Origin of the sequence: Halobacillus sp. BAB-2008, from assembly GCF_000328325.1 — a bacterium.
Lineage (GTDB): Bacteria > Bacillota > Bacilli > Bacillales > Halobacillaceae > Halobacillus.
Window position 1 is genome coordinate 1 of the sequence record NZ_ANPF01000029.1, and the last position, 53,981, is coordinate 53,981.

Genomic DNA, 53,981 nt, shown 5'->3' on the forward strand with positions numbered 1-53,981 from the left:
CGCCCGGCCGGGCGGCTTTTTATCTACTCTTCTTTTTTATCTGGTTCCGTCGGATCGCTTGCTTGATCCCCATCCGCTTTCAGCGTAATCTTCCCACATGCAACCCGCTCTCCGGAATTACCGGAAGGCTGGGACATTCCATCATCCGCTTCACTCGTAATGACCAAGGAGGTGCCCTCTTTTCTTAAAAGGGACATTTGGTCGTCTTTCAAGGTAGCTTCCGGAAGCACCAATTCTGTATCCATCATTCCGCTGGCATCCGCTTCGACGTTAGGAAGATCGCCGGCATGCGGCCCCTTCTCATTCATTAACCCGTGATCCTTGGATAGTGGATTAAAGTGATTACCTGCTGTTTGAAAGTCCGGCGGCTCACATTTAGGAAACTCGTGAATATGTAAACCGTGCGGACCAGGTTCAAGTCCTTCTACCTTCAAAGTCACTTGAACACCCTCCGGCGTTTCCTTTAATGTGGCCGTACCAATTTTGTCGCTCTCTGCATTATAGATCGAGGTATCAAGCGGCGACCTCTCTTCTCCTGTGCACCCGGCCATTAATATTAGCAATAAAGCTGTTCCTATCCATTTGTTTACCATCTACATCCGCCCTTCCAACATAGTTATGGATAGTATCTCCCTATACACACAAAATATGAGGAAGGAACGGGATCATAAAAAAAAGCCGCTCAGGATTTCCCTTCCCGCGGCTTTTGATCTTCACGATTCATGGTATCGGGTGTTTGTTCTAGCTTGTCCCACTTCTTCTCTTCTTTCTGAGAGGCCCTGATAATCCAAATCATAGCGAGCGATGCCAACACGATGAAAAGCAACAGCATGAATACCGCCGGGATGTATTCCGACTTGTCCTCTGGAAAGTACAAAAATTCCATCATAGCAAAACCACTTCCTTCCATTTCATTATAACAAAGACACAAACTCTGTTCTTACCTGCCCGTCATTTTTTCCAACGAATAGGACCTTTGCTATAATGGTGTAAAAGATATATGGAGGTCTAATAATGACGGAGATAAAACAGGGAAGCACCGTTAAAGCCCATTATAAATCAGGAATCTACATAGGCGAAGTCGTAGAGGACCGAAATCGATTTTTCCTGGTGAAAGTGTTGGCCGTGGCAAAGCACCCCATGCAGGGAGACCTGCACAATCCAGGGAAGACCGAGGACGTCTTCTTTCACCAAAGGAAGGCCTTGAGCTATACGGAAAAAGCAAACGTTCAGAAAGAAGCCGTCCATCTGTACGAAGGGGATATCCCGGAGTACAAGCAGTCATTAAAAGACTCCGTTGAAGCATTAAAGGAAAAGTTAATGCGCAGGGAAACGACGTTTAACCAAAGCGCAAAAGATAGACTCGAAGATCTTGAGCGCCAGTATTTCGAATGAGGGAAAACCACCCTTCAAAGCCAATGAAAGCGCATTTGTTTTCTCTTATGCGGTGTGGTAATTTAAAGTAGTCTTAATTTATGAGGAGGTCATACCTATGACAACACACATCGGAGCCAATCCTGACGATATCGCTGAAAAGATCCTGCTGCCCGGGGATCCACTGCGAGCTAAATATATTGCAGAAAATTTCCTGGAAGATGCAACGTGCTACAATGAAGTTCGCGGGATGTACGGATACACTGGTACATACAAAGGCGAACGCATTTCTGTACAAGGTACAGGCATGGGTGTCCCTTCTATATCCATCTATGTCAATGAGCTGATGGAAAGCTACGGCGTACAGAAGTTGATTCGAGTAGGTTCCTGCGGCGCACTGCAAAGCGACGTAAAGGTAAGAGATGTCATCCTTGCTTCGACATCAACGACCGATTCCCAAATGAACCGGATGGTATTCGGCGGCATCGATTATGCGCCGACTGCTGACTTCGAACTTTTGAAAAACGCCTATGATGCCGGGACGGAAAAAGGTCTGAAACTTCGTGTAGGGAACGTCTTTACAAGTGACAGCTTCTATAGGGAAAACGCAATGGAAACGTTCGAGCTGCTCGCTAAGTACAATGTACTTGCCGTCGAGATGGAAACAACCGCGTTATATACACTGGCAGCCAAATATGACCGTCAGGCCCTGTCTGTTCTTACAGTCAGCGATCATATTCTGACAGGAGAAGAAACAACTGCTGAAGAGCGCCAGACAACGTTCAACGAAATGATTGAAGTAGCATTGGAAGCTGCTATTAAAGAATAAATGCAAACGCACCCGTTCCGGGTGCGTTTTTTATAGAACGGACCGGACATCATTTCGTCGTATTTCATGGAGATCCTCTCCTGTTCGAATAAACAGCATACTACCCGTCACTGCCTCCAATTTTCCTGTGTACCATTCTGTAATAGTAACAATACTGCATATGGTACCTACTTTTTGATGCGTGGGGACCCGAATAAAAAGGAAGTAAGATTATTGGATTTCTCCTTCATCAGCCTGCCTCCTGTCGACTGTTATCTTTTATCTTATCTTCCTGGAAGAGCATCGGGCAGGGCTGATGCCCAGATATCCATCTTTAAAATACAGAACACGGCATGTAGGACGGAGACCGTGCTCCTATGGTATAATGCTTAATAATTCATTGGTACACATTCCCATCACATACCGCAGGAAGAAAGGATGTCACCATGCTGTTAGATCTATTGCATAACTTCCCCTTATGGGCGGCCATCGCCTCCATCGTATTCGCACAAATCGTCAAAATACCCATCCAATTCATCGCATCCAGAAAGCTGAACGCAAGCCTTGCTTTCAGCACCGGCGGTATGCCCTCGAGCCACTCAGCTGCTGTTACCGCACTTGCGACCGGTGTCGGAATCGAACAGGGATTCGGCTCCTCGATTTTTGCGGTCGCCTGCGTTTTTGCCATCATCGTTATGTTTGACAGCACTGGTGTAAGACGCCAGACCGGTGAACAGGCGATTATGTTAAACATCCTCTTAAAAGACTTTAATCGTTTCGTAAGTGAAGCGAAGAGCTGGCAGGCGAAGGAAGAATACCAGAAAAAAGAAGAATTGAAGGAACTGCTGGGTCATCAGCCGATCGAAGTATTCTTTGGCGGTTTGACCGGCGTGCTGCTCACCTTTTTGTTCCACACACTCCTTTATTAATGACTGTAAAGATAGAAAAACTAAAAAGAACCCTTCTCCAACGTGTGGAGCAAGGGTTCTTTTTCATCGTATCATTTGGGAACGGAATACCTGCATGGACTCCTGTTCATTCATCTTGTTCAAGTCTTCTTCTGACAATTCTCCATTACCTTCTTTAATGACATAGACGTGAAGTGTTTGTTTCCCCCACTGTTTGTACACGTCCTCAACCGAGGGATAATAAAGATCCAATCGGTCCCCTTTAATGGCACCGCCTGTATCTGCGACCACTCCATAGCCATAGCCCGGAATGAAGAGAATCGTACCAAGCGGAAACAGCTCAAGGTCTGCTGCGATGGTGGAATACAAGTCCCTCTTCACCGTCACTCCTGAATACGTAACTCCGTAGGCCGGATGACTTTCGTCCTTTCCCGTCGACTCTACTCCTGCCGTATAACCCGTAGCCGTCACCTCATATCGGTCGTACTGAGCAAGATCCAGAGAAGCTTCCAATTTCTCGAGTGCCTCCGCATTGGCAGCGCTCGCTACGTGTTTCGGGCGCAGCATGGAACCGGACACTTCTTCTGCCGGCTCTTCCCCGTCCATTTTTATTTTCAGCCAATCATCCACATCTTTGATCGATAGATTCGTTATATTTGTGACCGTACTGTACCATGCAAATAGAAACAAAACGGAAAAAAATATATAGGTCGTCCACTTTTTCATGAAATCACCTCTAGGTGTCATCATGTCCAAGCTGGTAATAATTATACAAAAAACAGCTGCCTCCAATGGGGGCAGCTGTCCGTTCAAAACATCTGATATCCGCTTCGTCGCAGAAGACGAATGACGACTCCGGCAAGGATGGTACCTGCAAAGCCGCTGGTAAGAATAACAATATCGACAACCTTAAGGTTCATCAAGTGCTCCCATACCGCAGGAAATGCCGTACCGGCATCTGTGAAATACTGCGTCCACGGATGATCATCCACAATTAAAAGGACAATAGCCGGATACACGACTGCCATGAGCCAGGATGAACGCAGGATCATGTTGAGTAGAAAGGAAATACCGAAAAACAATACGAAAAATAACAGAATGGATACGACAAACTGAACTATATTCACCGCTTCTTCCCCCTAAATCTTACAAGCCGATCAGTATGTACCATTTTATAACGCTTACATCAAATCCGCAAGCTCACCAGTCGAAGCATATAAAAAAGCGGAGAATCGTTCTCCACTTTTTATACCTAACTATAAATTGAACCCGGCCAAGGCTTTCTTCTTAAAAATGGAAAAAGTTTAATTTCCCTTTCTTTAAGACGAGCCCGATGCCGCCAAGCTTTAAGAGGTAGCGGTTATCAATGACCTTCTTCATCGCCGTTGCCGACCAACCGTACAGCTTCTTGTCGTCAAAAACAACTCCAATGGCATCTGAATCGCCGAGCGAAGCAACCGTTCCTTTCAGATCCGGGACGAAAGGCTCCAGGTGCCGCTCCCCCTTGATAAGACGTTCCAAATTACCAGCCGTGTGCTCCGCTTCCTGAATAGCAATTTGAGCTGTTGGAGGATAGGGACGCTCTGCTTCTTCGTTCATGACCAAAGCACAGTCCCCTACAATGAAGACATCATCATATCCTTCCGGCCGAAGATCCTCCCGCACAGGAATCCGCCCTCGATTGGCTTCAAAACCAGACTCTTCGACGATTGAATTCCCGCGGACACCTGCTGCCCATACAACTGTATTTGTCCCAATCTCTTCACGCTGGTCATCCTTCTCAAATACCAGCTTGTTCTCTGTCACTTCTTTGATCATAGCACTCAGTTTGAATTCTACTCCACGCGCTTCCAGTGAATTCATGGCGTACTCAACGAGCTGGGGATCAAATCCCGGGAGTGCAGTAGGTGCAGCTTCCACACAGATGATCCGAACTTGATCGCGAGGAATATCATATTCCCTGCACAGGTCGGGAACACGGTTTGCCAACTCTCCGACAAACTCGATCCCTGTAAACCCGGCACCACCGACGACGATATTTAAACGCTCCGGCTTTTTATCAGGCTCTGTATTATATTTGGCGAAATTATATTCGATATGCTGACGGATGAGACGGGCACTATTTATACTACCGATAGTGAAGGCATGCTCTTTCAATCCTTGAATTCCGAAAGTAGCTGCTTCAAAACCGAGCGAAATGACGAGGTAGTCGTATGTTACTTCCCCATCCTCCAGAAGTACACGCTTTTCAGATGGTTTGATTTCGAGGACTGTGTCTTGAATCAACTTAATTTTGCTTGTATCGATGACGTCTTTGATAGGGATACGAGTCCGGTCATGATGCAGCGTACCTGCAGCATTTTCGTGAAGCCAGGTGGTCTGGTAGTGATAGCTGTGCTTATTAACCAACGTTACGTTCGCATCATTGACTCCTATGTTCTTCTGCAGCTTGACGGCCGTCATCATGCCGCCATAGCCGGCACCCAGAATAACGATATTCGGTTTTTTCATCTTTCATCACTCCATTCCATTCATATTCTGGATAAATCGTCACATTTTTGTCATTATTCCTTCTTCTCATTTATGATAAAACTGATTATAACTGCTTTCAACAAAAGGAAGCACATTAGAGAACATAGGGGTAACTTCAATTGGAACGGCTTACATGCCTTCAGTATTCCCACTTGAAATTTTTTTATGATAGAATATGTATTAGTGTAATTTTGAACAGGAGGGTAATTATGAGTGATAAGATATACGATATAACCGTCATCGGCGGCGGCCCGGTCGGGTTGTTTACCGCTTTTTACGGCGGTATGCGCGATGCAAGTGTAAAGATAATTGAAAGCCTTCCCCATCTGGGCGGACAGCTGACTGCACTGTATCCGGAAAAGTACATTTACGATGTTGCAGGATTCCCTAAAGTTCGGGCACAGGAACTCGTGGACAACTTGGAAGAGCAGGCGATGGCTTTTGACCCTACGATTGCGCTCAGCCAGGAAGTTCTTTCCGTGGAACGCATGGAAGATGGTTCGATCAAGCTTACCACCGATAAAGAAGTCCATTATACGAAGACAATCATTGTCACAGCCGGAAACGGCGCTTTCCAGCCAAGGAAGTTGAAGATTGACGATACAGATAAATTCGAAGGAACAAACCTTCATTACCACGTAAGTAACATGGACCGGTTCCGGGATAAGAATGTTATGATTGCCGGCGGCGGCGACTCTGCTGTCGACTGGTCACTTATGCTGGAGCCGATCGCCAAGCAGGTTACGCTAGTTCACCGCCGTGATAAGTTCCGGGCACACGAACACAGCGTGGCACAGCTGCATGAATCCAATGTAAGAGTTTTGACACCTTACAACCCGGAGAAATTGATCGGTTCTGATCGGATTGAACAAGTGGAACTTCATGAAGTTAAGGGAGACCGTGTAGAAACGATCGACGTGGATGACGTCATCGTCAACTACGGCTTCATCTCTTCTCTCGGGCCTATTAAGGACTGGGAACTGGAAATAGAAAAAAACAGCATTGTCGTCAATTCCAAAATGGAAACGAACATCGAAGGCATCTATGCTGCTGGAGATATCTGCACCTATCCCGGCAAAGTTAAATTGATTGCCTCCGGATTCGGCGAAGGACCAACGGCGGTTAACAATGCAAAAGCATATATAGATCCAGATGCACGCGTGCAGCCGAAGCACTCCACAAGCATGTTCGGATAAACAAAAAGACGCCCGATAATCGGGCGTCTTTTTTCCAATTTAAAAAAACCTCCCCACAAGGGGAGGTTTGTCGTCTATTTAACAGCTGGGATCCGGCACACCTGCATTTGTCGCCGTTTTGAAAGAAGATCCACACCCGCACGAAACAATCGCGTTCGGATTGTCGATCGTGAATCCTCCACCCATCATGTTCTGTTTGAAGTCAATCGTCGTACCTTCAATGATCGGTACATCCTGGCGGTTGATGACGACAGGAATCCCTGCCGATTCATCGATCACATCAAGTTCTTCATTGATGTCATCTTCAAACCCCATGGCATAAGACAATCCACTACAGCCTCCACCCTTTACTCCGAAGCGAAGACGGACATCTCCTTCTTCTTCCTTCATCATTTCCTTGATCTGGTGACCAGCGGCTTCCGTAATGTTCAGAATCATCCCAAGCCTCTCCTTTCTCTTCTTACAGTCAGTATACTAAACTGCCGATCGCTTTATCAAATGGCGCGACCCGATCGCCATAAGAAAAGGCATCCCTTAAATTTGGACACCTTCCCTTTATCTGCTCTATAGGATTTCGTCCAATTGTTCATACACTTTATCCACGAGTTCTTCCGGCGTATCTGCGATTACCCTTTCCCCCTCCACCAGTGCATACAAGGTTTGAGAACATAAGCCGCAATTTCTTAAACAACCATATTCAAGAACATCCAGATCTGGATCTTTCTCAAGCTCAGCCATCGCCTGCTGGGAACCATTAGCTAAATTATTGATACAAAACTCTACAGTCGGATTCATCCGCATCACCTCTTTATATGGATGAAACCCTATATGTGCTTTAGTTTACCATAAAACAGGGATTTCGTGTCAGGTAGAGGAAGGCTCTGCAATCCCATGACTTTCCAAGGCCTTATAAATCGGCTTCAACCGGGGACTTCCCTCTCCAACGATTTCTTCTTCCACGAGGACGAGCGGATAAAAAAGTTCATCCGACTGCAGCTGTTCCAGCAGTGTGTCATCCGCATCCGGCTGGTCATCCCTGTTGATATCGAAATAAGAATAGCTGATTGCTGCTTTCTCTCCATACTTCCGTGCAATCGCTGCCTGGATCCACTCATACGTTTCCTTAGAACCGGGTGCATTCACACAACTCGCACATCTGACATCCGATCCGTACACCGTTACTTTTACCCCCATTGTATCCCACCCCTTGAAATTAATCCTTTTATTTTATTTTACAAAAGAATTGAAAAAAGATAAAATGATAATAGTTCTCATTATAAAAATGGACTTAACGACGCAACCATAGATTTTTTGCTGCTTTCGTTTTATACTATTACTTAGAAAGGGGAAGATGAAGATGCATGAACAAGTACAGGAAGTACTCAATAAACTTCGCCCATTTTTACTTCGTGACGGTGGGGACGTAGAGCTTGTAGATGTGGAAGACGGCATCGTACGCCTTCGCCTGATGGGCGCCTGCGGGAACTGCCCGAGCTCAACCATCACGTTGAAAGCTGGTATCGAGCGTGCGCTTGCACAAGAAATCCCTGGCATTTACGAAGTAGAACAAGTTTTCTGATCAAACCATTAGAAAACCGCACACCTTTATGAGGGTGTGCGGTTTTTTTATTGGACAGGGCTGATCAGTGTTTCTCCCCGGAAATGGCGGCAGATATTGTCTAAACACAGCCTCATCATTGCATAGCGCGTTTCTTTAGACGCTGAGCCGATGTGTGGAAGGCAGACAATCTGCGGCAGCTGAAGGAGGGGGTGATCTTTTGAAATCGGCTCGTTTTCAAACACATCCAGTCCTGCAGCCGCAATTTCTCCTTCTTTAATTGCATGTTCCAGTGCTTTTTCATCAACGACTGCTCCACGTGAAGCATTAATGAAAATCGCATCATCCTTCATCATGGCAAAAGCTTGTTTATCAAATAATCGATGGGTTTCTTCTGTCAAAGGGGTCAGACAAACAACGAAGTCGGAACGACGCAGAAGGTCATCAAAATCCACATAAACTGCACCGAGTTCTTCTTCCGCTTTCCTGTTTCTCGAACGATTGTGGTACAAAATATCCATCTCAAAACCAGTGGCACGCTTCGCTACCGTTTCACCGATTCTCCCCATCCCGACAATTCCTATTGTCTTATGGTGAATATCGTGGCCTGCCAGCAGCAATGGGGACCAGTGCTGCCACTTCCCTTCTTTTATGTACGTATCTGCTTCGACGATCCTCCGTGCCGTAGCTGTCAGCAGGGAGAATGTCAAATCTGCGGTCGTATCAGACAGGACATCCGGAGTATTCGTTACCGCTACGCCGTGCTCCTGTGTACTTTTCAAGTCGATGTTATCATAACCGACGGCCAAGTTAGCGACAATCTTGAGACTCTCCGCCTCCTTCAAAAGTGCTTCATCAATGGACTCCGACAACATCGTCACGAGACCGTCCGATTGACGGGCCTTTTCTATTAAAAGCTCCCTGTCCACCGCTTTCTCCGCTTCCGGCCACATCTCGATATCCAGTTCATTTCGATACGGCTCCACAACTGCTTCCGGTAAAGCCCTTGTAATATAAACTTTTGGTTTCCCCATTAGTCCCACTCCTTCCCTGTTAATTATCAGTGTATCACAAAGGATTGGAAGGACTCTGCATCTCTGACTGAATTCTCTGATATAATAAGGATATAACCATCCGTTTGTGCCATATTCATGACGGGTATCGAAACAGGCAATGATATGAGGAGTAGGAGGGTTTCTTTATGACAAATAACAAGAAAATATCCAATCTCGAGAAAACAGCACGGGAATGGCTCAACGATCGCGGAGTATCCATTGATGATATCGCTGAGCTCGTCCACTACCTTCAGTCGAAATATCACGAAAAACTGACGATGGATGAATGCCGATACAACGTCAACAAAGTGTTGACGAAGCGCGAGGTTCAAAACGCGATTATTACCGGGATACAATTGGATATGTTAGCAGAAAAGAAAATGCTGGAAGAACCGCTGCAATCTACTATTGAAGTGGATGAGAGCCTGTACGGCATTGATGAAATCATCGCTTTCTCCATTGTAAACGTATACGGTTCCATAGGTTTTACGAACTACGGGTATATCGATAAACAAAAGCCTGGTATTCTTCAGAAGTTAAATGATAAATCGACTGGTGAGTGCCATACTTTCTTAGACGATATTGTCGGGGCTATAGCAGCCGCTGCTTCAAGCAGGCTCGCTCACAGCATCGCAGGCGATCCAGAAGACTAACTAATTTTCTTAAAAACTGTGCCGAGCGCACAGTTTTTTTATTATTCTGAAACTTATTAACTATTATATTCGTACATATGTTATAGTGAATTCCGTATTATGGAAAATAAAGAAAGGAGAAAGGACCAGATGAAACAGAAAATAGTATGGATTGTGCCGGCACTTCTTGTGCTGTTAGGAATCGGTTTGCTCTTTGTTCGTAATTTTGAGGATGTGACCGAACCACCGGACTCGGATTGGAGCCGACCACTGGAATTAGGGGAAACGGTGACTTCCGACTCTCCGGCTGTGTCGTCGGCGACGAATGGTGCGAAGATAGCATACTTGACGGAAGAAGGCGTGAAACAAACAGGTTATGACCAAGAGTACTCCAGCACAGAGGAAACAAACATTGATATTCCTGTTGATAAGTTCACTTCCATTGCTACACCAGGAAATCAACTCGTTTATTCCGACTATCATCAGTTATTTACCGAAAAAAAGGAAAAGATATCCGATCTGGATACCTTTCTCCCTTTACAGAACGAAGTTATATTTACAAAAGGGACAGATGTGTATGTGTATGAAGAGGATGGCAGCCTTACTTCTATATTGACACTGCCTGATGAGAAAGCGGAAGTACTTACATATGAGAACCACGATGGCACTTACCTGGCCACCCGAATAACGGAATCGTCAGGAAATCACCTGACATTCTACCACCTTAAGGATGGTACACTGGAAAAAGTGCGGGAAGCGGACATTCCCTTGCAGAGCGGGGAAGAATTGAAAGAGATGCATTTTGCAGCTGCGGAGAACGACATACGACTGATTCAGTCTACATTACAGAAACAGTCGATGACGGGTAAGAAGAAGCAGCTGCATTATTATGCTGCCTTCCCGGCAGAAGAAGAGGCGTCGGCACCGAAAATGAGCCGTGTTACTTTTTCAGATCCCGTAACAGGAAAATCATTACAGGAATTATCAGATATAGAACTTACGGTACGCGGAGACAAATCTCTTCTTTTATTCAAAGCTCTCGGCAAAACTGACACGATGTTTAACAAGGAGACCCAATTTAATATTTATCAGGCGCAGGTGAAAGAAAAGGGTGTGAACAGAGTAACGCGTATCAGTAATACTCCCAGCCTTCTCTCACTCCTCAATGGATCGATTCTCATTCCATCATCTGGTTGGATAAAAAGGGAGATCATTATGAGGTCCTTCTTGCTTCCGACGAGAAAGCAGTTATAAGTAAAACCGATGGAATTTCCAGCGGGAATTTGCTTCAGGCAGGAGGGAAAACCGCCGGCATGCTTTCATTTGGAATGCTTATTGTTCCTATTTCTTTAGTTTGGATCATCTGGCCTTTAGTCTTTCTAACCATTTTAATGTTTACGAAAACGAAAGCCATGGATGAAGACAGAGCATGGGTGTTTTATACAGGCGCTGTCATCTACCTCGCCGCCGTCTTCTTATTCAAGGGCCCCGTCTTTTCGGAACAATTGTTGGCGCGCACCCCGGATTATTTGAATTTCTCCGGAAGTACTTTTTTATACCTTTTGGCATTCGCCTTAATCGCTTATGTGTTGGTGCGTGCATTCCACCGTGTCAAAGACTGGTCCCCATTTATACAACTCTCTTATTTCATCGGTGTGCATGTTGCTTTTATAACCGTATTCTTTGGCCCCTACCTCCTATAAAGAAAGAGCGCTTGGATTAGTTAATCCAGGCGCTCTTTCCTGTCCATTCAACCTTTCATCCATTCATACAAGTCCCGGCACTTATAGGTCGGTGCAGGATCCGTTTGTTTCAACTCATCAAAAGAACTGACTCCTGTCTCCACCATCAATGTGTCGATCCCTGCACGAATACCTGCAAGAATATCGGTGTTATAATTGTCCCCCACCATGAGGACTTCGTCTTTCCCATATCCAATCCGCTTTAGAGCCCGATCCATGATCAATGATTCCGGTTTTCCTACAAAAACCGGGTCCACCCCTGTACTAACCGCGACAACAGATGTAAGTGCGCCGTTTCCCGGAAGCATCCCTCGTTCGGTCGGAATAGCGATATCCCCGTTGGTACTGATCAATTTCGCTCCATTTCGAACTTCCAAGCATGCCCTTGCCAGCTTTTCATATGTAATCTCCCGGTCAATGCCGATAACTACATAATCCGAGCGGCTTTCCACTCTGGTCAATCCTTCCCGATCAAGGGCATCCAGCAGCCCGTCTTCTCCGATCACAAAAACACGGGCTTGGTGATTCTCGCTTTTGATGTATTCCGCTGTGGCAATACTGCTCGTGTACACTTGATCAGGGTTTGCCGGTATTCCTAAATCCGTCAATTTAGCGGCGACCTGTTCCACCCTTTTAGAAGAATTGTTGGTCAGAAAGAGGAAGGGGCGTTCTTTGTCAACCAACGCTTGAACAAATTCCCCGGCGCCGTCTATTTTGTCCGTTCCTTTGTACATCGTCCCATCCAAATCAATTAAATACGCTTTATAATCCCTGTACATGTTGATAACACCTCATCCCTGAATCAATCGTTATTCGTAAATGTGGATACAGGGCCAAGCTCTGTATCTAGATAGCTCCTGACCTTTTCAGGAAAAGAAAGAATGACTGCTTTATACTGATTCCATATTCCGCTGATCTCTTGATGATCAACAGCTGTGTATTCCTGAACAATCATTTTCCTCAAACCGATGAACGCCTTATAGGCTTCCGCTTCCCCCTTTGGAAGCACTTGTTCATCGGTCAGTATGTCAATGATATCTTCGTAACTGCCCGGATCGCGCATGATAAAGCCGTCGATCATCATATTTCCCACATCCAGAATAGCTTCAATAGTTACATGAGTGGTTCTCTCCAATAATAGACGGTCTGAGAACGTTTCATAGCGGTTCTCCGTCACCTCTTGCAGCACCGTATTCATATAATTTAAAATTTCTTCTAATTTTTTCTGTCGACGAAATACATGTTCCTACCTCCCGTGTATTTTTCTTTGTTAAGAATAACATAAATTGCTATCCGATCCCTCGCCCAGCCATGGAAACCGCGCATATTTTCCGACATCCCGGGCATACTTATGTGGACGAAACCAGCCGCCGACATAGGACAGGAGGTGATCATTCATGCGGAACGGCCACTTTTAGAGGATTTCACACAAGACACCAGCACCCGGTTTGTCTCCTTCACCGCAGGCAGCCATCGTTTTGAGCTTGCCTTAATGAAAGCAGACTGCTTCGATAACCAGACTATGGTCATCAACCTGCCCAAAAACCGTCAGGCTCTGCTCGATTTAGAAAATATAAACAGGGCCGGACACTTAGAGCATATGTTTCAGCTGAGTACGATGGAAGCAGAAGAGCTTCGAACCTATCTCCCCGACTTACTATGAAAGAATAAGAAACCTCCAACGGGCGAAACTATTCCTGAAGGAGGTTTTTTAAATGCCCGAAGATAAATATTCCGACTTCGCTAATGTGGAAGCACAACGGAACTACCTTGTTCCAGAACAGCTGCCGGAAGGACCCTATGGTGCTCCAAGAAACAAGTATGAGCCCGTTTCCAACGAAAAAAGCTCCCCTTGGACAGATAAGCAAAGGTACTATAGTGCGTTCAATTATGAATTTAAGGCTTTACACCAGGATCTGCCGCGCCAGGAAGCCGGCGCCCACCCTACTCATGACGAAAAGGACCAGGATGTAAAGCCGTCAGAGGAACAATAAAATATTGCCCAGGTAATAAAAAACCGGCGTGCTTTTCTTCAGCACGTCGGTTATTGTCGTATCCGCTTTAGAACAAAATAGGAACAGCCGAAATTACAGTATTCATATAGATAATCCTCTAACGTACTAATTTTGGTATCAAAGCTGGCCTTTGAATTCTGGTCATCATAAAAGCCTTTAAGGCGAAGCTGTCCGTAACCCCAGTCCCCTACGATAAAGTCATACTTATTAAGAATATCACTGTAGCGGCTTTCCACTTCTTCCTGCTGAAACCCTTCCTGATGGTCTTCAAGCAGGTCGTACGTCTTCCCGTTTAATTCAACCATATCATCACCTCTATCTTCTATAAGTGTACCACACTTCCGTATATGGACGGAATTGCCGCTTTTCAAAAACCGTATGATTCTTCTAATAAAAGTCCAACCTAACCATACCGTCACCGACTAACGAATAAGGAGGAAATACTTTGAATAAGCGATGGAGTACTGTATGTTTGACCGGCCTCCTTGCACTGACAATGGCAGGGTGCCAGGAAACAGATGAATCAGCTAAACAAAATAAACGAGCCGATGATCCCCTAAACGGAAATGCTATGGACGGCTACAATGAAGATGGATCGGACGGGCAGGTAGGTTATGTCCGCTTCAATCAGACGCAGATGGAACGGGATGACGAAGAACACCATGAAATCAAAGTGAACCGCGAAGAAATGGCAGACATGATTTCCCGCATGATTTTACGATATGACAATTTTGACGATGTAGCGACTGTCGTAACCGATAATGAGGTGCTTGTCGCTTACAGTAAAGCAGACGATACGGATAGAGAGACGGCAGCAGATATGGTTCAAAAGACCGCCTATTCGCTTGTGCCGAGCTTCTACCACGTCTATGTGTCCGACAATCCAGCTTCTTTTGGAGACATTCAAAGTTTGAGCACATCGACCGTATACGACGAAAACTATAATGAGAATATCGACAGTATCATTAAAAAAATGAAAAAAGCACCCCAAGGTAAAGTGAAGCAGGATGACCCGAGACAACCGGATGTAGGTCCGAACATGAACACAAAAGAAGAAACAGGCATGGAGAACTGATATTTCCAAACATAACATTCCCCTGACTGCCTCATGCTAAAGGTATTAAAAAGTTGTAGGTGAGTATATGATATACTTCAGGCTCTTATTAAGCGTCGTTGTGGCTGGCGCCTTACTTTTTCCGTCACCGACATACGCCGATAAAGAAAGTGATGACCGGATGGCCTTGTATAAGAAGACAGCTGCCCTTACTGACATTCCTTGGGAATATTTAGCAGCTATCGATCAATACGAAAGACAGGTCAACGGGGACCCCGAGAAAGACAGGGTTACCGCTATAAAACCGGATCCAATGTTCTGGACAGGGACCAATGGAGAGATGCCTGCCGACTTGTTTCCCGAAGGCTGGGGCTCTGACGGAAATGGAGACGGTAAAGTGGAAATAGATCAGGATGATGATCTGCTCTGGTCCATTGCCGATTACGTCAAATCATATGGAACAACAGAAGAAGATATAAAAATTGCCCTATGGGATTACTACCAGCGTGACCTGACTGTGCAAACGATTATGAACACCGCCCAAGTTTTCCGAAACTTCGGAACCGTTCATTTAAAGAACAGGGATTTTCCACTTCCGTTGGAGGCAAACTTCAGCTATCGCAGTACTTGGGGGGACGCACGCGGCTTTGGTGGCCGCAGAGTTCATGAAGGTACCGATATCTTTGCCAATTACGGAGTGCCTGTGAAATCGACCACCTATGGTGTGGTTGAAATGAAAGGCTGGAACAAGTTCGGCGGTTGGAGAATCGGCATCAGGGACATTTACAATATTTATCACTATTACGCACATCTTCAAAATTTTGCAGAGGATATAAAAGTGGGAGACGTCGTAAAACCTGGTGACGTTATTGGTGCCGTGGGTGCTTCCGGCTATGGACCGCCCGGTACTTCCGGAAAATTTCCACCGCATCTCCATTATGGCATGTATCAGGATAATGGGAAAAATGAATGGTCCTTCGACCCAACTCCTTATTTAAAACGATGGGAACAGATGGTCGATTAAAAAACCGCCGCACATGATTGTGCGGCGGTTTTTCTGCTTTTTATTGTTGTTTGGATTTGCGAACTGCATTCGTTATGCTCGCTGCAAGTCCACCCCATATGACAACGATGCCGATAATCATCATAGCTATTGCACTACCTGTCATATCAGCTTACCTCCTTTTTTACTTCTTCCAATGAGTTCGTATGCCAGCGTTTGAATGTCATAAGGAAACCTGCGACTAAAGCAAACGCCGCGACGAACCAGCCGCCGTATAAAATGAAGGTATCCGTATATCCTTCATAGTTCCCTGTCGGCGTATCGAATGCACGCTCCAGGTTGGTTCTGAAAAGATCGAACATCATGTAACCAAGGACAACAGGTGTGACCAGTCCTAAACAGACTTTCCACCAGCCGCCAAGACGGATATCAGAAATGGCATTGGCATGGTTTTGGAAGTCGTTCAACTTACGAAGGAACCAGGCGATCACAACGACTTCGACAAGACCGACGAAGGCGACCCCAAACTGGTTGATGAAGTAATCTGCTGCGTCCAGGAAGAATAGTCCTCCTTGGGTAGCAAAGAGCAGCGATATGATGGCAGAGATCCCGCCACCGATTCCAACAGCAGCTTTTCTTGATATACCAAACTTCTCCTGAATACCCGCTACGTATGTTTCGGAAATGGAGATTAGAGAAGACAACCCGGCAAGAACTAAGGACAGGAAGAACAGGACTCCAAAAAGTCCATTCAAAGCGGGAAACTCATTGATGATCTGCGGGAATACGACGAATGCAAGACCAACCCCGCCGCTCACAACCTCTTCCACCGGGACATTACTTTGTGAAGCCATGAATCCTAAAGCTCCGAAAACCCCGATACCGGCTAACAACTCAAAGCTCGAGTTACTGAATCCTGTAATAAATGCGTTGTTCGTAATATCCGATTTCTTCGGAAGATAGCTGGAATAAGTAATCATAATGGCAAATGCAATGGAAAGACTGAAGAAGATCTGACCGTAAGCAGCTACCCAAACCGAACCGTTCATGATTGTTTCAAAATTCGGAGCAAAGAATGTCTGTAGACCTTCCGCGGCTCCTGGAAGTGTGACCGCGCGGATGACAATGATCAGGAAAAGAATAACAAGCGTTGGAATGAAAATCTTGTTCGCTGTTTCGATTCCTTTTTTGACACCTGCGAACAGTACACCAAGGGTAATGATCCATACAAGTACGAGCGGAATTAAAACGCCCGGGACAAGGCTGCCTGTCTGCCCTGGAGTAATGGATGATAATTGCAGGTAATCACTAAATAAGAACGTTTCTGTATCGGATCCCCAAGAAAGATTTAAGGAAAAGACACTGTAGGACATTGCCCAGGCGATGATGACAGAGTAATAAGTAGAAATGACGAATGCCACCAATACAGCCCACCAGCCGAGCCATTCTGTTTTACGGCTCATTTTGAAGAAGGATAGTGGAGCAGATCCACGGTACTTGTGACCAATGGTAAACTCCATGATCAGCAACGGTATCCCGGCTGTCAAAAGAGCGAATAGATAAGGAATGAAAAATGCTCCTCCTCCATTCTCATAAGCTACAGATGGAAACCTCCATATGTTCCCAAGACCAATAGCCGAACCGACAGCAGCCAGAATGAACCCAGCCCTCGTACCCCATTGTGCACGATTCTCCATGTGAAAGACCTCCCTGTTTTGAACACGTTTATAAATTTTATGAAAGAATAGTGTTCAAAATTTTTATTTTTTTCTGATTATTTCTGTTTAAATTATAACCACCGCGCTACGGCTTGTCAAAATAATTTTATAATTTTCAGATAATAACAGAGGWGGCAGTCTCAGGAGGATGTTCCATAGGTTAATCTTCCTACCTTTATATGGAGGTATTTACATTTTTAATAATATCCAGTCATCCTCTTATGTCTATCGGCCCTATTCATCCATCACACCAAAGGCTCAAAAAAAGAACAGGGATGGCGTCATCCCTGTTCCTCTTATACTTACTCTGGTTCAATTTTCGGATTTACTTTATGAATGACCATGGCAATGACAGCTACTATAGCCATAGCGAGTACCAGCGGAATCCAAACCTGTCCGGTAAACCCAAGGACAAGATACCCGACTGTCGCCCCTAAGGCTGCGAGCAGCGCATATGGAAGCTGGGTCATGACGTGATCGATATGATTGGAACCTGCCCCGGTAGAAGAAAGAATGGTCGTATCTGAGATCGGTGAACAGTGGTCACCGAAAACGGAGCCGGCAAGAACCGCGGACAAGGCCGGTAGAATCATGGACGGATCGGTAACAGCTGCTATTTCTCCTGCGATCGGGAGCATGATACCGAACGTTCCCCAAGATGTACCGGTAGACAGCGCCATAAAGCCGGACAATAAGAAGATGATTAAAGGCAGGTAAGCAATATCAATGCTTGCCTCTGTAAATTGATTTGCCAAAAACTCTCCTGTTTGAAGCTGGCTGATGACATCCCCGATCATCCAGGCGAAGACCAGGATATAGATAGCCGGAAGCATAGCTTTGAGTCCTTCTGTAAATACGTGGCCAAGCCCTGATTTCGGTTTAGGCTGGCTGATGTAAAGACCGCCTGCAACCAATACAGAGACCAGACCTCCGGTGAACAGGGAAATGTTTACATTCGTATTAGCAAAAGCATCAAGCAGTGTGGCGCTTCCCTCTGTTGCCTGAATACCTGTGTAGAACATCATGGCTACCGTACCGACGACAAGCGCAACAATCGGCAGAATCAAGTGCAAAATCTTCCCATTATTGTGCTCTTCGAATTCGTCATTCAGGTCTCCTGGAATGTCACCCTTTTCCGGATTCGTGAGCTCTCCTGTCTTCTGCGCACGGATTTCGTGACTGCGCATCGGCCCGAAATCAAGGCGCATATAAATTGTCAGGAATACGAGAAGTAAAGCTGCGAAAACGTATAAGTTCGCTGGTATCATCAAAACAAACGCTTCAAAAGCACCATATTCGGTAATTTCATTTGCCGCAAGGATACTACCGATGGTACCGATGATATATGCTCCCCAGCTGGATATGGGAGAAATAACCGTGATTGGTGCAGAAGTCGAATCGATATAATAGGCCAGTTTTGCTCTTGAGACGCGGTACCTGTCCGTCACCGGTTTTGCCACCTGCCCGACAGCAAGTGCATTGAAGTAATCATCAATGAAAATAACAATGCCGAGCAGAGCAGGTACGAGTGTAGCACCCTGACGTGTACGGATCCGCTTCACCGCCCACTTTCCGAATGCCTTGCTGCCTCCGGAGGCTGTCATAAATGCAGTGGTAACTCCTAGTAAAAGTAAAAAAGATAGCAGGTAAATATTACCTGAATTAAGTGCACCTTCACTGTAGAAAATAGTGGAAAAGATGGACCAAATCAAGCCGATACCGGCTCCGATGTCCATTTGTGTAAGCATGAATGCTCCGACAATGATCCCTATACCAAGGGATAGGATGACTTTCCTTGTAACAAGGACAAGGATAAGCATAAGTATAGCTGGAATTAATGAATAGATCGTTCCTTCCATGTGGTTCCCCTCCGTTAATCTAATGGTGTAACGGGATTTGGAAGGCTACTGTGGATTAAAATTGAGGAATAAAAAAGACAATGATAGAAAATAATCTACCACTGCCTCAGCGGCAATTGGATTATCCTCCATTTCGATCAGTAGCGCTCCATGCACCCAAAAAGCATGCATGACAGTGTATCTCCTGTTCAGATGTACACCAGCGTTAAACAGCCCGACTCGCTGTCTTACACTTCGGCAGACACCCCCTTCACCAATGATCCTCGCTTGTCATACTCCCATTGACTACTCATGATGTCTGCGCCTCTACCTCACCGATCTGATAAGGTCACGCATATTCAGTTCTTAGCCATTCTACCAGTAGACATGCATTATTGCAAGGGATCCATTGGATAGGAAAAAGATGGGTCCTGACCGTCTACACCGCTGTAGAAATTGGGAACCTTTCCCAAAATAGTCGCCGTATCTATCGGAATATCGTTCTTTACGACCGTTGTCTCCGTAGAGAACGGGATAACGATTCGTAGACTTACTTCAAAATGGATGGAAATCTCAAACAAGGCGGCATTCAAACCATATTCCGTAATTTTACTTTTCACCTGAGACTGAACGTCGCCGATCACCCTGAGCTGCACGGGAACTTTCGGGCCAAGGTTTGCAAGCAGACTGTTTCCTGTGGCAAGCCCTACCGGCACTTCAATCAAAGTGGCCGGCTGCTCCCCTAACTCCTCTGCCGTCATATTCGGATCGATAGACGGCTCGAGTGAGGTATCCTCCATCGGTAACTCTCCAAGCTCCATCCGCTTCAGGAAATTCTGCACCCGAATCGTGGTGTCACGCAGAGCACGGTTTACCATGACGGAATTCCATCCCATATAAACGACGTTTCCCTGGTTATCCTGCTCCATTTTCACAAGATCATTGAACTGAAGGTCTTCGGCTATTTGTTTACTGACCGCCTCATTGATTGCATCCCTCGCCAGCTGCTGCGCCTTCGTCTCAGCAATATCTACAAGTGCGGGCGTGACTCCCCTGTTTATAAACCATAGGCTTAGGGCTGTGAATACAGCGAAAAACAGTAGACTGATGACGACCCGTTTTCCGATCGACGACCCGCCCGTCACTCTTTTCTTAGACATGAAACAACCCTCCTCACCTATCTATATGTAGGCGAGAAGGGTTTTATTTGAATATTTCTCACGGACTCCCGTATGTCTGAAGCGCTTCAGACAGCAGATCACGCAGCAGTTCCGGCATATAATACTTTTTCTCTGAGGCATAGGCGATCTCAGGAAAGAATCGACCGAAAGTAAACGTATCCGCTGTAGCGAAACGATAGACTTTATCAGGATCAAGCGGACGGCCGTCGAAAGTAACATCCGTCACCTGAAGCTCCCCGTTGGACGCCTTCCGTACATTAATGTCCACTCCGGAAAAGACCATTTTCCCGATTACCTCTCCACGGAAGCCCAGACCTTTCAATTTGGTTTCCATCAATTCTTTCGTATGGGCAGCCCGGATCACTTCCATTATTTTATCGCCCTCAAGCTCGACCCTGCAGGGATTCATCGGGTGTGGCAGATGCGGTGGACCTCTTCGTACGTGATTTCCCCCGCCGGTAAATGATCAAGAAGGACCCCCGCATTTAACATCGCGATATCGGATGATGTCCATTCCCTTAATTGGTCCGTAAGACTTGTCATTAATTCGTTATCCTTGAACCATGTGATGTGAAGAGGCTCTCTCAACCTTGTAACAGGTGTGTTTAAGTGATCCATCGCTTCTTTTCTTATACGAAGCAGATCATCCGTTGTCTGTTTGTCCTTGCCTAAATGCTCCGTAGGAACGGCATAGGCTTCTTTATTTACAAGCGTATGGGTATCATTGTCCCATTCAATCATCACTTCACCAAGATGCGTTCCGTGCTTTCCTACGGCCGTTAATAATGATCCGTCCACGATCTCGCCTGTCTTGAACAAGTGATGGGTATGTCCGCCGATAATGACATCGATGGAGGAATAGCGCCTGGCGATCTCTTCGTCGTCATGGATGCCGAGATGCGATAACAATACAATGATATCTGCTTCCCGCTCCACTTCCGGAAGCAGGCTGTCCAGTATGTCATAAGGAGATTCGACATCCCAGCCTAACTGTTGATAAAACGGACGGAAAGGAGCTGTCAGTCCAATAACACCGATTTTCGTCCCCTGTTTAGACGTCTCAATTTTATAATTTTGGAGCCATGTAGGAGCCTCTTGATGATGACAAACGAGGTTGGCACACACGACACCGAAGTCTGCTTCGTCATACAACGAATGAAGATCTTCCTTAGCCAAGGTAATTCCTTCGTTATTTCCCAAGGTAGCGACATCATATGCAGCGCGATTCATAAGCTCCACGTTCCCTTTCCCCATTAACCCTTCCGTAATCGGGTGGAAACGGTCTACGTGATCCCCGTTGTCAAACAACCAGTAATCTTCCTTCCTTCTGTCATGCTTCTCTTTTTTTTCTTGAAAATAGCCGACGATCTGCGGCCAATTTTCAAAATGGCTGTGCAGATCGCTTGTATAGTAGAAATACAATCTCTCTTTATTCATCGTATCCTCACCCTATTCCTTGCCAGATTAAGCGGATGCCGATCAAAATCAAAAGGATCCGCAAGAACCATTCGACCGCCTGTCCACGCAGTTTACGGTTCATCCAAGCACCGAGCGTGCCACCTATATAGGCACCAGGGATGAACCACAGCGTATGAGCCCACTCTACATGCCCGAGAGCAATATGAGTGGCAGAGCTGGATATACTAGCAAAAAAGATCATGAACATGGATGTAGCCGTGGCTATATGTGCCGGCAAGCCGAGCAGCAGGATCATTGCAGGTACCATAAGCGATCCCCCGCCGATACCAAGCAGTCCGGACAATAGTCCGACGGCGAACGATAAGACCAGCCCAAACATGACGGGCATCTGATACGTATAGGTTTCTCCATCCACGACTTTCTCTCTTTGAATACCTGTTGTAAATAGTGGATTATCAGGCCGTCGTCTTGGAATAAAGAACAAAAGCGAAACGGCAATCATAATCACGCCGAAAAACAGCGAGAATCCATCTGATTCAAAAAATTGATTCAGCCACGATCCGACTATACCACCGGGAATGCTTCCATAAAGGAAAATGACGCCGATTTTCTTATCGACGCGCTTGTGTTTAATATAGGAGATGGCGGATGCCATCCCGGTAAAGATCATCACGACGAGCGATATACCAACAATCGACTGCGGAGTGACCCAGTCAAAAGACGCATAGTGATCGCCGAGGAACAATAACGCGGGCACCAGAATGACGCCGCCGCCAAGTCCAGCGACGCTCCCGATAATTGCTGTCACTAAACCAATGAAGAACATAATCAGAAACATGGTAACCTTCCTTAACCTTTGATAGATACTATTATAGTATCACGTTTTGTATTCATAAAACATGACGCCTGCTTGATTCGTTATGCATGATTCCACCAGGGATATTTACCTTCTATTTATTATCCCACAAATAAAGACCGTGCAGTCATAAGCTGCACGGTCTTTTATCATTATTAACCGATGGAACCTTCCATTTCGAACTTGATCAGGCGGTTCATTTCCACGGCGTATTCCATTGGCAGTTCTTTCGTGAATGGCTCGATGAAGCCCATGACGATCATTTCTGTCGCCTCTTCTTCTGAGATCCCACGACTCATCAAGTAGAACAACTGTTCTTCAGACACTTTCGAAACTTTTGCTTCGTGCTCAAGAGAGATGTTCTCGTTCATGATTTCGTTGTAAGGAATGGTATCTGAAGTGGACTCGTTATCCATGATGAGTGTATCACACTCGACATTGGAACGGGCCCCTTCTGCTTTACGACCGAATTGAACGATACCACGATACGTTACTTTACCACCATGCTTGGAGATGGATTTAGATACGATCGTTGAAGACGTATTCGGTGCCAGGTGGTGCATCTTGGCACCGGCATCCTGGTGCTGCCCTTTTCCTGCCAGTGCGATGGAAAGTGTCATACCGCGGGCTCCTTCTCCTTTAAGAAGAACGGCTGGATATTTCATTGTCAACTTGGAACCGAGGTTACCGTCGACCCACTCCATCGTTGCATTGGATTCAGCAACGGCACGCTTCGTTACAAGGTTGTACACGTTGTTCGCCCAGTTTTGAATCGTTGTGTAGCGGCAGTAGGCGTTATCTTTGACGAAAATTTCTACTACGGCACTATGCAGAGAACTGGATGAATAAGTCGGTGCTGTACATCCCTCGACGTAGTGTACGGAAGAACCTTCATCCGCAATGATCAAGGTACGTTCGAACTGACCCATGTTCTCTGAGTTGATACGGAAGTATGCCTGAAGCGGCGTCTCCACCTTCGTATCTTTAGGAACATAAATGAAGGAACCTCCCGACCATACAGCAGAGTTCAGCGCTGCAAACTTGTTATCGGACGGAGGAATGACTTTACCGAAATACTCCTTGAAGAGATCTTCGTTTTCTTTGAGAGCAGAATCGGTATCCTTAAAGATAACACCGAGATCTTCCAAGTCTTTCTCCATGTTGTGGTATACCACTTCGGATTCATACTGAGCAGAGACACCTGCCAGGTATTTTTGTTCCGCTTCCGGGATACCCAGACGGTCGAACGTGTTTTTGATTTCTTCCGGTACTTCGTCCCATGAACGCTCGGAGCGTTCGGATGGTTTAACGTAGTACGTGATTTCATCAAAATCAAGTTCGGATAGGTCGCCGCCCCATTGCGGCATCGGCATTTTATAGAATTGCTCTAAGGACTTAAGACGGAAGTCGAGCATCCATTCTGGTTCTTGTTTATAGTCGGAGATCTGTTTGACGACTTCTTTCGTCAGACCTTTTTGCGTACGGAAGATGGACACATCTTTTTCATGGAATCCGTATTGGTACTCTCCTACTTCTGGCGCTTTTTTAGCCATGATTATATACCTCCTTTTGGTATGAACAGACGCTTAGTCCTGCTTCTCTTCATCGACACCTTTCTCCATGGCTTTCCAAGCTAACGTGGCACATTTAATTCGAGCCGGAAACTTGGAAACTCCCTGGAGTGCTTCGATATCACCGAGGTCGATATCTTCTTCCTCAATATCGTTCCCCTGCATGATTTCTGAGAACAGCTTAGACATTTTTAATGCGTCGTCTACGGACTTTCCTTTGATCGCCTGGGTCATCATGGAAGCAGAGGAGAGGCTGATGGAACAACCCTCTCCATCGAACTTGGCATCCTTTACAAGCCCGTTATCGATCAACAACTGCAGTTGGATACGATCCCCGCATGTTGGGTTATTCATATCCACAATCATCGGATTACCTTCGATAGATCCGCGGTTACGAGGGTTCTTGTAATGGTCCATGATCACTTGGCGATAGAGTGTATCTAAGTTATTAAAAGACATCGCCAAAATACTCCTTTGTTGTTTGTAGTCCTTCAACGAGTCGGTCTATTTCTTCTTCAGTATTATACAGGTAGAAGCTGGCACGAGCCGTCGCTGATACATCGAGCCACCTCATCAGAGGCTGGGCACAATGGTGACCGGCTCGTACAGCGATTCCTTCTGCATCCAATACCGTTGCGAGGTCATGAGGGTGTACGTCGCTTAAATTGAACGTAACGAGACCTGCGCGGTGTTCCGGACCGTAGATGGTAAGTCCGTCCACTGTTTTCATGCGATCTTGAGCATAGGCAGCAAGCCTTTCCTCATGTGCAAGAATGTTATCCATGCCGATATCGGTAAGAAAATCAATGGCAGCACCCAGTCCGACAGCACCTGCGATAATCGGCGTTCCGCCTTCAAACTTCCACGGAAGCTCTTTCCACGTGGAGTCGTACAAGTTTACGAAATCGATCATTTCGCCTCCGAACTCCACAGGCTCCATAGCGTTAAGAAGCGCCTTCTTCCCGTAGAGAACACCAATACCTGTAGGGCCTCCCATTTTATGACCGGAAAAGGCATAGAAGTCAGCATCCAGATCCTGAACGTCGACACGCATGTGCGGCACACTTTGGGCACCATCAATAAGGATGACGGCTCCCTGCTCATGGGCCATACGAGCGATCTCTTTCACTGGATTGATGGTACCAAGCACGTTGGAAACGTGTACGATGGCAACGATTTTCGTATTGGAAGTGATCGTTTGTTTCGCATCTTCCAAACGAATGGTGCCATCAGGTTGTAGCGGCATGTATTTCAAGGTCGCACCAGTTTCTTTAGCAATTTGCTGCCAAGGAATGATGTTACTGTGGTGCTCCATGGGTGTGATGACGATTTCGTCACCTTCCCCAAGGTTGCTCCTGCCGTAACTTGCGGCGACTGTATTAATGGCTGTCGTTGTTCCTCTTGTGAATATCACTTCCTGCGTACTGGAAGCATTAATGAAGCGCCTGACCTTTTCCCTTGCGCCTTCATACTCATCCGTCGCTTTTGTGCCAAGGGTATGAACGCCCCGGTGCACATTGGAATTGTAGCCTCTGTAATATTCGTTCAACTTCTCGATCACTTTCAGTGGCTTCTGAGAGGTTGCTGCAGAGTCCAAATACACGAGCGGATGACCGTTGACTTCCTGATGCAGAATAGGAAATTCCTCGCGTATGGCTTTGACATCCATGTTAATTTACTTTCCTTTCAATCACTTGCTGAAGTTGACGCTTCACAGCTTCTACAGGCAGCTGGTTTACCACCGGTGCAAGGAACCCGTGAATGATCAAACGCTCCGCTTCGAATTTGGAAATTCCGCGGCTCATCAAGTAATACAACTGCATAGGATCTACGCGGCCAACGGAAGCTGCGTGTCCTGCCGTTACATCATCTTCATCAATCAAAAGAATAGGGTTGGCATCTCCACGGGCATCTTTACTGAGCATAAGTACACGTGACTCCTGCTCTGCGTTGGATTTGCTGGCTCCGTGTTCAATCTTACCAATTCCGTTAAAAATAGCGGATGCTTTATCCTTCATCACTCCGTGCTGAAGAATATAGCCGTCTGAACCTTTACCGAAGTGTGTGATGTTTGCTGTAAAGTTCTGCTTCTGGTCTCCGCGGCCGATTGCTACCGTTTTGGCATTGGAGTGGGAGTTATCACCAATCAGGTGGGTGATATTTTCGGAGACAGTATCCCCTTCATTCATTTGACCCAACGCCCACTCAATGACGGCATCCCGATAGGCAACACCGCGGCGGTTTGCATAAACGGTTGTTCCTTTGTCGAAGTTATCCACTGCACCATACGATACTTTCGCACCGTCCTTGGCAATAACTTCCGCTACAATATTAGCAGATGTCTTCTCTTCTTTATTATGAGAGATGTAGTTCTCCACATACGTAACAGAGCTGTTTTCTTCAGCAACGACAAGAATGTGATTGATTAAGGAAGCTTTTTGGTCTTCCTGCCAGAAAATAGCTTGAATCGGTTCTTCAATCTGTACGTTTTTCGGTACATAAAGGAAGATACCACCGTTCATTAGCGCTGCATGAAGGGCTGTCAAACGGTGCTCATCGACGTGCACCGCATCATTCATATAATACTTTTCCACGAGCTCTCCGTGTTCGCGCAGAGCTGTAGCGATGTCTGTAAAGATAACTCCCTGTTCTTTCAGGTTTTCATCAATCGCAGCATAAGCCACTGTATGATTACGCTGAATGACAAGGTTTTTAGGCGCTTTGTCCTGATCCATGAAATCTTTTATCTCCACCGGAAGTTCATCGAGCGCACCGATCGTTTCACTTGTTACGTGATGATCGAACTCGGTGAAGTTCCATTTAGAGATATTTGTCTTATCCGGCTTAGGAAGCGGAAGTGATTCTGATTTCTCCAAGGCGCTAAGGCGCAGGTTCTTCATCCATTCCGGTTCCTGAAGACCATTAGAGAATTTTGTGACATAATCTTTGTCGTATGGTAGTGAGACTTCTACTGTCATGATTACCCTCCTATCTTGATTACGCTTTTTGACCGATTGTTTCGTCTTCGATACCAAGCTCCTGCTTGATCCAGTCGTATCCTTCTTCCTCAAGACGCTGGGAAAGTTCAGGACCACCTGATTTGACGACACGGCCTTGCATCATAACGTGTACTTTGTCTGGTGTGATATAGTTCAACAGACGCTGATAGTGGGTAATGATCAGGCAGCCGAAGGAATCATTACGCATTTCGTTAATACCTTTGGCAACAACTTTCAGTGCATCAATATCTAGACCGGAGTCAATTTCATCAAGGATAGCGATTGCCGGTTGGATCATCATAAGCTGCAGAATCTCGTTGCGCTTCTTCTCTCCGCCGGAGAATCCTTCATTCAAGTAACGCTGCGCCATGTTTTTATCCATTTCCAGCGTATCCATCTTACCGTCCATATCTTTAATGAACTTCATCAGGGAAATTTCGTCGCCCTCTTCTCGGTGTGCGTTGATTGCAGAACGAAGGAAGTCAGAGTTCGTTACACCGCTGATTTCGCTCGGATACTGCATGGCAAGGAAAAGACCTGCTTGAGCACGCTCGTCTACTTCCATCTCCAGAACGTTCTCACCGTCAAGAAGAATTTCACCTTTGGTTACTTCGTATTTAGGGTGTCCCATAATTGCGGAAGCCAATGTGGATTTACCTGTTCCGTTTGGTCCCATGACCGCGTGGAATTCACCACCGTTGATTGTTAAGTTCACACCTTTTAGGATTTCCTGACCTTCAATTTCAACATGAAGATCTTTAATTTCTAACGTTGATCCTGCCATAATGAATACCTCCAGTATCTATTATTATCGAATGTCCTGGTTGATAGGGATCAAAGAACCATTCTCATTTTATTCTCATTACAATCTTATATCATTTAGTATTTGTTATCAACATTTTCCTACTATTGATAATATAGAAGGAACGGACATCCTGAATGACATATTCCCCTCGGTTTCTACATTATTATAACATGAAAAAATCAGGTGACTAAACGGCACCTGATTCCATACTTTCTCATCTATGGAGTTGACGGTCGACCTGTGCGATTATCTTCTTGCTCTCTTCAAAATTACGCTGACGCTGCTCTTCCACCTTCATCCTTGTATCGAGCTTCCTACTGTACTCGGCATAGCTCATATTATGAGCCTGGTGCATGGCTTTTTCCATATCAGCAGTATAATGGAGCTGTAAATCGTCACTAATAATAAATCAACCCTTTCAAGTTATTTGCATTTCCAGATTATCACAAAACGATACCCGGAATAAAATCCTGCCAAACCTTATTTACGGCCTTGACAAAGCAAATGTTCCAATGAAAGCGTTTATTTTTATTTCAGATGGTCATTTATTCAACATTGGTATCCATTGTTGGATTGTCCCATCAATTGACGTTTGTGGACAAATCTTTATAGGCATCCTGGACAAGCGTAACGGCTTGACTCAGAGCAGCACCGCCACCAAAAGCCGCGGCAACCCCGCACGCTTCCAGAACCTCTTTCTCAGAAGCGCCTTGGTCGACACATCCTTTTGTATGATAAATCATGCAATATTCGTCCTGGGCCACGATGCTGATTCCGAGGGCAATCAACTGCTTCTGCTTTTGAGAAATCTCGCCCTCCTTAAAGCACTCTTCCGTAAACTGACTGAATTGATGAGCTACTTCAGGCATATGCTCCTTGAACAGGCCCATTCCTTCCTTATAATCGTGTAAGTATGTTTCTGTCCATGTTCTATTGTTTTCCTCCATGCGTATAACCTCCCAATAAAATAAGTGACTGCGGTTATTATCCCCGCAGCCACTCGTTTTATCCGTTATTCGCTGTCTTCCTTCACAGGTACGACGGCACCATCGTATTCTTCTTCAATAAACGTTTGAATCTCATCCGAATGAAGCACCTCAACCAATTTCTTCAACGCTTCATTGTCTTCATCATCGCTGTTAGCTGCAATCACGTTCACATACGGGGAATCCGGACTTTCCAAGATTAGAGAATCTTCCTGTGGATCCAGGCCTGCTTCAATGGCATAGTTCGTGTTGATTGCTACAAGAACTTCTTCTTCCCGCTTATACGTTTCCGGAAGGTTGGCTGCATCTACACCGGAATCGAATTTGATATTTTTAGGGTTTTCCACGATATCATCCACCTGGGCATCGACTTTCTCCACGTTTTCGTCAAGCTTGATCAGGCCTTCACGCTCCAAGAGGGCAAGGATTCGTCCATGGTCGGATATAGAGCGGCTCATGACGAGTGTCGTTCCGTCCTCTACATCTTTGATATCATCATATTTCTGTGAATAGATCCCCATAGGCTCAATGTGGATGCCGCCAAGGTTCACGAAATCGTAGCCGTTATCTTTCTCCTGCAGTTCCATGTAGGGAATCGTCTGGAAGTAGTTCGCATCGATGTCCCCATCGTCCAAAGCTTTATTTGGAAGGATATAATCCTGGTACGTATCGATTGTCAGCGTAATGCCTTCCTCTTCAAGAAGCGGCTTAGCTTCTTCCAATATTTCTGCGTGAGGAATACTAGTAGCCCCCACCTTAATTTCATTTGAATCACCGGATTCTTCATCAGAAGAACCACAGGCGGACAGGACAACAGTGAACAATAGTGCCAGTAAACCTAGTGACCATTTTTTCATAAGTATTTTCCTCCTAAGGTTGTTTTATCTTTTATCCAATCGACGGGAAATGAAATCCCCGATGAATTGGAAGATGAATACGAGCAGAATGATTAACACAGTACAGACGAATACGACATCGAAATCACTGCGCTGGAAGCCATAGAAATACGCGAAGTCCCCAAGACCTCCTGCACCGATCGCTCCGGCTACAGCCGTATAGCCGACAAGGGCGATGGCTGTAACAGTAATACCCGAAATCAAAGCTGGCATCGATTCCGGAAGCAGCACCTTGAAGATGATGGTGGAGTATTTCGCCCCCATCGATTTTGCCGCTTCCACCACTCCTTTATCCACTTCCTTCAATGCAATTTCTACAAGACGTGCATAGAACGGAGCACCACCGATGATCAATGCCGGAAGCGCAGCCTGCGGTCCACGGATTGTCCCGATAAGGAAGTCGGTGAAAGGGAAAAGCAACAGAATCAAAATGATGAAAGGTATGGCCCGGAATACGTTGACGACCGAAGCTGTTATACCATTTAAAATCTTGTTCTGCCATAAACCTCCCGGAGAAGTGAGATACAACAGAAGCCCGAGCAGTAAGCCGAGGATAAACGTCCCGATCACAGATATGATAGTCATATATAATGTCTCATTCGTCGCCGTGATCATATCTTCCATTCTTACGTTTGGAAACAGTTGATTAAACATTCGGATTCACCTCCACTTCTACGGATGTAGATTGAATATAGGAGATGGCCCGCTGCCTCTCACTTTCTTCCCCTTCCAATTGCACGAACAAGGTACCATACGCCCCTTTTTGTGTTTGGGTGATCTTCCCGTGAAGTATATTGACATCCAGCGCAAATTCTCTGGAGATCTCACTGATCAACGCCTGATTCGTACTTTCTCCTACAAAGTGGAGCCGGACGATTTCACCAGACGAATAATGGTCTTTGATCAACTGGAGAGAGTTCTCTTTATCGGGATCTCCCATTACTTGATCAACAAACTTCTTCGTCACCGGTTTTTGTGGACGAAGGAAAACATCGAGCACGTCCCCATGTTCTACAATCTTCCCCTCTTCCATCACCGCTACCTGATGGCATATTTTTCGAATGACGTGCATTTCATGAGTAATCAGCACGATGGTCAACCCAAGCTTTTCGTTGATATCAACGAGGAGGTCGAGAATCGAGTCTGTCGTCTCCGGGTCTAAAGCAGATGTCGCCTCATCACACAGCAGGACCTTCGGGTTGTTGGCAAGGGCCCGGGCGATTCCGACCCGCTGCTTCTGTCCTCCACTCAATTGGGATGGGTAAGAATTCCCCCTGCCTGACAGGCCGACAAGATCGATGAGTTCATTGACACGCTTCTTCCTGTCTTCTTTCGGTATCCCTGCTATCTCCAACGGAAATGCGATGTTATCAAAGACGGTACGGGACCACAGGAGATTAAAGTGCTGGAAGATCATCCCGATATCTTGTCTTGCCACCCGCAATTTATTCTTGCTCAAAGTGGTTAAATCCTGATCATCGACAATAATACTTCCCTCTGTCGGGTCTTCCAGTCTGTTCAGCAGCCGGATAAACGTACTTTTCCCTGCACCACTGTATCCGATAACGCCATAGATTTCTCCTTTATTGATCGTGACGCTGAGGTCATCCACCGCACGTACTTCACGATCTTTGGTCTGAAAAATCTTCGATAGACCTTTGATAGTAATCATGATGTTTCCCTCCTGACAAAAAAAGCGCTTCTCTGTTCAGGAGAACAGAAAAGCGCACATCTATTGTATTCGCTCTGTTCTCTCATCTCCCAGAATTATAACTCTGCAGGATTTGGCACCTTGTCAAGCGTACGCTTGCCGGTTGCCGGGCATCATAGGGCCAGTCCCTCCGCCTCTCTGGATAAGAGATTCGCTTATTCGCATGTATAATTTTAATAGCACAAGATGGATTGTAGCATCGCACCAAAATTGTGTCAACTGGAAATATTCCGTTTTTCAGAAAAATAAGTCGTTTCCACGTACCTCTCATTGGTCGAAGGACTCGGACAATATGTGGTAGCATGTTGCTGTAAGCTTAGTCCAATCACATAAAGGAGCCGCAGATATGAAACAAGAAGCACCCGACTTCGAATTACCGTTTATAAATAAACAAGGAACTTATCAACTAGGAGAAGATAAAGGAAAAGCCGTCGTTCTGACCTTCTGGGCATCCTGGTGCCCGGATTGCGGAAGGGATCTTCCTTTGAAGGAGCAGCTATATCAGAACGCAGATAAAGAAAAAGTAAAAATGCTGACGATCAATGTCACAGGGCGGGAAAGAAGTCCGGAAGCGGGCATCGCTTACACGAAAGAATTCCTCACTCAGCCGACCCTTGCCGATAAGGACAGGACCGTATATGACCTGTTCGGATGCAGAGGAGTACCCTCAACGGTCATCATCGATCAGAACGGGTTTATCCACGAAGCGTTTGGTGATCAAGCTTCCTTTCTCGATATCGCACAGTCCTTGGGAAGAATCATTTAGCAAGAAACATCAGGGATTCCAAATAAAGCACATCAGAGAAGGAGCCGTTAATTCGGATGAGGGAGTCGTCCATCGCCGTCAGCCTTTCCCTGCCGGCAAGCAGATCCTCCATCACAGAATCTTCCACATGGACACAAAGCGTGCCATCATCCGTTCTTTGCACATCAGGACATATCCCCGCCGGAGTGATGAGGAAAGTAAATAAATTATTTTTGGACTGAAAAGCTACATGGATCTCTCTTTCCCGCCAAGATGGAATCAGATCGTTCCTATGGTTCACTTTCTCTATCCAAGTCTTCATCATTTCCACCATCCTAAAACGCCCCCTTTGCTTAGACATTCTTGCAAAGGGGGCGTTTTTCCTGTTTACCAACAAGGCTTTCCTTCGTCATTTCCCGGGAAATTAGCTTATTGTTTTACATATTCAGCTGTTTGTTCATACATATGAGGGACCGATTGAAACGCATACACCTTTTTGACGATTTGTTCGTTCTTCATGATTAAAAGGCATGGAACACTCTCAATTTGAAAACGCTCCATAGCGGAAGGGTTCAAGGAAGCATTCACTTTTATGAATACTTCCTCGTTATACAATTCTTCCAACGTCCTTAGCATCTTTTCTGCTAAATGACAGGTAGCACAAAAAGGGCTGTGAATGAACGACAACGTGTATCGGTCCTGCTTCGACTGCTCGGTCCACTCCTGTGAGTCAAGTTCCTGCACAAGCTTCCTCCTAAATCAGATAAATGGACTTCACTTGAAAGTGGTGGTTCAACAATGCTCGGGCGAGCTCCTGTTCAGGCGTGGCTGCTACTTCCCGGAAGGCTTTATCGATATAAATATGCTCGGCGTGCGGAAGCTCTTCGGTCAACTGCTTCCTTAGTTTGTAGCCCGAATCGTCTTCATCCACTAAAATATATACCCTGCGATCATCCAGGTTGTGGTTGAAAATCATCTCCTCCATCCGCTCGATTCCTAAGGTGCCGTACGTGCAGATGATTTCCACTTCTTCATCCAGCACTTTCTTCAGTTTCTTCTTGTCGGTTATCCCTTCGACAATGACGATTCGCTCTCCATCCATCTGCATCACCTTCTATAAAGAAACAGACCATGCCGGAAGAGACATGGTCTGAACATGATTAAGATCCAACGCGATCATGTCAGACAAGCGCCTGTTCCCACCTGTCCGTACTGAAATAATTAATCTTCGTTGATCATTTCCTTGTATTGTTCCGGAGACATTAGTTTGTCTATTTCAGAAGAGTCATTCGGCTCTACGACAACCATCCATGCCTTTTCATAAGGAGACTCATTGACGAATTCCGGGCTGTCTTCCAGATCTTCGTTCACTTCTACTACTTTACCGCTTACCGGAGCATATAATTCAGAAACGGTTTTAACGGATTCCACACTGCCGAACGGCTCGTCCGCTTCCAGCTCATCTCCCACTTCCGGAAGTTCAACGAATACGATGTCGCCAAGCTCTGCTTGTGCAAAGTCAGTGATGCCGATACGTACTTTTTCTCCTTCGTCTTTCACCCATTCGTGTTCTTCAGAATAACGTAGTTCTTTTGGTAAGCTCATGTAAGAATACCTCCACAATCAAATTATATTTTGTTTATTTTATTACCATAAAAGCAAGAATGCCTTTATTTCCACACATCTGCTCACGGAAGCCAGTTTTCTTCAAACTCTTCCGCTTTGAAGCCGACGGTGACCCGGGTGCCGTCTGTTACAACAGGCCGTTTGATGAGCATGCCGTCAGAAGCGAGCCATTGAATCATCGTATCTTCATCTGCGTCTTTCAGCTTTTCTTTCATGTTCTGCTCTCTATACTTTTTCCCGCTCGTGTTAAAGAACTTCTTGGCAGGTTTTCCGCTTTTAGAGACCAGGTCTTTCAATTGCTCTTCTGAAGGTGGCTCTTCGACAATATGTACAGCTTTATAGTCCACCCCGTTTTCATCGAACCACTTTTTTGCCTTTTTACAGGTTCCGCAGTTCGGATACCAATAGAAGGTTACAGTCATACAAAACGCTCCTTCCTTCTTATTGTATTTTATTCTATCACATTGCCAGGTTATATTTCATGGTGATTTTTTTGCACAAATGAAAAGAACCCTGCACTTCCATCGATCAAGGAAGAACAGGGCGCCTTCTTCACGCAGTTTATACGATATATTTTTCTGCTTCGATCAGAGCTTTAGCAATTTCCCGTTTCTTGGCGATGACATTTGTAGGAGTGTAACGGGTAAGTTTTCGCAGTGCCCCAAGCATCATTCGTAAAGAATCCCCACTGTCTGCAGCGATCAGTGTTTCCTTAGCATGTGCTTCTAGACGGTTGAACGCTTCCTGCACATAAACTTGCGTGTACAACAACTTTTGTTTACTATTCTCTTCTCCTACTTTATCCATCGCTTTTTCTGTTCGGAGAACGGCAGATTCCATATTGTATACCTCTCCGACCATATCAGCAATATTCACAAGAACTTCCTGCTCACTTTCCAGCTTCTCCCCAAACTTCTGAGCAGCAACGCCGGCAGCAAGAAGACCAATTTTCTTAGCATTGGCAACCAGATATTTCTCTTGAGCAAGTGGTTCTGTGCCAGGCTCTTCCGGCATCATCGTCATGATTTCTTCCTGCAGCTTCTGTGCTTTCTGAAGCAGCGGCAGTTCACCTTTCATCGCTTTTTTCAGCAGCGTACCGGGAACAATCATCCGGTTGATCTCGTTGGTTCCTTCAAAAATACGGTTGATCCTTGAATCCCGGTAAATCCGCTCTACTTCATACTCAGCCATAAAGCCATACCCGCCGTGAATTTGTACCGCTTCATCAACGGCAAAGTCCAGCAGTTCCGTCGCGAACACTTTGTTCAAGGAGCATTCAATAGCATACTCTGCAATGACCTTCGCTACAGCGGCACCATCCTTCAATTCCTCATCTGATAGTTTGCCCATGCTTTGTTCAAAGAGTCCAACCGTCCTGTACACAGAGCTTTCATTTGCATACGTATTCGCAGCGACGGAGGCGATTTTTTCCTGGATCAACGGGAAACTTGAGATCGGCGTTTTAAACTGCTTACGCTGTTTAGCGTAAGTGACAGATAACTCGACGGCCCGTTTCGCTCCTCCTACCCCTCCGATTGCCAGTTTGTAGCGACCGACGTTAAGGATGTTGAAAGCGATGACGTGTCCGCGCCCTACTTCTCCGAGAACATTCTCTACCGGGACCTCTGCATCCTCAAGAATCAGTGTTCGTGTAGAAGAACTCTTGATTCCCATCTTTTTCTCTTCCGCCCCCGTTGAGACACCTTTGTAATCTCTTTCGACGATAAACGCAGTAAATTTATCTCCATCGATCTTGGCATAGACAACAAACACATCGGCAAAGGCCGAGTTTGTGATCCATTGCTTCTCTCCATTTAAAATATAATGCGTTCCTGCTTCATTCAACTTGGCCGTCGTTTTCGCTCCGAGGGCGTCGGATCCGGAGCCCGGCTCCGTCAAAGCATATGCTGCAATTTTATCGCCTACAGCCAGTGCAGGAAGGTACTTTTGCTTCTGGTCGTCGTTACCGAAGAACACGATTGGAAGGGATCCAATCCCCACGTGAGCCCCGTGTGTAATGGAAAAGCCGCCGGCTCTTGCAAACTTTTCTGTAATAAGGGAGGAACTGATTTTATCAAGCTGTAACCCTCCGTATTCTTCCGGGACATCGGCACCAAGCAAACCGAGTTCACCGGCCTTCTTCAATAGAGCTACGGAATGTTCAAACTCGTGATTTTCAAGTTGATCAATTTTCGGAACGACTTCTCCTACTACAAAATCTTCCGTCGTCTTAGCAATCATCAAATGTTCATCCGTAAAATCCTCCGGCGTGATGATATCTTCCGCTTTCAAGTCCTCTACTACAAATCCGCCACCTTTAATCATCTCTTTCAAATCGCTCATTTTTAAAGCCTCCCTGATTATATTAATTCGAATACGCCGGCAGCACCCATACCTCCACCGATACACATCGTGACAACACCGAACTGTTCGTTTCTCCTTTTCATTTCATGTATCAGACTGAGCGTCAGTTTCGTTCCGGTACATCCGAGTGGGTGACCGAGAGCGATCGCTCCTCCGTTTACATTCACCTTCTCCGGATCGAGGTCGAGTGCGCGAATCACACGAAGAGATTGCGAAGCAAACGCTTCATTCAATTCAAACAATCCAATATCAGCTATGGATAAGCCTGCCATCTTCAAAGCCTTCGGTACCGCTTCCACCGGTCCTACCCCCATAATTTCAGGTTCGACCCCGGCAACGGCAAAAGACCGGAACTTCACTAATGGCTGCAACCCTTCGCTTTCTGCTTTTTCTCTATCCATCAGCAGCACGGAAGCCGCACCATCACTCATTTGTGAGGAATTCCCTGCCGTGACGGACCCTTTGACAGAGAAAGCGGGCTTCAGTTTTCCGAGTACTTCGGCGGTCGTGCCTGGACGAACTCCTTCATCCACCGAGAAAGTTCTAGTCGTTTCCTTAACTTTGAAATCACTGCCGAGCTCACGATTCATCACCTCTACAGGCACGATCTCATCCGTAAATTTACCTTCTTCTACTGCCTTAGCCGCTCTTGCATGACTTTGGACGGCGAAAGCGTCCTGATCTTCCCTGGAAATATCGAAACGGTTCGCCACTTCTTCTGCGGTATGACCCATGGACATGTAATATTCCGGTGCGTTTTCCACAAGTTTGACGTTCGGTTTAATGACATGGCCGCCCATCGGAATGAGACTCATGGACTCTGCACCACCAGCAAGTGCAGTGTCGTGATGACCGAGCATGATTTTTTCGGCTGCATAGGCGACACTTTGAAGCCCTGAAGAGCAGTAACGATTTATGGTAATTGCCGGCACTTCATGGGAGAGACCGGCAAGGCCCGCTATGTTTCGCGCCATATTCATCCCCTGTTCTGCTTCCGGCATGGCGCATCCGATAATCAAATCATCGATGTTGCCCTCATAGTTGTTGGCACGCCTTAATGTTTCTTTAATGGTAAGTGCAGCAAGATCGTCAGGACGTGTAAAGGCAAGCGAGCCTTTTTTTGCACGGCCGACAGGTGTTCGTGCACCTGCAACAATAACAGCTTCTCTCACGGTTCCTTCCCCCTTTTTAAACGATTAGTTACGCAGTGGTTTACCTTTCATAAGCATATGCTGCATTCTTGCCTGCGATTTCGGTTCTCCGACGAGGCTTAGGAATGCTTCTCTTTCAAGGTCCAATAAATATTGCTCATCTACAAGTGTGCCTTCTTTCAGCCGGCCGCCGGCCAGGACGTTCGCCAGTTTTTCCGCAATCTTCAAATCATGTTCACTTGCATAGCCGCTTAACAACAGCGACTTTGCACCAAGCAGCATCGTTGCGTACCCCTGTTCACCCGCAACCGGAACCTTCGTCCGTTTTGGAGCTGTATATCCCGCCCCGGCAAGACCAAGTACTTTCTCTTTCGCATCGTGGATCAAGTGATCCCCATTTGGACTAATGGCATCCATCTGATCAAGGAATCCATTTTCCTTCGCTTCTTCTCCGGAGGTCGACACCTTCGCCATGGCGATTTTTTCAAACACACTTACAGCGACCTTCTGTAAATCGACGGCAACATCTTTCGGAATACTTCGCAGTTGTTTCATGTAAAGTTCTTTATTTCCACCACCGCCCGGAATCAGTCCGACTCCCGTTTCCACCAGTCCCATATAGGTTTCTGAAGATGCCTGGATGGCAGAAGCCGGCAGACATACTTCCGCTCCTCCTCCAAGTGTCATACCGAATGGTGCTGCAACGACCGGTTTATCGGAATACTTCAGTCTCATCATACTGTCCTGAAAATTCTTCACGACCATTTCGATTTCGAAGAAGTTAAAGTCCTGGGCTTCCATCAGGATCATTCCAAGGTTGGCACCAACGCAGAAGTTCTTCCCTTGGTTTCCAAGGACAAGACCCTCGAAATTTTTGTCAACCTCTTCCACTGCATAATTGATCATCTGGACAATATCCGGCCCGATCGAATTGCTTTGAGAGTGGAATTCGAGACCTGCCACTCCGTCTCCCAAATCAATCAGACTCGCACCGGCATTCTTTTTAATAACGTTTTTTCCCTCTTTCAGGCGCTTTAAATGAATGTTCTTCTTGTTGAAGGACTGCTGGATGTAGTTTCCTTCGTGATAAAAGTAAACGTTTCCATTTTCCTGTTTGTAAAAGCTCTCCTTACCTTCCTTAATCATGGCTTCGACCCAACCTGGAACTGCATCTCCTTCGTCCTTCATCCGCTTCACCGATGCTTCGAGTCCGATGGCGTCCCAAAGTTCAAACGGTCCCAATTCCCATCCGAATCCCCACTTCATCGCTTTATCAATCGCAACGATATCATCTGCAATTTCACCAGCCAATTGAGCAGAATAGATAAGCACCGGCTTCAAGACAGACCAAACAAGATCTCCAGCCCGGTCATCATTGGCTGCTACCAGTGTCTTTAACTTTCTGCTGGTGCCTTTTTCCTGTTTGGCAGCCTCCGTTGCTCTCGTTTTCAATTTCGCCCTCGGTTCGTAATCCATCGTCTGAGGATTGAGCTGCAGGATTTCTCCTTTTTGCTTTAAAAAGAATCCTTGGCCACTCTTAGATCCGAGCCAGCCTTTATCAAGCATCTGTTTCATAAAGGCTGGTATTTCAAACGCCTGCTTCTCTTCTCCATCCACTTGATCGTAAACATTCTTCGCCACATGAGCGAACGTATCGAGACCCACGACATCCAAGGTTCGGAACGTTGCACTTATCGGACGACCGATCAGCGGGCCCGTGACCGAGTCCACTTCCCCGACACTGTACCCTTTTTCAAGCATCTGCTGGACGGTGATCAAAAGCCCGTATGTTCCGATGCGGTTGGCGATGAAGTTCGGTGTATCTTTCGCTTCCACTACGCCTTTACCAAGCACATCTTCTCCAAACGTCTTCATGAACTGTAGAACTTCCGGATCCGTATCCTTTGTCGGGATGACTTCGAGCAGCTTTAAATAACGAGGCGGATTGAAGAAATGCGTTCCTAAAAAGTGGCTTCGAAAATCTTCACTGCAGTCTTCCGCCATGGCTTCAATGGATATTCCCGAAGTGTTTGAACTGACAATTGCCCCCTGTTTTCTAAACCGGTCCACATCAGCAAGGACCTTCTTCTTGATATCCAGATTTTCAACGACGACTTCAACTACCCAGTCCACGTCAGCAATCCTACTTAAATCGTCTTCAAAATTACCTGTTTCAATTAAATCCATGTTACGCTTACTCGTCAGTGGTGCCGGTTTATGCTTCAACAGTTTCTGTTTATTATCAGATGAAATCCGATTGCGGACCGTACGATCTTCCAACGTCAACCCACGATTTTTCTCCGCTTCTGTCAGTTCCTTAGGAGCCATATCGAGCATAAGTGTCGGGATACCTATGTTAGCCAGATGAGCGGCAATACCTGCCCCCATTACTCCTGAACCGAGCACGGCTGCTCGTTTGATTTTATGAGCCATTCCTAATCCCCCTGTCATTTTGAATGAACAGTCATTCATTTTAAAATCAAAAAATAAGTACGACAAAATCGTATCTATGTATAATATAAAATATTTTCAGATATTTCGCAATCCTTTTGTCGTAAAAAAGGACAAGATCTTCCAATTGAGGGCAAGGGCGGCTCCAGTCTCCCCATCAAACCGGCATCTCGCCCCTTGACAAACCCCTCTTTATTTACCAAAAACGCCTTTTAAAACGAATGCAACATTGGCTGGACGCTCTGCAAGTCTGCGCATGAAGTACCCATACCAATCATTTCCATACGGCACATAAACTCTCACCTTGTATCCCTCTTTGACAAGCTCTTCCTGACGGTCTACGCGGATTCCATAAAGCATCTGAAATTCAAAGCGATCGTTTGGTATTTTCTTTTCCGCTACCAGCTGTTTCGTATAATCAATGATCGCATCATCGTGACTCGCTACAGCCGTATAGTTTCCATTCATGAGATGTATACGGATGATATTCTTTAAATTTTCGTCTACGTCTTTCTTTTCAGGGAAAGCGACTTTTGCTGATTCTTTATAGGCTCCCTTAACAAGGCGAAGGTTCGGACTATAAGCATTCAGCGCTTTTATATCCTCCTCGGTACGGTACAAATAAGACTGCAGAACAGTACCAATATGATCATAATCCTCTCTCAGCTTTTTGAAAATCTCAAGCGTCTTCTCACACCGCTCGAAGTCCTCCATATCAATAGTTACAAATACATCTTTTTCTTCAGCCACATCCAATATCCGGCGCATATTATCCATAACCAGATCATCGGCTATATCCATCCCCATGGAAGTAAGCTTCAGGGATAGTTGGGAATCAAGCTTGTTATCAGCAATTGCACGGATCGCTTCCATGCACTCTTCCGCTGCTGCTACAGCTTCCGATCTGCTGTCGATAAACTCCCCCAAGTGATCGATTGTGACGGACATTCCCTTGTCATTCAGTTCCTTGATCGTTTGAACAGCTGCTTCAATGGTTTCTCCGGCAACAAATCTTCCAGCTCCGAAGCGAAGTCCGTATCGTTTTGCCAGCTTTGTAAAGAACCGGTTTTTGGATAGAAATAAAAAGAAATTCTTAAGGATCTTTTCCATGCCATTACCCCCTGCCAGCAAAAATATCAAAATATTTATATATTTCCGTCTTGTAATCGCTAGCAATTATATTTTATCACTTACACAGAAAAAAAGGGATAAAAAGAACCTTCATTTCGACAATGTTATCCTTATATTCCCATAAAAACCCACCCTAAATAGAACTATTATTTCCGGTCATACTAAACAAAACAGCCAAAGGAGGATGATGTAGATGCAACAGCAGCAACAGAATCAATCCATTCAACAGGCGCAGCCGATGACGCAGGTACCTGATATTGTCTCTACGAAGGATCAGCTGTATTTAGCGGACATGCTTTCCTGGAATTTAAACGCAAGTAAGAAAGCACACTTCTTCGCCCAAAATTGTCAGACACCTGAAGTTCAGGCTGCCCTTGAAGCTGCAGGTCAAATGCACCAACGACATTACGATAAATTATTAAACCATCTGAATGCCCCTAAACAAAACTTGAACTAAGGAGGACCAAGATGAACCAGTCTCAAAAGATTCAAAACCCGGAAACAAATGTCCCAAAGACGCCGCAGATGAATGAAAGAGATTTCCTGAACGATCAATTAACCACCGAAAAGTATATGACTTCTTCTTATAATGTCGCTTTGAACGAAGCAAGCAATCAAAACCTTTATCAGGACTTAGCTACGATTTTCAAAGAGACACAGGACTGCCAGCGCAACTTGTATAACCTGATGTTTCAAAATGGCTGGTATGCTGTCGAACAGGCGGAACAACAAAAAGTTCAGCAGACCTATCAACAGTTCAATGGATACAAAAATCAACTTCCTTACAATGTACAGTAAATGAGAAAGCCCGGCGGTATAACGCCGGGCTTTCTTTATCCTACTGCTTCATATCCTTGCGCTCTCACAGCTTCTTTCATCAGTCCTTTTGAAACATATGCTTCGTCGTAAGCGATATGAACTTTTCCACTCTCAAGAAGCACCTCGACACCATGCACCCCCTCTAACGTCTGAAGAGCGTCTTTTACCGATTCCCTGCACTTCTCACAAGACATTCCATTCACTTCCAAAGTCAATTCCATGAAAACTCCTCCTTCACTTTCTCTATACTGGTCCATTCCACAAGGAAGGAAAATATAACATAAAAAAAGCATTCCTATCTTAGGAACGCTCATTTCACACAGTATTTTTGTACAGCTTGCTGCAGGGAGTTCATATATTTGATACTCGAAGGGAAGTGCTGCATCTGAAAACTTTGTGCCTGGACAGGCTGCATCCCTATAATCATAACTTCTGCCCCCATATAAAGAAGGGAAATCATGATGTTCTTCAGGAGACCCGCGCCCTCCAGCTCCATTTCTCCAACAGCTGTAAAATCAAACAAAACACGATCGATATCAGACTTTTGCGCAGCCTTTAATATAGACGTTTCCACCGAATACATTTTCTCTGCGGTGATATCTCCGAATAACGGCACTAGTGCGGTGTCCGCTGTAAGGCGGATGAAAGGGGCTGACAATTGGTTGCTGTTTTCAATAGCATCTTCTAACTTTTCTTTCTCTTCCAACAGCTCGAAGTTGGTATCGTTTAAACGTGACCGGAGCTGATCCAGTGTTTTGGTCACCTTGGACAACTGTTCATCTTTCGTCAGAATAAGTACTTCCGCATACATGTCATTCTCCCATTTCACATGCATGTCACATGTTTGCGGATTCCCTTGACCATCCTCCGGCTTTAAGTGGACTTCCAAGGATAATTTCTGAACTTCCGGAGTTACCCAGTTCTTCACCTTTGGTACACTTGCCTCATCTAATAATTCAAGCAGGTTTTCCTGTCTCCCAAAAGCCTGTTCCGCTTCTTTGGAATACGATTGGACGAAGTAGTTTTTATTAATAATGAAATAAGGGAGTGGGAATGTACGTTCAACTTGTTTCATTTATTGCTTCATCCCTTCCCTCTTTAAACCATTGGTTCAAGTGATTCAAGTCTTTGATTACCATAGACTGATCCGACTCCAGCTGGCTCAGGTCATATTTGCCGGCCATCCGTCCACCAATCATAATAAATGGTTTCCAATCCAACATAGTGAAATGGTTGACCAGATCCTTAATGGCTGGCAGACGATAAGACAAGGCTGCAGATATACCGATTACATCCGGGCGATACTTTTCTATTTGGACTAGAGCGTGCTGCAGAGACAAATTCGGCCCAAGATACCGGACACGCCAACCATGTTCCTTAAACGTCTCAGCGACCATTTTCAAACCTATGTAATGATGTTCTTCTTCCACACCAAATAACAGGGCTTTATATTTCTTATTTCTATATTTCTTATCGGTCTTCTTTTCCTGTTCCAATTTAGATAAGACAAAATCACAAATAGCCGTTGCCAAATGTTCATCCGCAACGGATATTTCATTTCGCTCCCATAGTTCACCGATATAGTACATAGCGGGTGTCAAAATGTCTTCGTACAAATATGCCCGGGGGTGTTCCTCTAGCAATTGCCTTATATATTGCAACGCTGCCTCTTCATCTCCATCAAGGAAATAACGGGCCAGTCGCTCATGATGCAGTTCCAAACTGTTCACCTCTCCGTAAGGATATCCAAATGCTGTAAAGCCTGCTGCAAATATTCTATATAGTGCTCTTTCTGCTCCTTATCATCTACTTCCATTGCTTCAAGGAGCCGTATCAGTCTCTCAAAATTATCTATGATCAACGCTGTAGGGACCTGTCTGGATGTGAGGACGTTATTTAACCAGGAGGTATAGTCAAGGAAGAAATGGACACTATCCATTTCATACGCTGCTTGGAGGTGGTCCAAATGATGATGGTTGTCCTCTTCTGTTCTTTCCCGGCCGTTCTGGCCGAACTTCTCCCACAAATAAGGATAAGCTTCATAAATTTCATCGGTAACTTTTCGAGCAAGCCGGTTCTGCTCTTCCGGATTCATGTCGCAACCACCTCATATTTCGTGACTTTAGGTACAATCCCCTGCAGTTCTTCGTCCGGGTATTTCTTCTCCAGCTCGTGGATTTTTCTGAACTGCTCGCTGCGCACCCATTCCAAATATGCCGCTTTTGATTCCCATTCCATGTGTACCGTTAACTCACCAGGCTTGCGGTCGTTCTGAAGGAGTTGAAAAGACAAAAATCCTTCCGCTTCATCTACAAGCCTCGAGCGCTTTCGGTATATATTAATTAAATCTTCCGCCTTATGTTCTGGAACTACAACCATGGAATCCACTACATACATTTAAAAATTCCCCATTCTCAATTATTTTCTCTGAATAATATTTTATCATATTGATTTTACCTATGTATAATGTAAAGATTTACTTCCACCTTTGCCCTTCCATCCCCTGCTTTCTTCATCACAAGCAAAAAAAGTGCCTGGGTTCATCCAGGCACTTTTACTATTCAGGATGGAACGACTTCTTTAATGACATGCGTCTCTTCATGATCAAGAAGATTCTTGTTTACCATATCATCGGCCGATTTGTTCATATTGTCCTGCAGATCTTTCAATTCTTCTTTATGGCCGACTAAATACAATCGTTCCCATTCATAATCTTTTGCGAGTTTATCAAGCTTGGGTGCTACACTCTTATACCATCGGTAGCGATTTGCTTCAAACCGCTCCTGGAACTCATCCTTCTTGGATGATTTCGCTCCGCCTTTACCCATGGAAGGCTGAGCCTGGTGCGGCCCCTGGTGCTGGCGCCAATCTTCCGTATCGAGATCCAGTTCAAACAGCTGGGTATCTTTCAACATTCCAAGCTCTGCATCGATTAATTTGATCTGATTCTTTTGAGTCAAAACGATTCCTGTTTTCGGGAATTTATCCTTCATTTCCTTCAACTGTTCCAGACGCGGCGTTTCCTCCCAATAGAACTCTGTCTTTACGGGCATTTGAAAGCGTTCAGCGAACCATATCGTATCATCACCTGTAGCGAAAAGAACGACGCTTTTTGCGAAATTTTGTTCGTTTTCCTCGATAAATTGTTGGACTTTCTCTTTGACCGCCCAGAAATTCCTTTTCTCATCAGAATCCCCGTCTTCCTGAAGATAGGATTCGAAGTTGTTCAGACCGTTCTTAAGATGGATCTTCCACTCTCCACCTTGCTGCTCGGGATCGGAAGGATCGGTGTTTAAGTACATCGTAAAAACTTTTTCCGGTTTTTCTAAATGAATAGCTTCTAATTTTTTTAGTTCTTTATTCAAATTCATGCAAAAGACCCCTTTCGATATGTTTATTTGAGCTTATGGTACGTATGTTTCCAAATTAAAAAGGGGTTAAACTTCATTTGAAATACTTCATAAAAAACGGACATCCGAGGATGTCCGTTTCCAATTTATTTCTGTCGATGTGCTCTGCGGTCGGCGGCCTTGCTTCGTTCTTGAGCAATTTTATCTTCCCGATCCGCTAGTTCCTCTGAGAACTCAACATCAATATTAGGATGTTTTTCGTTCTTAGGAGTTTGAGGTAATTTATATTTCTGTTTCCCTTTACCTTTTCGGTGATCGTCTCTACCCATGACTAACCCCTCCTTAAATTAGGAACAATGTTAGTATGAGCCCGGGGCGACGGATTTATTCGATTCCTTTAAAAATCAAGAAGATCGAAGGAGCTGTTTCCTTTTCGCCGGTTTCACCCTTGTAATCGAGAAAATAGCCGTTCCAAGGGCAATAAGTACGAAGACACCACCGACAGAGGCATTATAAATGACCGAGGTCTGCTCAATAACTACACTCCCCACGGAAGAACCGAAAGCAATTCCGAAATGAAGGGCGGAGTTGTTCAGGCTTTGCTGAATATCTGACGTTTCCGGAGCGGTAGAAACGAGATAGTTTTGCTGAGCAGGAGTAACGGCCCAACTGAGTGCGCTCCAAATGACAAGCACGATAAGGAAAAGCGGCAAGGAAAATGTGACGTGTGGAATGACGAAAAGAGCCACAGCAAATAGAGCAATGATTCCAATGATGCTTTTCTCAGGTCCGAACTTGTCGGATAAATATCCTCCTACTCCGCCTCCCAGGACGGCAGCTACACCGAATACGAAATATACGATACTGACCCAAGTACCGTTCATGCCAAGCTCCGATTTCAAGAATGGTGTCAAATACGCATACAAAGTTAAATGTCCGCTCAAAAACAGAAAAGAAGTGAATTGGGCGGTCCATATTTTATTGTCTTTCAAAGTACGGATCTGATCTTTCAGAGAAATGATCGGCTTCGGTGCTATCGTACCTAAGGATACCGCGACCGCCACCATTGATAATAATGTGAGAACACTGATCAACAGGAACGGTGCCCTCCAACCGAATGCATTCCCAATCGTAAGGCCGATGGGTACGCCCAATACAAGCGAACCGCTGATTCCCATGAAAATTGTTCCGATCGCTCTTCCTCTATAGGCAGGTTCTGAAATGGAAGAGGCGATGGTAATAGCCAGTACAACCAACAGGGAGCCGCTTGCAGCCGTTACGATCCGCGACAACATCAATATCGTATAGTTTGGACTCCAAAAGGCGATCAAGTTCCCCAGGAAGAAAATGAATAATGTAACGATCATCAGCTTCTTCCGTTCCATATTGGCAGTCTCAGTCAACAAGATCGGTGAAGCGACAGCGAATACTATAGAAAACAAGGAAATGAGCAAACCGGCTCTTCCGACTGACACCTGTAAATCAGCCGCAACAAGATCCAGAATTCCTCCGATAATTAATTCAACCGTTCCTACTACGAAGGCAACAATTGTCAGCAAGTAAATTTTTTTGTTCATAGTTTCGACCCTCTCATTTTAGTTACCACTATGATGGTAACTAAAATGAGAGACAATTACAATAGGTCATGTTTACGTTAGTCGGATGTTCGGTGTATCATTTATGTAACAGCAAAATAAAGGAGACATTCATGCTACAGAAATTCGGTTTCACCCAATATGAAAGCAATGTATTTGAAGTATTAACATCCAGCCGTGAACCACTTGATGCAACGAGCATTGTAAAGTATTCACAAGTTCCTAAGTCCAAAGTGTACGAAGTCCTTCAACGCCTTCAAGAGAAAGGCCTAATCCTCACATCGTTCCACGGAAAAAGAAAATTATATACAGCACTTGCTCTTGAAACGACCATTGAAAAGCTGACGTCAGACTTCGAAGCTAACTTGGAAGAATTGAAAACGAAGGAGTACACGCTCCCTGTCTCCGATGAGCGCGTTTGGACAATGGAAAATGAACAATCCATTACAGCGCTTTTGAAGGCATGTATTGATCGAGCCACTAACAGCATTCTTCTTACGGGCTGGAATGATGAATTGGCCTCTTTGGTCACAGATTTAGAGCGGAAAGCGGAGCAAGGCGTAATGGTGGAGCTTCTTTCTGTAGGGGACCTTGATGCACCCATGTTCCAATCGCATATTCTGCACCCGAACGAGACGCACGAAGCATTAGAACGGCACAAGCTTGTCATTATTGACAGCGAGGAGATGGTGTTCGCCGGTTCCGAATCGGGAGTATCTCAAGGGATACACACGCTTTCCAAGCCACTGGTCAAATTTTTCACGGAATATTTTTACCATGATGTCGCCCTGGCAGAAATCACCGAAAAATATAAAGACATCTTGATGGAAGATGAAGAGGTCAAAAATATTTTGATGAAGCTTCGATATTAAGTACTTCATCCCCGTTCATAAAGTAAAACCGCACACCCGTTGGGATGTGCGGTTTTTTGTGATCCTTTTATCCATTAAATCGGCAATAATCTCCTGCGATATAGGCGAATGATGCACTCGATAAAGAACCTGGGCAGCTTTTTAGGCATGTAAGGCTTCACATAATACGTCTCATACGCTTTCTTCAAATCACGCCAATGCGGGCAGTCCTGCTCCTGTTTAAAGCGGACGACATCGATGACTTTCACTTTCCCCGATGATGTGAGCAGCATGTTTTTTAAATGAATATCAGAAGGGTTCAGACCTAAGCTGCAGGCGAACAGAAGCGCTTCTTCCACCTGCTTGACCATCTCTGCAGTGATGGGTACACCGCTCACAAGACAGTCATAAAAGGTCATTCCTTCCAGATATTCCATAACGAGATACCCTTTTCCCTGAGAAATAAAAAGAGGAAACATCTCACTGTTATTTAAACTTTCATAAACCTCCGCTTCCACTTCTGCAAGTTCAGCGAACTCCGGATAAAAAACTTTGACAGCTGTATTAGAATCCTGAACATGGAATACGGCAGCACTTCTTCCCTGCCCAACACACCGGAATCCTTCCGGTATATTTGTGATCCTGCCATTTTCAAAGACAACCTCTCTCACTTTATCCTCTATCTTCATCACAAGGAATCACCTCTATGAAAAAGCATCTTTATTACCTCCATTATACCAAAATGAAGAATAAAACATGTTACTTTTACTCAAAACTATTTGACATTGATAATCATTATCAATTATATTGAATATAACTTCTCGAAGGGAGACCTAATTATGGAAGGCACATTGTTTGTTTATAAACCTTTTCGTTACGAGAAAGGAAATACTGACTGTTCCTGTCACGAAATTATCCGGTTCCAGCACGGTGATCTGTTACATATTGCCGGGGATCCGTTCTATGTTGATTCATTAGGATGGTACATCGCCGTTCAGAAGAACGATTCTTCTCCTTTCTATATGGCCGCACATTTTATTGATGATTTATACGAGAAACAAGCGTTATATACGAAGATGGACCTGACACTCGCTATGAACTACCACAAATATAAAGTGAATGAAGCGCTGGACAGGAAAGAGAAAGAAGTATTCCTGCAACATTCCAAAGCTTTCGACCGTTTCAAAGCTCTGCACCCGGAATTCACACCAGTGCTGAAGGAGTGATAGAGTGGCGCGTATCTTGATCTGTTATGCAAGTATGTCTGGAAATACGGAAGAAATTGCGGACATCATCCATTCTTATCTTAAAAATGACTATGAAGTGATTATGAAGGAAATTGAAGAAACCGAAATTACCGAACTCCGTGGTTTTGATTGTGTATTAATCGGTTCCTACACTTGGAACGACGGGGATCTACCATATGAGGTGGAGGATTTTTATGAGGAGTTGTCAGAGAATGACCTGAGAGAGGTGCACGGAGCAGTCTTCGGTTCCGGTGACAGGATCTATCCACAGTTCTGTGAAGCCGTTCACTTGCTGCAGGCACAGTTGAAAGCAAACGGAGCAGCCATTATTCAAGACGGCCTGGAAATTGAAATGACTCCCGACTCGGAAGAAGATGTCAACAAATGCAAGGTATTTGCAGAACGCGTCTCTCACTATCTCATGAAAGTCGGCGTATAACAAAAACGGAAGAGGTGCGGACCTCTTCCGTTCGCTGTTTTATTTTTATTCTTCTGTATTCTTATGCTGAAGCTCCATTTGTGCCCGGCGGATCATCTCTTTAATCATTCCTCCACCTATTCTCCCGCCTATACGACCGGCATCTTTTGTAGACAAATCACCGTTCCCTTTTTCTCTCAAAGGAATACCCAATTCTTCCGCCACTTCAAACTTCGCTCGGTCTGCGGTGCTGCTTCTTGTTACTTCTTTCTTCAGTTGATCCAGTCCAGCTCTCGCTTCCGGAACTAATATCCGCTTTCTGTTTGGCATATTCTCACCTGTGATTCTTTCCGCGGATTTTCTCTCCATGGTGGCTGATTAAATGACCTTGATCATCGACTTGGTCTATTTCCGCTTCTATCGTGCCTTCCGTCAACGTATCGGAAACCTGCTCCTCTGTCACAGCCAAACCGCTGCTGTCTTCTTCCTGTGAAGGACGTTCTTTTCTCTTGTTTGTCATCCCTTTTCCCTCCTTGTTTTCCATAGCTTCCGCTAAAAGTTCAGAAAACATTCCATGGTTCCTCCCCCTGATTTCTCCTCTTATAAAAATTCTGCAAACCCTCATACTAATTACGGAGGTGTATAGAAATGAGTAACAAAAGTAACGCTCACAAAGGAGTCCGAAAAAAGACCGTGAACCCTCAAGGCATGTCAGAGGATGCAGCAGATCAACGTCCTGACTCCCAACTGGAACAAAAAGCGAAAAAAGCAAATACAAAATGATAAAAAGCTGACCCTTACAGGTCAGCTTTCTTCAGGAAGAAACTTCGAAACAAGTTCCTGGGAGTTTTCATCATCGTAAAGCGCGTAGATGGATTGTGACAATCGAATCGGATCCCCGAAAAAGAAACGCTCGTAAAGCGTCTGTCTTGCTCCAAAGCTGCTCATTGTCATATCCCACGCCAGACGGAATAACGCGACGCGTTCCTTCCCTTTTACGTCCACACCCTGTAAATAATGGTTTAAACGTTCGCCTGTTTCAGAAAGGAATTCTTTCTCCTTTGGAATCGACATTAGACCGCTTGCTCCCAACAACTGCACAATTTCAGAGAACCTGGGATAGAATTCCTGAAAGTTGTTGATCGCTACGTACAACGGCTGGCGGGAAGGAACCATGATACCCGTAGCATCTACTTCTGCTTCCTGTTCCGACAGCAGCAGGAGCGCCTTCTGTGTCTGTACTCCTTTTACAATTTCCACTACTTTGCTCTGCACGTGCTGGTATTCTTCGATGTTGATTGTATCAACAATCCGCTGAGCAATGCCAAGCATGAATTCTGATTTCACCACCTGCCTCGAAACAATTTGGTGCAAGGTAAACGGTACAAACTTTCCTTTCACGTACATCTGGGTCGCAGCTCTTAGATTGTCATGAAAGAAAACACGCTCCCATGGTACGATGACGTCGTCGAACAAAACGATGGTATCCATTTCTGCATATTTGGAAGAGAGCGGGTAATCGAAGGCAGAACCTTCGCTGGTAAAGGATTCCCTGCATATGAACGTCAGTCCCTTTGTGTCACTAGGTATAGAAAAACCATAGGCGTGAGAATTATCCACGGCGCCGGGAGCAGAGAAAACAATCAATTCATCTGTCATCCCGCCCTGTGTAGCCAGCAGCTTCGCTCCTTTCATTACTAATCCTGCTTCCGTACGGTCCACAATTCTGGCATTCGTGACATCTTCTTCAAGGAAAGCAAGTTTTCCTCTGTTGCTCTGAGGATTCACAAACGTATGAGTGAATGATAAATCGTTCTCCCGAGCATATTCATAAAAACGAAGCAGACGTTCCGGATAACAGTTTTCTTCTCCGTCCAGAAGATCGACCGAAGCGGCGAAGGCTGCAAGCACAGTGTTCATATAATCAGGGCTTCTGCCCAATACGCCACCGGTGTGCCTCGCCCAATGCTGGACCATCGTCCGCCTTCTCTCCAAATCCCCCCGCGATTTCGGTATTAAATAGGAAAGTCCGATCGCATTTCCCGAAGTTTCTGATGTATAGGTTAATGTATCCTTCCAATCAGGATGGTGTTGTAAATCGTATAGTTCGGACTGCGTTTGGATGACGCCCCGGAAAGCCGGATGTTCCGAAATCTTACCTTTCAAGCGTCCGCCTTCCATCCGTACGTCCGTCTTCATAGCATCCAACCGCCGTTTATACTCCTCGCCTGTTATTACCGGCATGATATCACTCCATGTCTTTGCACAGATTAAATATGTTGATACCCTACCATATTAAATAAACGAGGAGATGTGCCTATGTAAATAAGAAAGAACACAAACATCTGCTTAACCAAGCAGATGTTTGTGTTTCATACTCACCTTTTCGCTATCGGCTCTTCTGTGAATTGCTCTGCCTCTGTGGAACCTTTCCAAGCGGTTGTCGAAGAAGTGCCTCCTGTTATTACCTGAGCGACTTCATCAAAATAGCCGGTTCCCACCTCCCGCTGATGCCTTGTAGCAGAATAACCGTGAACTTCACTGGCGAATTCCGCCTGCTGCAGTTCAGAATAAGCCGCCATTCCTCGATCTTTATATTGCCTGGCAAGCTCGAACATTCCATGATTTAAAGAATGGAAACCGGCAAGGGTAACAAACTGGAACTTATACCCCATTTCGCCAAGCTGTTCTTGAAAGTGTTCTATCGTCTCGTCTTTCAGCTTTTTCTTCCAATTAAACGAAGGAGAGCAGTTATAAGCAAGCAGCTTTCCGGGATACTGCTCATGAATCGCATTCGCAAACCTTCGCGCTTCCTCCAAGTTCGGTTCCGATGTTTCGCACCAGATCAAGTCCGCGTAAGGAGCATAAGCAAGCCCCCTGGCAATGGCCTGGTCAATACCTGCTTTTGTTTTAAAGAATCCTTCCGGTGTCCGCTCTCCTGTCAGGAAGGCTGCGTCTTCTCCGTCAATATCGCTGGTAATCAACTCTGCTGCATTCGCATCCGTTCGAGCAATAATGATGGTTGGGACCCCCATCACGTCTGCGGCAAGCCTTGCAGAGATAAGGTTTTTCACAGCTGTCTGCGTCGGTAAGAGCACCTTTCCACCGAGATGACCACATTTTTTCTCGGAAGAAAGCTGATCTTCAAAATGGACAGCCGATGCTCCCGCTTCAATCATGCCTTTCATTAGCTCAAAAACGTTCAGCTGCCCTCCAAATCCCGCTTCCGCATCAGCGACAATCGGAGCAAACCAATCAATAGAGTTATCTCCCTCCATATGGTGGATCTGATCAGCCCGTTGAAGCGCCTGATTGATTCTCTTCACCACTTGCGGAACGCTGTTCGCAGGATACAGGCTTTGATCCGGATACATATGCCCGGAAAGATTTGCGTCCGCTGCTACCTGCCATCCGCTAAGATAGATTGCTTTTAAACCTGCTTTCACCTGCTGCATAGCTTGATTTCCTGTCAAGGCTCCAAGAGCATGAACATATCCATCTTCCTTCAACATCCCCCAAAGCTTATCAGCACCTCTTGCTGCAAGGGTATGTTGAATATCCAAGGACCCGCGCAGTTTGATAACCTCTTCTGCTGTATACGGTCTATTGACACCCTTCCACCTATCCTCATTTTCCCATGTCCGCTGCAAACGCTCCGCTCTTTCCTTCATAACCTCTCATCCCCCTTATAATTTTTCATAAGCTTTCCAAGTCAGAAACTCTTCCAGTTCCTCCTGCTCTGTCCACTCATCAAACAAATCCCCGGCTTCTTCAAACCGGCCTTTCTTAAATACATCTTCGCCCACTTCCCTGCGAATCGTATTCATTTCTTCCTCTTTCAGAGAATGATACAACGCAAGTGTTATCTCACGTCCATCCATAAGCACTCCTCTTGGATGACGAATCCACTGCCATACTTGAGCTCTCGAAATTTCTGCAGTAGCGGCATCTTCCATCAAGTGGTGAATTGGTGCCGCACCTCGCCCTGACAGCCAGGAAGCAACATATTGAATGCCTGTATTTATATTCAGCCGGAGCCCACCTTCGGATATATCGCCTACAGGTTCTTCCAACAACTGTTCTCTTGTGATCGACTTCCATTCATCCTGCCTGTCGATTTGATTATTGGAAGGCATATATTTGTTAAAAACATCCATGGCAGTCTGTACCATGCCCGGGTGGGCGACCCACGTCCCGTCGTGACCATCCTTCACCTCTCGCTCCTTATCCTTCCTGACTTTTTCAAAGGCAAGTGCGTTTAGGTTTGCATCATCTCTCACGGGTATTTGGGCAGCCATCCCTCCCATAGCATGAATCTTTCTTCTATGACAGGTTTGAATAGTCAGTTGGGAATAAGCCCGCATAAATGGCACGGT

The 53,981-nt window shown here is 45.5% G+C and carries 71 protein-coding genes and 2 riboswitches (1 of these 73 running past the window's edge); of the genes, 19 read left to right on the forward strand and 52 right to left on the reverse strand.

From position 1 onward, the window contains the following. Positions 1-23: 23 nt before the first annotated feature. The gene (locus D479_RS08080) at positions 24-593 is read right to left on the reverse strand and encodes a superoxide dismutase family protein (protein ID WP_008635680.1); all 570 of its coding nucleotides are present in this window, start codon (positions 591-593) and stop codon (positions 24-26) included. 89 nt (positions 594-682) lie between these two features. Beyond that, complete coding sequence (locus D479_RS08085) at positions 683-889, reverse strand: hypothetical protein (protein ID WP_008635681.1); 207 nt, start codon at positions 887-889, stop codon at positions 683-685. A 125-nt stretch (positions 890-1,014) separates the two neighbouring features. On the opposite strand from D479_RS08085, the gene D479_RS08090 reads away from it, so the two are divergent. The 3 genes from D479_RS08090 (at position 1,015) to D479_RS08100 (ending at position 3,111) form a co-directional block, all read left to right on the forward strand. Further along, positions 1,015-1,395: a kinase-associated lipoprotein B gene (locus D479_RS08090; protein ID WP_008635689.1), complete on the forward strand. Its 381-nt coding sequence runs from the start codon at positions 1,015-1,017 to the stop codon at positions 1,393-1,395. A 97-nt stretch (positions 1,396-1,492) separates the two neighbouring features. After that, positions 1,493-2,203 carry a purine-nucleoside phosphorylase gene (deoD, locus tag D479_RS08095; RefSeq protein WP_008635690.1) on the forward strand — a complete coding sequence of 237 codons (711 nt, stop codon included), beginning with the start codon at positions 1,493-1,495 and terminating at the stop codon, positions 2,201-2,203. Positions 2,204-2,628: 425 nt separating this feature from the next. Then, positions 2,629-3,111 (forward strand): divergent PAP2 family protein, encoded by a 483-nt coding sequence (locus tag D479_RS08100; RefSeq protein WP_008635699.1) that lies wholly within the window; start codon positions 2,629-2,631, stop codon positions 3,109-3,111. A 63-nt stretch (positions 3,112-3,174) separates the two neighbouring features. Here the strand turns inward: D479_RS08100 and D479_RS08105 are convergent, their stop codons facing one another. From D479_RS08105 to D479_RS08115, 3 genes are all read right to left on the reverse strand, one after another. Beyond that, positions 3,175-3,816, reverse strand: coding sequence for a 3D domain-containing protein (locus tag D479_RS08105; RefSeq protein WP_008635700.1), 642 nt, complete (start codon positions 3,814-3,816; stop codon positions 3,175-3,177). An 83-nt stretch (positions 3,817-3,899) separates the two neighbouring features. Next, positions 3,900-4,217: a YuiB family protein gene (locus tag D479_RS08110; protein ID WP_008635702.1), complete on the reverse strand. Its 318-nt coding sequence runs from the start codon at positions 4,215-4,217 to the stop codon at positions 3,900-3,902. A 160-nt stretch (positions 4,218-4,377) separates the two neighbouring features. Further along, the gene (locus D479_RS08115; RefSeq protein WP_008635704.1) at positions 4,378-5,601 is read right to left on the reverse strand and encodes an NAD(P)/FAD-dependent oxidoreductase; all 1,224 of its coding nucleotides are present in this window, start codon (positions 5,599-5,601) and stop codon (positions 4,378-4,380) included. Positions 5,602-5,831: 230 nt separating this feature from the next. On the opposite strand from D479_RS08115, the gene D479_RS08120 reads away from it, so the two are divergent. Beyond that, the gene (locus D479_RS08120) at positions 5,832-6,818 is read left to right on the forward strand and encodes an NAD(P)/FAD-dependent oxidoreductase (RefSeq protein WP_008635706.1); all 987 of its coding nucleotides are present in this window, start codon (positions 5,832-5,834) and stop codon (positions 6,816-6,818) included. Between the two features lie 78 nt (positions 6,819-6,896). Here D479_RS08120 and D479_RS08125 read toward each other — a convergent pair whose 3' ends face one another. From D479_RS08125 to D479_RS08135, 3 genes are all read right to left on the reverse strand, one after another. Further along, on the reverse strand, positions 6,897-7,256 hold the full coding sequence (locus D479_RS08125) for an iron-sulfur cluster assembly accessory protein (protein WP_008635707.1): 360 nt from the start codon (positions 7,254-7,256) through the stop codon (positions 6,897-6,899). Positions 7,257-7,382: 126 nt separating this feature from the next. Continuing rightward, positions 7,383-7,613 carry a YuzB family protein gene (locus D479_RS08130; protein ID WP_008635708.1) on the reverse strand — a complete coding sequence of 77 codons (231 nt, stop codon included), beginning with the start codon at positions 7,611-7,613 and terminating at the stop codon, positions 7,383-7,385. Positions 7,614-7,682: 69 nt separating this feature from the next. After that, positions 7,683-8,012, reverse strand: coding sequence for a DUF1462 family protein (locus tag D479_RS08135; protein WP_008635709.1), 330 nt, complete (start codon positions 8,010-8,012; stop codon positions 7,683-7,685). 163 nt (positions 8,013-8,175) lie between these two features. On the opposite strand from D479_RS08135, the gene D479_RS08140 reads away from it, so the two are divergent. After that, positions 8,176-8,397, forward strand: coding sequence for a NifU family protein (locus D479_RS08140; RefSeq protein ID WP_008635710.1), 222 nt, complete (start codon positions 8,176-8,178; stop codon positions 8,395-8,397). Positions 8,398-8,444: 47 nt separating this feature from the next. On the opposite strand, the gene D479_RS08145 is transcribed toward D479_RS08140, so the two are convergent. Then, positions 8,445-9,410 (reverse strand): D-glycerate dehydrogenase, encoded by a 966-nt coding sequence (locus tag D479_RS08145; protein ID WP_008635711.1) that lies wholly within the window; start codon positions 9,408-9,410, stop codon positions 8,445-8,447. 167 nt (positions 9,411-9,577) lie between these two features. On the opposite strand from D479_RS08145, the gene D479_RS08150 reads away from it, so the two are divergent. From D479_RS08150 to D479_RS08160, 3 genes are all read left to right on the forward strand, one after another. Next, on the forward strand, positions 9,578-10,084 hold the full coding sequence (locus D479_RS08150) for a phosphatidylglycerophosphatase A (protein WP_008635712.1): 507 nt from the start codon (positions 9,578-9,580) through the stop codon (positions 10,082-10,084). 129 nt (positions 10,085-10,213) lie between these two features. Beyond that, positions 10,214-11,317: a hypothetical protein gene (locus tag D479_RS08155; protein WP_008635713.1), complete on the forward strand. Its 1,104-nt coding sequence runs from the start codon at positions 10,214-10,216 to the stop codon at positions 11,315-11,317. Positions 11,318-11,376: 59 nt separating this feature from the next. Continuing rightward, positions 11,377-11,766: a hypothetical protein gene (locus D479_RS08160; RefSeq protein WP_008635715.1), complete on the forward strand. Its 390-nt coding sequence runs from the start codon at positions 11,377-11,379 to the stop codon at positions 11,764-11,766. Positions 11,767-11,813: 47 nt separating this feature from the next. Here D479_RS08160 and D479_RS08165 read toward each other — a convergent pair whose 3' ends face one another. Then, on the reverse strand, positions 11,814-12,584 hold the full coding sequence (locus D479_RS08165) for a TIGR01457 family HAD-type hydrolase (protein WP_008635717.1): 771 nt from the start codon (positions 12,582-12,584) through the stop codon (positions 11,814-11,816). A 23-nt stretch (positions 12,585-12,607) separates the two neighbouring features. Next, positions 12,608-13,003, reverse strand: a complete 396-nt coding sequence (locus D479_RS08170) for a DUF86 domain-containing protein (protein WP_008635718.1) — start codon at positions 13,001-13,003, stop codon at positions 12,608-12,610. Between the two features lie 153 nt (positions 13,004-13,156). On the opposite strand from D479_RS08170, the gene D479_RS08175 reads away from it, so the two are divergent. Together D479_RS08175 and D479_RS08180 are read left to right on the forward strand one after the other, a co-directional pair. Beyond that, positions 13,157-13,468: a DUF3055 domain-containing protein gene (locus tag D479_RS08175; RefSeq protein ID WP_008635720.1), complete on the forward strand. Its 312-nt coding sequence runs from the start codon at positions 13,157-13,159 to the stop codon at positions 13,466-13,468. A 52-nt stretch (positions 13,469-13,520) separates the two neighbouring features. Continuing rightward, entirely contained in the window at positions 13,521-13,799 is a 279-nt protein-coding gene (locus D479_RS08180; protein WP_008635722.1) for a hypothetical protein, read from the forward strand. A 50-nt stretch (positions 13,800-13,849) separates the two neighbouring features. On the opposite strand, the gene D479_RS08185 is transcribed toward D479_RS08180, so the two are convergent. Next, positions 13,850-14,125, reverse strand: a complete 276-nt coding sequence (locus tag D479_RS08185; protein ID WP_008635726.1) for a YutD family protein — start codon at positions 14,123-14,125, stop codon at positions 13,850-13,852. Between the two features lie 140 nt (positions 14,126-14,265). On the opposite strand from D479_RS08185, the gene D479_RS08190 reads away from it, so the two are divergent. Then, positions 14,266-14,895 carry a YhcN/YlaJ family sporulation lipoprotein gene (locus D479_RS08190; protein ID WP_008635728.1) on the forward strand — a complete coding sequence of 210 codons (630 nt, stop codon included), beginning with the start codon at positions 14,266-14,268 and terminating at the stop codon, positions 14,893-14,895. Positions 14,896-14,962: 67 nt separating this feature from the next. Next, complete coding sequence (locus D479_RS08195; RefSeq protein ID WP_008635729.1) at positions 14,963-15,898, forward strand: M23 family metallopeptidase; 936 nt, start codon at positions 14,963-14,965, stop codon at positions 15,896-15,898. A 40-nt stretch (positions 15,899-15,938) separates the two neighbouring features. Here D479_RS08195 and D479_RS20160 read toward each other — a convergent pair whose 3' ends face one another. From D479_RS20160 to D479_RS08265, 17 genes are all read right to left on the reverse strand, one after another. Continuing rightward, positions 15,939-16,043: a methionine/alanine import family NSS transporter small subunit gene (locus tag D479_RS20160; RefSeq protein ID WP_008635730.1), complete on the reverse strand. Its 105-nt coding sequence runs from the start codon at positions 16,041-16,043 to the stop codon at positions 15,939-15,941. Between the two features lies 1 nt (position 16,044). Continuing rightward, entirely contained in the window at positions 16,045-17,574 is a 1,530-nt protein-coding gene (locus D479_RS08200) for a sodium-dependent transporter (protein WP_008635731.1), read from the reverse strand. Positions 17,575-17,897: 323 nt separating this feature from the next. After that, positions 17,898-19,454: a Na+/H+ antiporter NhaC family protein gene (locus D479_RS08205; RefSeq protein WP_008635732.1), complete on the reverse strand. Its 1,557-nt coding sequence runs from the start codon at positions 19,452-19,454 to the stop codon at positions 17,898-17,900. A gap of 133 nt (positions 19,455-19,587) precedes the next feature. After that, a riboswitch (Lysine riboswitch) is annotated at positions 19,588-19,771 on the reverse strand. Positions 19,772-19,825: 54 nt separating this feature from the next. Further along, complete coding sequence (yunB, locus tag D479_RS08210) at positions 19,826-20,593, reverse strand: sporulation protein YunB (RefSeq protein ID WP_008635733.1); 768 nt, start codon at positions 20,591-20,593, stop codon at positions 19,826-19,828. Positions 20,594-20,651: 58 nt separating this feature from the next. After that, a complete protein-coding gene (locus D479_RS21285) occupies positions 20,652-20,984 on the reverse strand; it encodes a hypothetical protein (protein ID WP_346773250.1) in 333 nt (110 codons plus the stop codon). A gap of 35 nt (positions 20,985-21,019) precedes the next feature. Next, positions 21,020-22,051, reverse strand: a complete 1,032-nt coding sequence (locus tag D479_RS08215) for a bifunctional UDP-sugar hydrolase/5'-nucleotidase (RefSeq protein ID WP_346773251.1) — start codon at positions 22,049-22,051, stop codon at positions 21,020-21,022. A gap of 7 nt (positions 22,052-22,058) precedes the next feature. Continuing rightward, positions 22,059-22,871: a sulfite exporter TauE/SafE family protein gene (locus tag D479_RS08220; RefSeq protein WP_008635734.1), complete on the reverse strand. Its 813-nt coding sequence runs from the start codon at positions 22,869-22,871 to the stop codon at positions 22,059-22,061. 173 nt (positions 22,872-23,044) lie between these two features. Next, positions 23,045-24,442, reverse strand: coding sequence for a Fe-S cluster assembly protein SufB (gene sufB, locus D479_RS08225; RefSeq protein WP_008635736.1), 1,398 nt, complete (start codon positions 24,440-24,442; stop codon positions 23,045-23,047). Positions 24,443-24,475: 33 nt separating this feature from the next. After that, on the reverse strand, positions 24,476-24,919 hold the full coding sequence (gene sufU / locus D479_RS08230) for a Fe-S cluster assembly sulfur transfer protein SufU (protein ID WP_008635737.1): 444 nt from the start codon (positions 24,917-24,919) through the stop codon (positions 24,476-24,478). Then, positions 24,909-26,129, reverse strand: coding sequence for a cysteine desulfurase (locus D479_RS08235; RefSeq protein ID WP_008635738.1), 1,221 nt, complete (start codon positions 26,127-26,129; stop codon positions 24,909-24,911). Before D479_RS08235 ends, sufU begins: the two co-directional genes overlap by 11 nt. A 1-nt stretch (position 26,130) precedes the next feature. Continuing rightward, complete coding sequence (gene sufD, locus D479_RS08240) at positions 26,131-27,438, reverse strand: Fe-S cluster assembly protein SufD (protein ID WP_008635741.1); 1,308 nt, start codon at positions 27,436-27,438, stop codon at positions 26,131-26,133. 19 nt (positions 27,439-27,457) lie between these two features. Continuing rightward, entirely contained in the window at positions 27,458-28,243 is a 786-nt protein-coding gene (gene sufC / locus D479_RS08245) for a Fe-S cluster assembly ATPase SufC (RefSeq protein WP_008635743.1), read from the reverse strand. A 235-nt stretch (positions 28,244-28,478) separates the two neighbouring features. Further along, the gene (locus D479_RS21180; RefSeq protein ID WP_277422403.1) at positions 28,479-28,601 is read right to left on the reverse strand and encodes a hypothetical protein; all 123 of its coding nucleotides are present in this window, start codon (positions 28,599-28,601) and stop codon (positions 28,479-28,481) included. A gap of 244 nt (positions 28,602-28,845) precedes the next feature. Next, a complete protein-coding gene (locus tag D479_RS08250; protein WP_008635747.1) occupies positions 28,846-29,211 on the reverse strand; it encodes a carboxymuconolactone decarboxylase family protein in 366 nt (121 codons plus the stop codon). 65 nt (positions 29,212-29,276) lie between these two features. After that, entirely contained in the window at positions 29,277-30,107 is an 831-nt protein-coding gene (locus D479_RS08255; RefSeq protein ID WP_008635748.1) for a MetQ/NlpA family ABC transporter substrate-binding protein, read from the reverse strand. Between the two features lie 24 nt (positions 30,108-30,131). Further along, the gene (locus tag D479_RS08260) at positions 30,132-30,800 is read right to left on the reverse strand and encodes a methionine ABC transporter permease (protein WP_008635749.1); all 669 of its coding nucleotides are present in this window, start codon (positions 30,798-30,800) and stop codon (positions 30,132-30,134) included. Beyond that, positions 30,793-31,818: a methionine ABC transporter ATP-binding protein gene (locus tag D479_RS08265; RefSeq protein ID WP_008635750.1), complete on the reverse strand. Its 1,026-nt coding sequence runs from the start codon at positions 31,816-31,818 to the stop codon at positions 30,793-30,795. Before D479_RS08265 ends, D479_RS08260 begins: the two co-directional genes overlap by 8 nt. A 79-nt stretch (positions 31,819-31,897) precedes the next feature. After that, positions 31,898-32,006: riboswitch (SAM riboswitch) on the reverse strand. A 197-nt stretch (positions 32,007-32,203) separates the two neighbouring features. Between D479_RS08265 and D479_RS08270 the strand changes: the two genes are divergently transcribed. Then, entirely contained in the window at positions 32,204-32,623 is a 420-nt protein-coding gene (locus tag D479_RS08270; protein ID WP_008635751.1) for a TlpA disulfide reductase family protein, read from the forward strand. On the opposite strand, the gene D479_RS08275 is transcribed toward D479_RS08270, so the two are convergent. From D479_RS08275 to D479_RS08315, 9 genes are all read right to left on the reverse strand, one after another. Continuing rightward, the gene (locus tag D479_RS08275; protein ID WP_152413354.1) at positions 32,616-32,927 is read right to left on the reverse strand and encodes a hypothetical protein; all 312 of its coding nucleotides are present in this window, start codon (positions 32,925-32,927) and stop codon (positions 32,616-32,618) included. The two genes, D479_RS08270 and D479_RS08275, sit on opposite strands and share 8 nt — an antisense overlap. A gap of 104 nt (positions 32,928-33,031) precedes the next feature. Further along, positions 33,032-33,346: a thioredoxin family protein gene (locus tag D479_RS08280; RefSeq protein ID WP_008635753.1), complete on the reverse strand. Its 315-nt coding sequence runs from the start codon at positions 33,344-33,346 to the stop codon at positions 33,032-33,034. A gap of 10 nt (positions 33,347-33,356) precedes the next feature. Further along, on the reverse strand, positions 33,357-33,704 hold the full coding sequence (locus D479_RS08285; RefSeq protein ID WP_008635754.1) for a toprim domain-containing protein: 348 nt from the start codon (positions 33,702-33,704) through the stop codon (positions 33,357-33,359). A gap of 119 nt (positions 33,705-33,823) precedes the next feature. After that, the gene (gene gcvH, locus D479_RS08290) at positions 33,824-34,207 is read right to left on the reverse strand and encodes a glycine cleavage system protein GcvH (RefSeq protein ID WP_008635756.1); all 384 of its coding nucleotides are present in this window, start codon (positions 34,205-34,207) and stop codon (positions 33,824-33,826) included. An 83-nt stretch (positions 34,208-34,290) separates the two neighbouring features. Beyond that, positions 34,291-34,650 (reverse strand): arsenate reductase family protein, encoded by a 360-nt coding sequence (locus D479_RS08295; RefSeq protein WP_008635757.1) that lies wholly within the window; start codon positions 34,648-34,650, stop codon positions 34,291-34,293. A 139-nt stretch (positions 34,651-34,789) separates the two neighbouring features. After that, positions 34,790-36,571 (reverse strand): acyl-CoA dehydrogenase family protein, encoded by a 1,782-nt coding sequence (locus tag D479_RS08300; RefSeq protein ID WP_008635758.1) that lies wholly within the window; start codon positions 36,569-36,571, stop codon positions 34,790-34,792. Between the two features lie 17 nt (positions 36,572-36,588). Further along, positions 36,589-37,764 carry an acetyl-CoA C-acetyltransferase gene (locus D479_RS08305; protein WP_008635759.1) on the reverse strand — a complete coding sequence of 392 codons (1,176 nt, stop codon included), beginning with the start codon at positions 37,762-37,764 and terminating at the stop codon, positions 36,589-36,591. Positions 37,765-37,788: 24 nt separating this feature from the next. After that, positions 37,789-40,176: a 3-hydroxyacyl-CoA dehydrogenase/enoyl-CoA hydratase family protein gene (locus D479_RS08310; protein ID WP_008635760.1), complete on the reverse strand. Its 2,388-nt coding sequence runs from the start codon at positions 40,174-40,176 to the stop codon at positions 37,789-37,791. Between the two features lie 210 nt (positions 40,177-40,386). Further along, on the reverse strand, positions 40,387-41,304 hold the full coding sequence (locus D479_RS08315) for a proline dehydrogenase (protein WP_008635761.1): 918 nt from the start codon (positions 41,302-41,304) through the stop codon (positions 40,387-40,389). Positions 41,305-41,518: 214 nt separating this feature from the next. Here D479_RS08315 and D479_RS08320 point away from each other — a divergent pair, with 214 nt between their 5' ends. Then, the gene (locus tag D479_RS08320) at positions 41,519-41,782 is read left to right on the forward strand and encodes a hypothetical protein (protein WP_008635762.1); all 264 of its coding nucleotides are present in this window, start codon (positions 41,519-41,521) and stop codon (positions 41,780-41,782) included. Positions 41,783-41,793: 11 nt separating this feature from the next. Continuing rightward, positions 41,794-42,123 carry a spore coat protein gene (locus tag D479_RS08325; RefSeq protein WP_008635763.1) on the forward strand — a complete coding sequence of 110 codons (330 nt, stop codon included), beginning with the start codon at positions 41,794-41,796 and terminating at the stop codon, positions 42,121-42,123. Positions 42,124-42,158: 35 nt separating this feature from the next. On the opposite strand, the gene D479_RS08330 is transcribed toward D479_RS08325, so the two are convergent. The 8 genes from D479_RS08330 to D479_RS08365 form a co-directional block, all read right to left on the reverse strand. After that, positions 42,159-42,365 (reverse strand): cation transporter, encoded by a 207-nt coding sequence (locus D479_RS08330; protein WP_008635764.1) that lies wholly within the window; start codon positions 42,363-42,365, stop codon positions 42,159-42,161. Positions 42,366-42,454: 89 nt separating this feature from the next. Beyond that, positions 42,455-43,219 carry an STAS domain-containing protein gene (locus tag D479_RS08335; protein WP_008635765.1) on the reverse strand — a complete coding sequence of 255 codons (765 nt, stop codon included), beginning with the start codon at positions 43,217-43,219 and terminating at the stop codon, positions 42,455-42,457. Beyond that, positions 43,206-43,865 (reverse strand): B12-binding domain-containing protein, encoded by a 660-nt coding sequence (locus D479_RS08340; protein WP_008635770.1) that lies wholly within the window; start codon positions 43,863-43,865, stop codon positions 43,206-43,208. Before D479_RS08340 ends, D479_RS08335 begins: the two co-directional genes overlap by 14 nt. 5 nt (positions 43,866-43,870) lie before the next feature. Continuing rightward, positions 43,871-44,239: a hypothetical protein gene (locus D479_RS08345; protein ID WP_008635771.1), complete on the reverse strand. Its 369-nt coding sequence runs from the start codon at positions 44,237-44,239 to the stop codon at positions 43,871-43,873. Beyond that, complete coding sequence (locus D479_RS08350; RefSeq protein WP_008635772.1) at positions 44,236-44,541, reverse strand: antibiotic biosynthesis monooxygenase; 306 nt, start codon at positions 44,539-44,541, stop codon at positions 44,236-44,238. The genes D479_RS08345 and D479_RS08350 overlap by 4 nt, the downstream gene beginning before the upstream one ends. Positions 44,542-44,705: 164 nt before the next feature. Beyond that, on the reverse strand, positions 44,706-45,515 hold the full coding sequence (locus tag D479_RS08355; RefSeq protein ID WP_008635773.1) for a VLRF1 family aeRF1-type release factor: 810 nt from the start codon (positions 45,513-45,515) through the stop codon (positions 44,706-44,708). A gap of 125 nt (positions 45,516-45,640) precedes the next feature. Further along, complete coding sequence (locus D479_RS08360) at positions 45,641-45,823, reverse strand: YfhD family protein (RefSeq protein ID WP_008635774.1); 183 nt, start codon at positions 45,821-45,823, stop codon at positions 45,641-45,643. 75 nt (positions 45,824-45,898) lie between these two features. Next, complete coding sequence (locus tag D479_RS08365; protein WP_008635775.1) at positions 45,899-47,071, reverse strand: MFS transporter; 1,173 nt, start codon at positions 47,069-47,071, stop codon at positions 45,899-45,901. A gap of 131 nt (positions 47,072-47,202) precedes the next feature. On the opposite strand from D479_RS08365, the gene D479_RS08370 reads away from it, so the two are divergent. After that, complete coding sequence (locus D479_RS08370) at positions 47,203-47,961, forward strand: TrmB family transcriptional regulator (RefSeq protein ID WP_008635776.1); 759 nt, start codon at positions 47,203-47,205, stop codon at positions 47,959-47,961. 74 nt (positions 47,962-48,035) lie between these two features. Here the strand turns inward: D479_RS08370 and D479_RS08375 are convergent, their stop codons facing one another. Beyond that, positions 48,036-48,629, reverse strand: a complete 594-nt coding sequence (locus D479_RS08375) for a hypothetical protein (RefSeq protein WP_008635778.1) — start codon at positions 48,627-48,629, stop codon at positions 48,036-48,038. A 150-nt stretch (positions 48,630-48,779) separates the two neighbouring features. On the opposite strand from D479_RS08375, the gene D479_RS08380 reads away from it, so the two are divergent. After that, positions 48,780-49,166: a hypothetical protein gene (locus D479_RS08380; protein ID WP_008635780.1), complete on the forward strand. Its 387-nt coding sequence runs from the start codon at positions 48,780-48,782 to the stop codon at positions 49,164-49,166. A 4-nt stretch (positions 49,167-49,170) separates the two neighbouring features. Further along, entirely contained in the window at positions 49,171-49,626 is a 456-nt protein-coding gene (locus tag D479_RS08385; protein ID WP_008635782.1) for a flavodoxin, read from the forward strand. A 45-nt stretch (positions 49,627-49,671) separates the two neighbouring features. Here D479_RS08385 and D479_RS08390 read toward each other — a convergent pair whose 3' ends face one another. Both D479_RS08390 and D479_RS08395 read right to left on the reverse strand, forming a co-directional pair. Continuing rightward, positions 49,672-49,935 carry an alpha/beta-type small acid-soluble spore protein gene (locus D479_RS08390; protein WP_008635784.1) on the reverse strand — a complete coding sequence of 88 codons (264 nt, stop codon included), beginning with the start codon at positions 49,933-49,935 and terminating at the stop codon, positions 49,672-49,674. Positions 49,936-49,939: 4 nt separating this feature from the next. Beyond that, complete coding sequence (locus D479_RS08395) at positions 49,940-50,125, reverse strand: YozQ family protein (RefSeq protein WP_235601492.1); 186 nt, start codon at positions 50,123-50,125, stop codon at positions 49,940-49,942. A 128-nt stretch (positions 50,126-50,253) separates the two neighbouring features. On the opposite strand from D479_RS08395, the gene D479_RS21185 reads away from it, so the two are divergent. Beyond that, entirely contained in the window at positions 50,254-50,388 is a 135-nt protein-coding gene (locus D479_RS21185) for a hypothetical protein (protein ID WP_008635787.1), read from the forward strand. Positions 50,389-50,409: 21 nt separating this feature from the next. Here the strand turns inward: D479_RS21185 and hpaB are convergent, their stop codons facing one another. The 3 genes from hpaB to aceB form a co-directional block, all read right to left on the reverse strand. Beyond that, positions 50,410-51,849, reverse strand: a complete 1,440-nt coding sequence (gene hpaB / locus D479_RS08400; RefSeq protein WP_008635790.1) for a 4-hydroxyphenylacetate 3-monooxygenase, oxygenase component — start codon at positions 51,847-51,849, stop codon at positions 50,410-50,412. A gap of 134 nt (positions 51,850-51,983) precedes the next feature. Beyond that, positions 51,984-53,276, reverse strand: a complete 1,293-nt coding sequence (aceA, locus tag D479_RS08405) for an isocitrate lyase (RefSeq protein ID WP_008635792.1) — start codon at positions 53,274-53,276, stop codon at positions 51,984-51,986. A gap of 15 nt (positions 53,277-53,291) precedes the next feature. Then, positions 53,292-53,981 carry the 3' end of a malate synthase A gene (gene aceB / locus D479_RS08410; RefSeq protein ID WP_008635794.1) on the reverse strand. It continues 897 nt past the right edge of the window, so 690 of the gene's 1,587 nt are visible here — the last part of the coding sequence; its start codon lies beyond the right edge, outside the window; the stop codon is at positions 53,292-53,294.

What these genes read in the sequence shown, in the direction of transcription:
- deoD (WP_008635690.1), top strand. Translation starts at nt 1,493, where the DNA reads ATGACAACACACATCGGAGCCAATCCTGACGATATCGCTGAAAAGATC.
- sufB (WP_008635736.1), bottom strand. Translation starts at nt 24,442, where the DNA reads ATGGCTAAAAAAGCGCCAGAAGTAGGAGAGTACCAATACGGATTCCAT.
- D479_RS08135 (WP_008635709.1), bottom strand. Translation starts at nt 8,012, where the DNA reads ATGGGGGTAAAAGTAACGGTGTACGGATCGGATGTCAGATGTGCGAGT.
- D479_RS08365 (WP_008635775.1), bottom strand. Translation starts at nt 47,071, where the DNA reads ATGAACAAAAAAATTTACTTGCTGACAATTGTTGCCTTCGTAGTAGGA.
- D479_RS08335 (WP_008635765.1), bottom strand. Translation starts at nt 43,219, where the DNA reads ATGAAACAAGTTGAACGTACATTCCCACTCCCTTATTTCATTATTAAT.
- D479_RS08100 (WP_008635699.1), top strand. Translation starts at nt 2,629, where the DNA reads ATGCTGTTAGATCTATTGCATAACTTCCCCTTATGGGCGGCCATCGCC.
- D479_RS08105 (WP_008635700.1), bottom strand. Translation starts at nt 3,816, where the DNA reads ATGAAAAAGTGGACGACCTATATATTTTTTTCCGTTTTGTTTCTATTT.
- D479_RS08285 (WP_008635754.1), bottom strand. Translation starts at nt 33,704, where the DNA reads ATGGATGGAGAGCGAATCGTCATTGTCGAAGGGATAACCGACAAGAAG.
- D479_RS08145 (WP_008635711.1), bottom strand. Translation starts at nt 9,410, where the DNA reads ATGGGGAAACCAAAAGTTTATATTACAAGGGCTTTACCGGAAGCAGTT.
- D479_RS08130 (WP_008635708.1), bottom strand. Translation starts at nt 7,613, where the DNA reads ATGAATCCGACTGTAGAGTTTTGTATCAATAATTTAGCTAATGGTTCC.
- D479_RS08200 (WP_008635731.1), bottom strand. Translation starts at nt 17,574, where the DNA reads ATGGAGAATCGTGCACAATGGGGTACGAGGGCTGGGTTCATTCTGGCT.
- sufU (WP_008635737.1), bottom strand. Translation starts at nt 24,919, where the DNA reads ATGTCTTTTAATAACTTAGATACACTCTATCGCCAAGTGATCATGGAC.
- D479_RS08350 (WP_008635772.1), bottom strand. Translation starts at nt 44,541, where the DNA reads ATGTATGTAGTGGATTCCATGGTTGTAGTTCCAGAACATAAGGCGGAA.
- D479_RS08120 (WP_008635706.1), top strand. Translation starts at nt 5,832, where the DNA reads ATGAGTGATAAGATATACGATATAACCGTCATCGGCGGCGGCCCGGTC.
- D479_RS08160 (WP_008635715.1), top strand. Translation starts at nt 11,377, where the DNA reads ATGCTTTCATTTGGAATGCTTATTGTTCCTATTTCTTTAGTTTGGATC.
- D479_RS08270 (WP_008635751.1), top strand. Translation starts at nt 32,204, where the DNA reads ATGAAACAAGAAGCACCCGACTTCGAATTACCGTTTATAAATAAACAA.
- D479_RS08215 (WP_346773251.1), bottom strand. Translation starts at nt 22,051, where the DNA reads ATGAATAAAGAGAGATTGTATTTCTACTATACAAGCGATCTGCACAGC.
- D479_RS08255 (WP_008635748.1), bottom strand. Translation starts at nt 30,107, where the DNA reads ATGAAAAAATGGTCACTAGGTTTACTGGCACTATTGTTCACTGTTGTC.
- D479_RS08140 (WP_008635710.1), top strand. Translation starts at nt 8,176, where the DNA reads ATGCATGAACAAGTACAGGAAGTACTCAATAAACTTCGCCCATTTTTA.
- D479_RS08295 (WP_008635757.1), bottom strand. Translation starts at nt 34,650, where the DNA reads ATGACTGTAACCTTCTATTGGTATCCGAACTGCGGAACCTGTAAAAAG.
- aceA (WP_008635792.1), bottom strand. Translation starts at nt 53,276, where the DNA reads ATGAAGGAAAGAGCGGAGCGTTTGCAGCGGACATGGGAAAATGAGGAT.
- D479_RS08390 (WP_008635784.1), bottom strand. Translation starts at nt 49,935, where the DNA reads ATGCCAAACAGAAAGCGGATATTAGTTCCGGAAGCGAGAGCTGGACTG.
- D479_RS08375 (WP_008635778.1), bottom strand. Translation starts at nt 48,629, where the DNA reads ATGAAGATAGAGGATAAAGTGAGAGAGGTTGTCTTTGAAAATGGCAGG.
- D479_RS08355 (WP_008635773.1), bottom strand. Translation starts at nt 45,515, where the DNA reads ATGAATTTGAATAAAGAACTAAAAAAATTAGAAGCTATTCATTTAGAA.
- D479_RS08275 (WP_152413354.1), bottom strand. Translation starts at nt 32,927, where the DNA reads ATGATGAAGACTTGGATAGAGAAAGTGAACCATAGGAACGATCTGATT.
- D479_RS08185 (WP_008635726.1), bottom strand. Translation starts at nt 14,125, where the DNA reads ATGGTTGAATTAAACGGGAAGACGTACGACCTGCTTGAAGACCATCAG.
- D479_RS08220 (WP_008635734.1), bottom strand. Translation starts at nt 22,871, where the DNA reads ATGTTTCTGATTATGTTCTTCATTGGTTTAGTGACAGCAATTATCGGG.
- D479_RS08260 (WP_008635749.1), bottom strand. Translation starts at nt 30,800, where the DNA reads ATGTTTAATCAACTGTTTCCAAACGTAAGAATGGAAGATATGATCACG.
- D479_RS08300 (WP_008635758.1), bottom strand. Translation starts at nt 36,571, where the DNA reads ATGAGCGATTTGAAAGAGATGATTAAAGGTGGCGGATTTGTAGTAGAG.
- yunB (WP_008635733.1), bottom strand. Translation starts at nt 20,593, where the DNA reads ATGTCTAAGAAAAGAGTGACGGGCGGGTCGTCGATCGGAAAACGGGTC.
- D479_RS21285 (WP_346773250.1), bottom strand. Translation starts at nt 20,984, where the DNA reads ATGGAAGTGATCCGGGCTGCCCATACGAAAGAATTGATGGAAACCAAA.
- D479_RS08080 (WP_008635680.1), bottom strand. Translation starts at nt 593, where the DNA reads ATGGTAAACAAATGGATAGGAACAGCTTTATTGCTAATATTAATGGCC.
- D479_RS08150 (WP_008635712.1), top strand. Translation starts at nt 9,578, where the DNA reads ATGACAAATAACAAGAAAATATCCAATCTCGAGAAAACAGCACGGGAA.
- D479_RS08125 (WP_008635707.1), bottom strand. Translation starts at nt 7,256, where the DNA reads ATGATTCTGAACATTACGGAAGCCGCTGGTCACCAGATCAAGGAAATG.
- D479_RS08380 (WP_008635780.1), top strand. Translation starts at nt 48,780, where the DNA reads ATGGAAGGCACATTGTTTGTTTATAAACCTTTTCGTTACGAGAAAGGA.
- D479_RS08090 (WP_008635689.1), top strand. Translation starts at nt 1,015, where the DNA reads ATGACGGAGATAAAACAGGGAAGCACCGTTAAAGCCCATTATAAATCA.
- D479_RS08360 (WP_008635774.1), bottom strand. Translation starts at nt 45,823, where the DNA reads ATGGGTAGAGACGATCACCGAAAAGGTAAAGGGAAACAGAAATATAAA.
- D479_RS08115 (WP_008635704.1), bottom strand. Translation starts at nt 5,601, where the DNA reads ATGAAAAAACCGAATATCGTTATTCTGGGTGCCGGCTATGGCGGCATG.
- D479_RS08195 (WP_008635729.1), top strand. Translation starts at nt 14,963, where the DNA reads ATGATATACTTCAGGCTCTTATTAAGCGTCGTTGTGGCTGGCGCCTTA.
- D479_RS08370 (WP_008635776.1), top strand. Translation starts at nt 47,203, where the DNA reads ATGCTACAGAAATTCGGTTTCACCCAATATGAAAGCAATGTATTTGAA.
- D479_RS08165 (WP_008635717.1), bottom strand. Translation starts at nt 12,584, where the DNA reads ATGTACAGGGATTATAAAGCGTATTTAATTGATTTGGATGGGACGATG.
- D479_RS08325 (WP_008635763.1), top strand. Translation starts at nt 41,794, where the DNA reads ATGAACCAGTCTCAAAAGATTCAAAACCCGGAAACAAATGTCCCAAAG.
- sufC (WP_008635743.1), bottom strand. Translation starts at nt 28,243, where the DNA reads ATGGCAGGATCAACGTTAGAAATTAAAGATCTTCATGTTGAAATTGAA.
- gcvH (WP_008635756.1), bottom strand. Translation starts at nt 34,207, where the DNA reads ATGAGCTTACCAAAAGAACTACGTTATTCTGAAGAACACGAATGGGTG.
- sufD (WP_008635741.1), bottom strand. Translation starts at nt 27,438, where the DNA reads ATGACAGTAGAAGTCTCACTACCATACGACAAAGATTATGTCACAAAA.
- D479_RS20160 (WP_008635730.1), bottom strand. Translation starts at nt 16,043, where the DNA reads ATGACAGGTAGTGCAATAGCTATGATGATTATCGGCATCGTTGTCATA.
- D479_RS08170 (WP_008635718.1), bottom strand. Translation starts at nt 13,003, where the DNA reads ATGAATACGGTGCTGCAAGAGGTGACGGAGAACCGCTATGAAACGTTC.
- D479_RS08205 (WP_008635732.1), bottom strand. Translation starts at nt 19,454, where the DNA reads ATGGAAGGAACGATCTATTCATTAATTCCAGCTATACTTATGCTTATC.
- D479_RS08250 (WP_008635747.1), bottom strand. Translation starts at nt 29,211, where the DNA reads ATGGAGGAAAACAATAGAACATGGACAGAAACATACTTACACGATTAT.
- D479_RS08235 (WP_008635738.1), bottom strand. Translation starts at nt 26,129, where the DNA reads ATGGATGTCAAAGCCATACGCGAGGAATTTCCTATTCTGCATCAGGAA.
- D479_RS21185 (WP_008635787.1), top strand. Translation starts at nt 50,254, where the DNA reads ATGAGTAACAAAAGTAACGCTCACAAAGGAGTCCGAAAAAAGACCGTG.
- D479_RS08395 (WP_235601492.1), bottom strand. Translation starts at nt 50,125, where the DNA reads ATGACAAACAAGAGAAAAGAACGTCCTTCACAGGAAGAAGACAGCAGC.
- D479_RS08175 (WP_008635720.1), top strand. Translation starts at nt 13,157, where the DNA reads ATGTGGACGAAACCAGCCGCCGACATAGGACAGGAGGTGATCATTCAT.
- D479_RS08180 (WP_008635722.1), top strand. Translation starts at nt 13,521, where the DNA reads ATGCCCGAAGATAAATATTCCGACTTCGCTAATGTGGAAGCACAACGG.
- D479_RS08330 (WP_008635764.1), bottom strand. Translation starts at nt 42,365, where the DNA reads ATGGAATTGACTTTGGAAGTGAATGGAATGTCTTGTGAGAAGTGCAGG.
- D479_RS08155 (WP_008635713.1), top strand. Translation starts at nt 10,214, where the DNA reads ATGAAACAGAAAATAGTATGGATTGTGCCGGCACTTCTTGTGCTGTTA.
- D479_RS08315 (WP_008635761.1), bottom strand. Translation starts at nt 41,304, where the DNA reads ATGGAAAAGATCCTTAAGAATTTCTTTTTATTTCTATCCAAAAACCGG.
- hpaB (WP_008635790.1), bottom strand. Translation starts at nt 51,849, where the DNA reads ATGCCGGTAATAACAGGCGAGGAGTATAAACGGCGGTTGGATGCTATG.
- D479_RS08320 (WP_008635762.1), top strand. Translation starts at nt 41,519, where the DNA reads ATGCAACAGCAGCAACAGAATCAATCCATTCAACAGGCGCAGCCGATG.
- D479_RS08085 (WP_008635681.1), bottom strand. Translation starts at nt 889, where the DNA reads ATGATGGAATTTTTGTACTTTCCAGAGGACAAGTCGGAATACATCCCG.
- D479_RS08345 (WP_008635771.1), bottom strand. Translation starts at nt 44,239, where the DNA reads ATGAATCCGGAAGAGCAGAACCGGCTTGCTCGAAAAGTTACCGATGAA.
- D479_RS08310 (WP_008635760.1), bottom strand. Translation starts at nt 40,176, where the DNA reads ATGGCTCATAAAATCAAACGAGCAGCCGTGCTCGGTTCAGGAGTAATG.
- D479_RS08265 (WP_008635750.1), bottom strand. Translation starts at nt 31,818, where the DNA reads ATGATTACTATCAAAGGTCTATCGAAGATTTTTCAGACCAAAGATCGT.
- D479_RS21180 (WP_277422403.1), bottom strand. Translation starts at nt 28,601, where the DNA reads ATGAGCTATGCCGAGTACAGTAGGAAGCTCGATACAAGGATGAAGGTG.